At 45.8% G+C, this 57,671-nt stretch carries 49 protein-coding genes (2 of these 49 running past the window's edge); 32 read left to right on the forward strand and 17 right to left on the reverse strand.

Annotation, left to right across the window (positions count from 1 at the left end; translation table 11 throughout):
- Positions 1 to 867, forward strand: the 3' portion of a protein-coding gene (locus AAC052_RS11950; protein WP_317489098.1) for an alpha/beta hydrolase. 114 nt of this gene lie to the left of the window's left edge; the window shows 867 of its 981 coding nt (coding positions 115-981); its start codon lies off the left edge, out of view; its stop codon occupies positions 865 to 867.
- A 20-nt stretch (positions 868 to 887) separates the two neighbouring features.
- On the opposite strand, the gene AAC052_RS11955 is transcribed toward AAC052_RS11950, so the two are convergent.
- Positions 888 to 2,312, reverse strand: a complete 1,425-nt coding sequence (locus AAC052_RS11955) for an amidohydrolase (protein WP_339813508.1) — start codon at positions 2,310 to 2,312, stop codon at positions 888 to 890.
- Between the two features lie 152 nt (positions 2,313 to 2,464).
- On the opposite strand from AAC052_RS11955, the gene AAC052_RS11960 reads away from it, so the two are divergent.
- On the forward strand, positions 2,465 to 4,840 hold the full coding sequence (locus tag AAC052_RS11960; protein WP_339813511.1) for an ABC transporter permease: 2,376 nt from the start codon (positions 2,465 to 2,467) through the stop codon (positions 4,838 to 4,840).
- 571 nt (positions 4,841 to 5,411) lie between these two features.
- Here AAC052_RS11960 and AAC052_RS11965 read toward each other — a convergent pair.
- The gene (locus tag AAC052_RS11965; RefSeq protein WP_339813513.1) at positions 5,412 to 7,808 is read right to left on the reverse strand and encodes a penicillin acylase family protein; all 2,397 of its coding nucleotides are present in this window, start codon (positions 7,806 to 7,808) and stop codon (positions 5,412 to 5,414) included.
- A 292-nt stretch (positions 7,809 to 8,100) separates the two neighbouring features.
- Here AAC052_RS11965 and AAC052_RS11970 point away from each other — a divergent pair, with 292 nt between their 5' ends.
- Both AAC052_RS11970 and AAC052_RS11975 read left to right on the forward strand, forming a co-directional pair.
- Positions 8,101 to 9,420 (forward strand): amidohydrolase, encoded by a 1,320-nt coding sequence (locus AAC052_RS11970; RefSeq protein ID WP_339813515.1) that lies wholly within the window; start codon positions 8,101 to 8,103, stop codon positions 9,418 to 9,420.
- An 84-nt stretch (positions 9,421 to 9,504) separates the two neighbouring features.
- Positions 9,505 to 10,269 carry an arylamine N-acetyltransferase gene (locus AAC052_RS11975; RefSeq protein WP_339813518.1) on the forward strand — a complete coding sequence of 255 codons (765 nt, stop codon included), beginning with the start codon at positions 9,505 to 9,507 and terminating at the stop codon, positions 10,267 to 10,269.
- On the opposite strand, the gene AAC052_RS11980 is transcribed toward AAC052_RS11975, so the two are convergent.
- Both AAC052_RS11980 and AAC052_RS11985 read right to left on the reverse strand, forming a co-directional pair.
- On the reverse strand, positions 10,259 to 11,122 hold the full coding sequence (locus AAC052_RS11980; protein WP_339813520.1) for a hypothetical protein: 864 nt from the start codon (positions 11,120 to 11,122) through the stop codon (positions 10,259 to 10,261). The genes AAC052_RS11975 and AAC052_RS11980 overlap by 11 nt on opposite strands.
- 200 nt (positions 11,123 to 11,322) lie before the next feature.
- Positions 11,323 to 11,718, reverse strand: a complete 396-nt coding sequence (locus AAC052_RS11985; RefSeq protein WP_317489107.1) for a TerB family tellurite resistance protein — start codon at positions 11,716 to 11,718, stop codon at positions 11,323 to 11,325.
- Positions 11,719 to 12,144: 426 nt separating this feature from the next.
- Between AAC052_RS11985 and AAC052_RS11990 the strand changes: the two genes are divergently transcribed.
- Both AAC052_RS11990 and AAC052_RS11995 read left to right on the forward strand, forming a co-directional pair.
- Positions 12,145 to 12,810: a TIGR02594 family protein gene (locus tag AAC052_RS11990; RefSeq protein ID WP_339813521.1), complete on the forward strand. Its 666-nt coding sequence runs from the start codon at positions 12,145 to 12,147 to the stop codon at positions 12,808 to 12,810.
- Between the two features lie 11 nt (positions 12,811 to 12,821).
- Positions 12,822 to 13,841, forward strand: coding sequence for a patatin-like phospholipase family protein (locus AAC052_RS11995; RefSeq protein ID WP_339813524.1), 1,020 nt, complete (start codon positions 12,822 to 12,824; stop codon positions 13,839 to 13,841).
- Between the two features lie 223 nt (positions 13,842 to 14,064).
- Here AAC052_RS11995 and AAC052_RS12000 read toward each other — a convergent pair whose 3' ends face one another.
- Both AAC052_RS12000 and AAC052_RS12005 read right to left on the reverse strand, forming a co-directional pair.
- Positions 14,065 to 14,940 carry a hypothetical protein gene (locus AAC052_RS12000; protein WP_339813527.1) on the reverse strand — a complete coding sequence of 292 codons (876 nt, stop codon included), beginning with the start codon at positions 14,938 to 14,940 and terminating at the stop codon, positions 14,065 to 14,067.
- A 3-nt stretch (positions 14,941 to 14,943) separates the two neighbouring features.
- On the reverse strand, positions 14,944 to 15,759 hold the full coding sequence (locus AAC052_RS12005; protein WP_339813530.1) for a HipA family kinase: 816 nt from the start codon (positions 15,757 to 15,759) through the stop codon (positions 14,944 to 14,946).
- A gap of 345 nt (positions 15,760 to 16,104) precedes the next feature.
- On the opposite strand from AAC052_RS12005, the gene AAC052_RS12010 reads away from it, so the two are divergent.
- Both AAC052_RS12010 and AAC052_RS12015 read left to right on the forward strand, forming a co-directional pair.
- The gene (locus tag AAC052_RS12010; RefSeq protein ID WP_339813532.1) at positions 16,105 to 16,983 is read left to right on the forward strand and encodes a PIG-L family deacetylase; all 879 of its coding nucleotides are present in this window, start codon (positions 16,105 to 16,107) and stop codon (positions 16,981 to 16,983) included.
- 35 nt (positions 16,984 to 17,018) lie between these two features.
- The gene (locus AAC052_RS12015; protein WP_339813535.1) at positions 17,019 to 17,708 is read left to right on the forward strand and encodes a hypothetical protein; all 690 of its coding nucleotides are present in this window, start codon (positions 17,019 to 17,021) and stop codon (positions 17,706 to 17,708) included.
- Between the two features lie 9 nt (positions 17,709 to 17,717).
- Here AAC052_RS12015 and AAC052_RS12020 read toward each other — a convergent pair whose 3' ends face one another.
- The 3 genes from AAC052_RS12020 to AAC052_RS12030 all read right to left on the reverse strand — a co-directional run bounded on the left by AAC052_RS12020 (position 17,718) and on the right by AAC052_RS12030 (position 19,649).
- Positions 17,718 to 18,137 carry a hypothetical protein gene (locus tag AAC052_RS12020; protein WP_339813536.1) on the reverse strand — a complete coding sequence of 140 codons (420 nt, stop codon included), beginning with the start codon at positions 18,135 to 18,137 and terminating at the stop codon, positions 17,718 to 17,720.
- Positions 18,138 to 18,316: 179 nt separating this feature from the next.
- Positions 18,317 to 18,925: a DUF3592 domain-containing protein gene (locus tag AAC052_RS12025; protein ID WP_339813539.1), complete on the reverse strand. Its 609-nt coding sequence runs from the start codon at positions 18,923 to 18,925 to the stop codon at positions 18,317 to 18,319.
- Positions 18,926 to 19,103: 178 nt separating this feature from the next.
- Positions 19,104 to 19,649, reverse strand: coding sequence for a YhfC family glutamic-type intramembrane protease (locus tag AAC052_RS12030; RefSeq protein WP_339813541.1), 546 nt, complete (start codon positions 19,647 to 19,649; stop codon positions 19,104 to 19,106).
- Between the two features lie 55 nt (positions 19,650 to 19,704).
- Between AAC052_RS12030 and AAC052_RS12035 the strand changes: the two genes are divergently transcribed.
- From AAC052_RS12035 to AAC052_RS12050, 4 genes are all read left to right on the forward strand, one after another.
- Positions 19,705 to 20,253 (forward strand): hypothetical protein, encoded by a 549-nt coding sequence (locus AAC052_RS12035; RefSeq protein ID WP_339813542.1) that lies wholly within the window; start codon positions 19,705 to 19,707, stop codon positions 20,251 to 20,253.
- 52 nt (positions 20,254 to 20,305) lie between these two features.
- Positions 20,306 to 20,803, forward strand: a complete 498-nt coding sequence (locus AAC052_RS12040; protein ID WP_339813543.1) for a hypothetical protein — start codon at positions 20,306 to 20,308, stop codon at positions 20,801 to 20,803.
- A 64-nt stretch (positions 20,804 to 20,867) separates the two neighbouring features.
- Positions 20,868 to 21,275, forward strand: a complete 408-nt coding sequence (locus tag AAC052_RS12045) for a hypothetical protein (RefSeq protein WP_339813545.1) — start codon at positions 20,868 to 20,870, stop codon at positions 21,273 to 21,275.
- Positions 21,268 to 23,373 carry an OmpA family protein gene (locus AAC052_RS12050; protein WP_339813548.1) on the forward strand — a complete coding sequence of 702 codons (2,106 nt, stop codon included), beginning with the start codon at positions 21,268 to 21,270 and terminating at the stop codon, positions 23,371 to 23,373. Before AAC052_RS12045 ends, AAC052_RS12050 begins: the two co-directional genes overlap by 8 nt.
- 2 nt (positions 23,374 to 23,375) lie before the next feature.
- Here AAC052_RS12050 and AAC052_RS12055 read toward each other — a convergent pair whose 3' ends face one another.
- Complete coding sequence (locus tag AAC052_RS12055) at positions 23,376 to 24,659, reverse strand: amidohydrolase family protein (protein ID WP_339813550.1); 1,284 nt, start codon at positions 24,657 to 24,659, stop codon at positions 23,376 to 23,378.
- A 78-nt stretch (positions 24,660 to 24,737) separates the two neighbouring features.
- Between AAC052_RS12055 and yjjX the strand changes: the two genes are divergently transcribed.
- A complete protein-coding gene (gene yjjX / locus AAC052_RS12060; protein WP_339813552.1) occupies positions 24,738 to 25,289 on the forward strand; it encodes an inosine/xanthosine triphosphatase in 552 nt (183 codons plus the stop codon).
- On the opposite strand, the gene AAC052_RS12065 is transcribed toward yjjX, so the two are convergent.
- The 3 genes from AAC052_RS12065 to AAC052_RS12075 form a co-directional block, all read right to left on the reverse strand.
- Positions 25,286 to 25,753, reverse strand: a complete 468-nt coding sequence (locus tag AAC052_RS12065; RefSeq protein ID WP_317488943.1) for a hypothetical protein — start codon at positions 25,751 to 25,753, stop codon at positions 25,286 to 25,288. The two genes, yjjX and AAC052_RS12065, sit on opposite strands and share 4 nt — an antisense overlap.
- An 18-nt stretch (positions 25,754 to 25,771) precedes the next feature.
- Entirely contained in the window at positions 25,772 to 26,563 is a 792-nt protein-coding gene (locus tag AAC052_RS12070; RefSeq protein ID WP_339813555.1) for a S1/P1 nuclease, read from the reverse strand.
- Positions 26,564 to 26,826: 263 nt separating this feature from the next.
- Positions 26,827 to 27,459, reverse strand: coding sequence for a cytochrome c oxidase subunit 3 (locus AAC052_RS12075; protein WP_339813557.1), 633 nt, complete (start codon positions 27,457 to 27,459; stop codon positions 26,827 to 26,829).
- A 151-nt stretch (positions 27,460 to 27,610) separates the two neighbouring features.
- Here AAC052_RS12075 and mfd point away from each other — a divergent pair, with 151 nt between their 5' ends.
- Positions 27,611 to 30,985, forward strand: a complete 3,375-nt coding sequence (mfd, locus tag AAC052_RS12080; RefSeq protein ID WP_339813559.1) for a transcription-repair coupling factor — start codon at positions 27,611 to 27,613, stop codon at positions 30,983 to 30,985.
- A 150-nt stretch (positions 30,986 to 31,135) separates the two neighbouring features.
- A complete protein-coding gene (gene gldJ, locus AAC052_RS12085; protein ID WP_152001412.1) occupies positions 31,136 to 32,338 on the forward strand; it encodes a gliding motility lipoprotein GldJ in 1,203 nt (400 codons plus the stop codon).
- 51 nt (positions 32,339 to 32,389) lie between these two features.
- On the opposite strand, the gene AAC052_RS12090 is transcribed toward gldJ, so the two are convergent.
- Positions 32,390 to 33,091 (reverse strand): ComF family protein, encoded by a 702-nt coding sequence (locus AAC052_RS12090; RefSeq protein ID WP_339813562.1) that lies wholly within the window; start codon positions 33,089 to 33,091, stop codon positions 32,390 to 32,392.
- A gap of 111 nt (positions 33,092 to 33,202) precedes the next feature.
- Between AAC052_RS12090 and AAC052_RS12095 the strand changes: the two genes are divergently transcribed.
- The 17 genes from AAC052_RS12095 to AAC052_RS12175 all read left to right on the forward strand — a co-directional run bounded on the left by AAC052_RS12095 (position 33,203) and on the right by AAC052_RS12175 (position 54,450).
- Positions 33,203 to 33,556 carry a carboxymuconolactone decarboxylase family protein gene (locus AAC052_RS12095; RefSeq protein WP_339813564.1) on the forward strand — a complete coding sequence of 118 codons (354 nt, stop codon included), beginning with the start codon at positions 33,203 to 33,205 and terminating at the stop codon, positions 33,554 to 33,556.
- Entirely contained in the window at positions 33,549 to 33,902 is a 354-nt protein-coding gene (locus AAC052_RS12100) for a hypothetical protein (RefSeq protein ID WP_339813566.1), read from the forward strand. The genes AAC052_RS12095 and AAC052_RS12100 overlap by 8 nt, the downstream gene beginning before the upstream one ends.
- Entirely contained in the window at positions 33,902 to 34,666 is a 765-nt protein-coding gene (locus AAC052_RS12105) for an exodeoxyribonuclease III (RefSeq protein ID WP_339813567.1), read from the forward strand. Before AAC052_RS12100 ends, AAC052_RS12105 begins: the two co-directional genes overlap by 1 nt.
- 118 nt (positions 34,667 to 34,784) lie before the next feature.
- The gene (locus AAC052_RS12110; protein ID WP_339813569.1) at positions 34,785 to 38,108 is read left to right on the forward strand and encodes a DUF4175 family protein; all 3,324 of its coding nucleotides are present in this window, start codon (positions 34,785 to 34,787) and stop codon (positions 38,106 to 38,108) included.
- Between the two features lie 11 nt (positions 38,109 to 38,119).
- The gene (locus AAC052_RS12115; protein WP_339813571.1) at positions 38,120 to 38,521 is read left to right on the forward strand and encodes an ATP-binding protein; all 402 of its coding nucleotides are present in this window, start codon (positions 38,120 to 38,122) and stop codon (positions 38,519 to 38,521) included.
- Position 38,522: 1 nt separating this feature from the next.
- Complete coding sequence (gene ybeY, locus AAC052_RS12120) at positions 38,523 to 38,948, forward strand: rRNA maturation RNase YbeY (RefSeq protein ID WP_339813573.1); 426 nt, start codon at positions 38,523 to 38,525, stop codon at positions 38,946 to 38,948.
- Between the two features lie 83 nt (positions 38,949 to 39,031).
- Entirely contained in the window at positions 39,032 to 40,897 is a 1,866-nt protein-coding gene (gene mnmG / locus AAC052_RS12125) for a tRNA uridine-5-carboxymethylaminomethyl(34) synthesis enzyme MnmG (protein ID WP_339813575.1), read from the forward strand.
- Between the two features lie 6 nt (positions 40,898 to 40,903).
- Positions 40,904 to 41,785 (forward strand): class I SAM-dependent methyltransferase, encoded by an 882-nt coding sequence (locus AAC052_RS12130; RefSeq protein ID WP_339813577.1) that lies wholly within the window; start codon positions 40,904 to 40,906, stop codon positions 41,783 to 41,785.
- The gene (locus AAC052_RS12135) at positions 41,782 to 43,524 is read left to right on the forward strand and encodes an Ig-like domain-containing domain (RefSeq protein WP_339813579.1); all 1,743 of its coding nucleotides are present in this window, start codon (positions 41,782 to 41,784) and stop codon (positions 43,522 to 43,524) included. Before AAC052_RS12130 ends, AAC052_RS12135 begins: the two co-directional genes overlap by 4 nt.
- 358 nt (positions 43,525 to 43,882) lie before the next feature.
- Positions 43,883 to 45,700, forward strand: coding sequence for a tetratricopeptide repeat protein (locus AAC052_RS12140; protein WP_152001422.1), 1,818 nt, complete (start codon positions 43,883 to 43,885; stop codon positions 45,698 to 45,700).
- 96 nt (positions 45,701 to 45,796) lie between these two features.
- Positions 45,797 to 46,273, forward strand: a complete 477-nt coding sequence (locus tag AAC052_RS12145; RefSeq protein WP_152001423.1) for a MarR family transcriptional regulator — start codon at positions 45,797 to 45,799, stop codon at positions 46,271 to 46,273.
- Entirely contained in the window at positions 46,257 to 48,659 is a 2,403-nt protein-coding gene (locus AAC052_RS12150; protein ID WP_339813581.1) for a 3-hydroxyacyl-CoA dehydrogenase/enoyl-CoA hydratase family protein, read from the forward strand. The genes AAC052_RS12145 and AAC052_RS12150 overlap by 17 nt, the downstream gene beginning before the upstream one ends.
- 29 nt (positions 48,660 to 48,688) lie before the next feature.
- On the forward strand, positions 48,689 to 49,864 hold the full coding sequence (locus AAC052_RS12155; protein WP_339813583.1) for an acetyl-CoA C-acyltransferase: 1,176 nt from the start codon (positions 48,689 to 48,691) through the stop codon (positions 49,862 to 49,864).
- Between the two features lie 284 nt (positions 49,865 to 50,148).
- A complete protein-coding gene (locus tag AAC052_RS12160) occupies positions 50,149 to 51,300 on the forward strand; it encodes a PAS domain S-box protein (RefSeq protein ID WP_317488928.1) in 1,152 nt (383 codons plus the stop codon).
- A complete protein-coding gene (locus tag AAC052_RS12165) occupies positions 51,290 to 51,754 on the forward strand; it encodes a response regulator (RefSeq protein WP_317488927.1) in 465 nt (154 codons plus the stop codon). The genes AAC052_RS12160 and AAC052_RS12165 overlap by 11 nt, the downstream gene beginning before the upstream one ends.
- Positions 51,747 to 53,396: an ATP-binding protein gene (locus AAC052_RS12170; protein WP_339813587.1), complete on the forward strand. Its 1,650-nt coding sequence runs from the start codon at positions 51,747 to 51,749 to the stop codon at positions 53,394 to 53,396. The genes AAC052_RS12165 and AAC052_RS12170 overlap by 8 nt, the downstream gene beginning before the upstream one ends.
- Complete coding sequence (locus AAC052_RS12175; RefSeq protein WP_317488925.1) at positions 53,389 to 54,450, forward strand: response regulator; 1,062 nt, start codon at positions 53,389 to 53,391, stop codon at positions 54,448 to 54,450. Before AAC052_RS12170 ends, AAC052_RS12175 begins: the two co-directional genes overlap by 8 nt.
- A 21-nt stretch (positions 54,451 to 54,471) precedes the next feature.
- On the opposite strand, the gene AAC052_RS12180 is transcribed toward AAC052_RS12175, so the two are convergent.
- The 3 genes from AAC052_RS12180 to AAC052_RS12190 all read right to left on the reverse strand — a co-directional run.
- Positions 54,472 to 54,843 carry a YccF domain-containing protein gene (locus tag AAC052_RS12180; RefSeq protein WP_317488924.1) on the reverse strand — a complete coding sequence of 124 codons (372 nt, stop codon included), beginning with the start codon at positions 54,841 to 54,843 and terminating at the stop codon, positions 54,472 to 54,474.
- A gap of 303 nt (positions 54,844 to 55,146) precedes the next feature.
- Positions 55,147 to 55,722 carry a RidA family protein gene (locus AAC052_RS12185; protein WP_317488923.1) on the reverse strand — a complete coding sequence of 192 codons (576 nt, stop codon included), beginning with the start codon at positions 55,720 to 55,722 and terminating at the stop codon, positions 55,147 to 55,149.
- A gap of 25 nt (positions 55,723 to 55,747) precedes the next feature.
- On the reverse strand, positions 55,748 to 57,671 hold the 3' portion of the coding sequence (locus AAC052_RS12190) for a M14 family zinc carboxypeptidase (protein ID WP_339813591.1). 593 nt of this gene lie beyond the right edge of the window; 1,924 of the gene's 2,517 nt are visible here — the last part of the coding sequence; its start codon lies beyond the right edge, outside the window; it ends in the stop codon at positions 55,748 to 55,750.

Below are 57,671 nucleotides of genomic sequence, written 5' to 3' on the forward strand. Positions count from 1 at the left end.
TCCCGATTCGTGAAAATTGATGGCCAGCCTATTCACTATAAATCGGAAGGAAAAGGATTTCCAATCATTCTTCTTCATGGCACTGCCTCATCGCTGCAAACCTGGGACAAGTGGTCGCAGGAGCTTTCGCAGTATTATCAGGTGGTGCGCATCGATCTCCCTGGTTTTGGACTAACAGGCCCATTCCCGGACAATGACTATTCCATGAAACACTACAGTGAGTTTCTGGAGAAATTCATTAGCACTGTGGGGTTGGGTCGTTGCTATATTGCTGGTAACTCTCTCGGCGGGGAAATTGCGTGGAATTTTACCATCGATTATCCCGAAAGAGTTGAAAAGCTGATTCTGATCGATGCAGCCGGCTATCCAAATGATGCCCCCCCACCATTTATTTTCAGGCTCGCCAAGGCACCAGGCTTCAATACATTTCTGAGGTTTTCAACGCCAAGGTTTATGGTGAGAAACAATCTCGAAGAGGTGTACTATGACGACTCGAAAATTGATGAAGACCTTGTGGAAAGGTACCAATCCCTTTGCCGCAGAGAAGGCAATCGCCGGGCTTTCATATACCGAATGAATACTGCACATATAGACAGAAGCGATGAGCTTTCGAAAATAAAACAGAAAACCTTGATTCAATGGGGAAAGCACGACAAATGGATTCCGTACAACGTAGCTGACTCCTTTGCTACAAGTATTTCTCACTCAGTTGTAAAGATTTATGAGAATGCCGGTCACGTTCCTATGGAAGAAATTCCTGAGGAAACTGTAGCCGACGCCATTCAGTTTCTTCAGGAAGATTCTCCGTTCCATTTCCCTTTCATCTTTGCTAATTCTCAGGAAGTGAGAAGAGGTAATAATCGATAGGAAAACGACCCATTCAAGAGTTATTTTCTGTAATCAAGGGCTGGCGGCCTGTTGCCCAACAAAGGGTCGTAAACAAAGTCAGTGCCTCTTTTAGTGTTAAACTCTGCCTTGGCCTGCTCAAGTACTTTAGGGGATTTGAACAGATCGTAGCCTGTTATGGCCATCGCCTTTGCAGCCACCATCATTCCCTTAACACCGATTGACGTGCCGCCACTGGCAACTGCCTGCCAACTATGAGCCGCAGTGCCCGGCACCCAGGTAGCTGCGGCAAGGCCTACGGTGGGCACGTTCCAGCTAACATCGCCTACATCGGTAGAAGCGCTTCCAGCCCTCATCTCATAGGGCATGATTTTTTGTGTGTAATCCAGCGGCATGGCACTCTTGCCAAGCGTAGTAGATAGTTTTTCAGCAAAAGCTTTTTCCTCGGCAGAGTAGGTGTAGCCTCCTACTTTTTCCAGGTTAGTCTGCATGATTTTGGCCAGCGTTTCGTTGGGCAACAGGCTGTAAACACCTCCGGTTACTTCTATTTCGACCCTTGTATCTGTGCCGAGGGCAGCCCCTTTAGCGGCGTTTTCCAGGCGGTTCCACATGTCCTTTACTTCGTCGTTGTCTTTATGGCGAACATAATAGTAGGCCTCCGCAAAGTCAGGAACAACGTTCGGCGCTGTGCCACCATTGGTAATCACGTAATGTATCCTTGCATCCTCTTTAATATGCTCTCTCATCATGTTCACCATCATGTCCATAGCTTCCACGGCGTCCAACGCTGACCGTCCTCTTTCGGGAGCCGCCGCCGCATGAGAGGCAATTCCATAAAATCTGAACTTGCCAGTTTTGTTGGCCAATGATGTACCAGGGCTGGCGCTGTTCACACTTGCGGGGTGCCAGTTAATGACGGCATCCACATCGTTGAATAAGCCTTCTCTCACCATGTACACCTTTCCTGAGCCGCCCTCCTCGGCTGGCGTACCATAAAATCTGATGGTGCCGGAGTTCTTGGAGGAAGCCAGCCAATCTTTAAGAGAAATAGCGGCAGCGGCAGATGCCACCCCAAACAAATGATGCCCGCATGCATGGCCAGCTATTCCCCCCTCTATCGGAGACTTCTCCGGTACAGCCGCCTGGCTAAGTCCTGGCAGGGCATCAAATTCGCCAAGTATGGCTATCACGGGCTTGCCATTTCCGAAACTAGCCGTGAAAGCAGTTGGAATGCCGGCAACGCCGCTTTCGACCTTAAAGCCTGCATCTGCCAACACTTTTTGCAAAGCCTCTGAGCTCTTGTATTCCTGATAGCCAACTTCAGCGTACGACCAGATGTCGAGAGCAGTTTTGCTATATAAATCCTCTTTCTGATCAATGTTGCGCATGATATTATCCTTGTCTTTTTGGGCAAAGCCTGTTACGGCTAACGACAAAAGAAAAACGACTGGTAGAATCCTCTTCATAGTGATAGGTTTAATTGATTGGATAAAATAAGCAGGAAAAGCCGCACCAAAAAATAGCACTTTCGTCTAAGGTCGAAAAAGTAAATACAAGGCGCCAATGCAACCCCGGGCATATTTTGGCGTCTTTAATTTATTTCCATCAAAGACTCATCATGTTTAAGAACTACCTCAAACTCACCGTCCGAAACCTGCGTCGCAACAAGCTTTACGTTTTCATCAACGTGCTGGGGCTCGGAATCTCCATGGCCTGCTGCATCATCGCCTACCTGAATACCCGGTTTGCCTATGATTTTGACAAACAGCATGTTAACAGGGAAAACATCTACAAAGTGCAAATCAACAAAGACGTGCAAGGGCAGCCTGTTCCCTATGGCATCACACCTGTTGCATTGGGGCCAAGAATAACTCAGGACGTCCCCCAGGTAGATGAAGTAGTGAGGGTTACTGGCGATTCTTATATATTAAAGGTCGACCGAAAGGTTTTCAACAGGTACATAACATTTGCAGACCCCAACTTCTTTGACGTTTTCTCTTTCAAAATGAAGGAGGGTTCTTTCGACAGTTTTCATAATAAGTCGCAGCTCCTCCTTTCTGAAGAAATGGCCACAGCCTATTTTGGTGACGAAAGCGCCACTGGTAAGATTATTACCCTGGTGACATCCGATGAAAAAACCAGGGAGTTTATTGTGGGTGGAGTACTCGAAAGCATGCCTGAGAACTCAACCTTTCGGTTTGACGCTATCACTGTTTTTGAAAACTTCCTGGATCTCAACAAAATAGCCAATAATAGCTGGACTAGTTTTGTCGGCGGCACGTTTCTTTTCTCAAAAAATGGCTTTGCTCCTGACGAAGTAGCTTCCTTTCTTACCAAATATGTGCCGGAACAAAATCAGGCCAGGCCCGATTGGCTGATAGGGTCGTTTTATTTGGAGCACATGCCAGACATGCCTTTCTCCGGCCGGGATATCTATTCGTACTGGTTTCCTCAAGCCATGCACCCGGCGGCCATTATTGCTCCCATTGTGATGTCGGCACTCATACTTCTCATCGCATGCTTCAATTTTACTAACACCTCCATTGCCACCTCCAGCAAGCGACTTAAGGAGATCGGTATCAGAAAAGTAATTGGCGGCAACAGGCAGCAGCTTATTATGCAATTTATGGCCGAAAACCTTGTTCTGTGCTTATTGGCCATTGTAGTTGCTCTGGGCCTTGCTTCGTTTCTTGTGCCTGCCTACAGTGCTATGTGGGAAGGCATGACGCTGACACTCGACCTCTCTCAAAACACCGAGATTTACCTGTTTCTGGTTGGCCTTATGATATTGACAGCGATTATCGCTGGAGCCTACCCATCGATTTATGTGAGCCGCTACGAACCGGTGAAGATCTTGAGAGGCAACCTGAAAGTAGGTACCACAAGTTCTCTTTCACGAGGGCTGTTGATGATGCAATTTGCCTTCACTATTATGGCCCTGGTGGCAAGTATGGCCTTTTATCAAAATGCCATTTTTCAGGAGAATGCCGACATGGGGTTTGAAAAGGAAAGCGTAATAGGCGCCAGGGTGAGTTCGCTGCAGGAATACACCACGCTAAGATCGGCGATGGAAAAGAACCCCGACATCGTTAGCCTGGCGGCCTCTGCCAGTCATATTGGTTTTTGGAACTACGGCAGAACTATCAAATCGGGTGATGTGGAACGGGAAGTGATGATGATGGACTTTGGCCCCGAGTACTTCGAAACCATGGATTTGGAAATGGCTGAAGGGAGGCCTTTTGGAAAAGACCTTGCCGAAAGCGACAGACTTGGTTCCATCATTGTTAACGAAAAGTTTGTGGAGGCGTTTGGTTGGAAGGAAGCTGTCGGCCAAAGAGTATCCATCAGCGATACGCTCCACTTAACTGTGGTTGGCGTGATCAAAAATTTTTATTCCGACAACTTCTTTTCCCCTATTGAGCCCTATGCCTTCAGGCTTTCCAGAGAAGATAATGTCAACTTTCTCATCGCTCGGGTAGCAGGAGACAAAATTGTAGAGAGTTACAAGGCCATGGAACAAAACTGGCTGGACCTGTTTCCAGACAAGCCCTTCAACGGCTTTTACCAGGAGGATACTCTCAAAGAAGCCCATGAAGTCAATGCAAATATTGTCATCATCTTCGTTTTTCTTGGCGTCGTCAGCGTGTTGCTGTCGGTGATTGGCCTATTTACCCTCATATCACTTAATGTGATCAAGCGGGTGAAAGAAATTGGCATAAGAAAGGTGATGGGAGCCGAAATTCCGCAGATTCTTTGGCTCATAAGCAAAAGCTTTCTTTTAATGGTGGTGGTAGCCAGCGCCTTGGGTGCAGTAGGCGGCTACTATCTCACCGACATGTTGATCGAATCCATTTTTAAGTTCTATAAACCAATTGGGCCGGTCAGCTTTCTTGTGCCGTTTCTTATCATTATGGCTGTTGCAGGATCTACCTCCTTTTTGAGAGTTTTTGCTGCGGCAAGGAAAAATCCGGTTGACAGTTTGAGGTACGAATAGACCGGCTCCCTATGGAGGCAGTTGTCCTTAAAACGACCCTGGTTGATGAAACCTTACATTCCAACACGAGCTGGGTGCTTTGGTCAGATGATTTATGGCAAAAATCTTTAAATCGGAGGTTTATCATGCTTTAACCAGCCTTATGCAACCTTCTGAAAAAGAGGTGGATAAATTATTTTGTCTCAGCTACGCCTCTTATAAGTTGAAGCAAACGATTGCAATGAATTGTTTTGAATATTTCTTACATTATTTATAATTATTCTGTTTGTATTAGTAATTTTGCACTGAAACAAAACGATGTGTTGTTTCGTTATGGTAACTGTAATATTAAGAGTGAGGTGTTTATGAATTTTGGCGCAACGCTAAACAACAATGGTTGGCAACTGTCAACAGGAAATAAGAAGACGAAGGGAGTTATTAAAATGTTTGGTTCCAGAAAAAATGTTTCGGCCCTTGTGGCTATTCTTTTAGGAGTACTAATCGTGTCTTTAGCCATCAATGTTAAGGAGACTCCACAATCTCAGGCAAAGGTTTACTCTCAAATGAAGTAAACCGAACGGTTACCGACCTATTATTTGTCGGGAAGTAGCATAAGGAGCTTGCCACTAGTGGTGAGCTCTTTTTTGTTGATGGTCATCTTCCTGAACTTCCCCTCTACATACATTTGGGCCTGGTCATCGTAATGTCTGCTGTGAAAAACGCCGCTCTGGCCAGTGGGCAAAATGCTCTCCGAGTTTTCTATGTCTGAAAAATCGACAACTCGCCGTGTGCTTGGCCCAAACGACACCCTGTACTTGTTTTCGCTTGTGACAGGATAGCCCCAGTTGTTGATCACCTCCTCGCCTGAAGAAACATGGAAATCGCCTACGTTTAAAACCTTTCCCAGCAGCGGCACCACCCCCAGGGCATGGTTATGTGTTAGCGTATGGATATTCTCCCATTTCCATTTGTCGATGTTCTTCCCCAGGTCGTCTTCCAGCGAGGCCACTGCACTTATGAGCGCTCCGTAAATCACATCCTGCCGGGGTTCAACAGTTTTCTTGTCGGCATTGTACCACCAGGAAGAACTATCGTTGGCAATGAGAAGTGGAAAGGTTCGCTTCCTGAGGTCAGTAGTTGACATGAAGAGGTCAAACTTGTCCTGGCCCAACTCATCTTTCATTGCATTTTCCAAAATGGTGTACAGCCACCTGGTGTAGATAATCGGCGCAGCACTTTGCCCACCAAACTTGCCATCCCAGGCTCGCAGCAGCTCGAGTGCTTTTTGATCATTTCCTAATAAAGATGCGTTCGCCATTGCCGTTAGCAGCACGCCAATATTTTGAGTCACAGCTGGCGAAGTCTCATCCATCAGCATTTTTTTTACATCCTCGCTATCCCAATCGTTTTTGCTGTCGATCAGTTGCCTTATCCTTCTGGCCCTGTCCTCCGGCAAATAGTAGCCCGGGTAATAGTAACCATTTACACTGTCAGGCTGGTTGTTGGCAGAAAATACATAGCCCATTGGTGGGTTCACAGAATGGGGATTCTCGGCAAAATCGAAGTAGCCAAGCGGGTCATCTTCCCCTGTGGATCCGTTAAGAATGGTGAAGGAATTGACGTGCTCTGGCCGTTTTATCAAACGTGCAGTTGCCCACCAGGCCACATTTCCTTTGGCATCTCCGTACATCACATTGAGGCCTGGGGCATGTATAAGCTTGAGAGCGTCGGTAACATCGCCCGGCGACTGCGCATTGTTTAGCTTGCGAGTGGCATCCAGCACCTGATTGGGGAGTTTGTTGTATGTCCACCACATGGCTACCGGATCAGGCCCAACTATCTCGCCCAACACTCCATTGACAACGGGGCCGTGGAGGGAGGTTTTCACTTGAAAAACTATGTCTTCCTCGTCTTTAACTTTGATTATTTCGTCCCGATAGTCAAACCTTTTCCATTCCCCTTTGTAAAGGTACTGATTGCTATCGGCTTCGTTTTCCGTTTCTCTGAAAAAGTCAACATCATCATTTTCGAGCATGGTCAGGCCAACAGCCACCTGACGATTGTGTCCCAAAATTGCGAAGGGGTAGCCAGCCAGGTGGTAACCGTAAAGTTGAAAGTCGGGCGTTTCCAGATACGCCTCGTACCACACAGAAGGCTGAGAGAATCCAATATGAGGGTCATTGGCAAAAAGCACCTTGCCAGACTTTGTCTTTGACGGCCCCAATACCCAACCGTTGCTGCCTATGAAAGGAGACACTGGCAATTGGTTAAGCATTTCCAGCAGCATAGCGGAAGACTTTTCATTCAAGCCAATGGGATCTCCAAAATAGCTCGGGATCATTTGTCTGGTGGTGTCTGCTTTTAGCCCCAGGTCTTTCAGGTAGCTGGCACCGAGTTCGGCATTAATAAAGCTCACCAGTGGGTCGGTTTTATGCGCCGCTGCAAAACTAAACGACATATAACCTACGGCGTTATAAATATCCTCCAGGGTAAAAGGCGTTTTTTCAATACCAAGCAGCTCATACTCCAAGGGTGTTGGGCCCTTTTCCAAAAATTCATTGATCCCTCTGAGATAAGCCTCTGCTTCTTTCAGCGTGGGGTTAGTGGTTTGGGTTCGCAGCTTCTGCGCCGCTTCCTGCGAGGAAAGATGTATTCCCAACGTGCGAAAAAACTTATCGGTCGGCAAAAGATCTTTCCCAAGTATTTCCGACAACTTCCCTGGCGCAATCCTCCTCACCAGCTCCATTTGAAACAGCCTCTCCTGGGCATGAAGGTAGCCCATGGCCAAGTAGAGATCACCTTTGTTTTCCGCATAGATGTGCGGAATGCCATAGCTGTCAAACCACACCTCCGCTTTGTTTTCAAGCGGGCTTAGGGTCAAGTCGCCCTTGTATTTTGGCTTAATGTGCTGCAGATAAAAATATAAGGAGATGACTAGTAAAATAATCAAGACCAGGATGCCCTTCAGTAGCCTCTTGATGGTTTTCATGTGTATATAATTTGTTTCTCAGCGGCCACATGGAATAGCTTTTACCAATGAGAATGAATATTTAGCTTTTTGATCCACTTATTCATTTCCGTTGGGTATGGTATTCCTTATGGCTATTTCATGTGGGTGGTTTTTTGAAATTTAAGGGTTTTTGAATTTATTCCATCAGACAGCTCACTATTTGCTGAAAAGACAGGTCTATATTATCTGTCAAATAATACTTCCGCTGAAAAATTCAAACGCATAAACGACCACGTTTTTGTCTATCTTCCAAAAGTAAACCAACCCAAGTATGAAAAAAACTGTATACACTGGCCTTTTGGCCCTATTAATGCTTACCTGCCAATCGTGGATTTCGCCAGCGCCTGCTGGTTCGAAGCTGAAAACAAAAGCCTATCAATTGGCCGAAAAGGTAGAGCCCAAAGTCATCGATTGGAGACACGACATACATGAGCACCCTGAGCTATCAAACAGAGAGTTTAAAACTGCCGAAAAAATTGCAGCCCACTTAAAAAGCCTCGGTATGGAGGTAAAAACCGGTGTGGCTATTACCGGCGTTGTCGGAACACTGGTGGGAGGAAAGCCCGGCCCGGTAGTGGCCCTTAGGGCGGACATGGATGCCCTTCCGGTGCCTGAAAGAAACGACCTTCCCTGGAAATCAAAGGTAATGGGAGAGTACAACGGCCAGTCAGTTCCGGTGATGCACGCCTGCGGACACGACACCCACGTGGCGATTCTGATGGGCGTGGCCGAGGTGCTGAGCCAAATGAAGAGCGAATTAAAAGGCACCGTAAAGTTCATCTTCCAGCCTGCCGAGGAAGGTGCGCCGGAAGGTGAAGAGGGTGGCGCCGAACTGATGGTGAAGGAAGGGGTGCTGGAAAACCCAAAAGTGGATGCCATCTTTGGTTTGCACATCAACTCAGCCACCGAAGTAGGAAGCATTCGCTATAAGCCAGGCGGAGCCTTGGCCAGCGTAAACAGTTTTACCATCAAAGTGAAGGGGCGCCAGGCGCACGGCTCTGCTCCATGGAGCAGCATCGACCCGGTGGTGACTGCCGCTCAGATCATCAACAATGCTCAAACCATCGTGAGCCGAAACATGATGCTGACCAAGGAAGCTGCCGTTGTCACCTTTGGTAGTATACATGGTGGCGTGCGAAGCAATATCATTCCTGAAGAAGTGACGCTCGTGGGCACTATCCGGGCGCTGGACAATGGCATGAGAGACCAGATTCACGAGAGATTACGTTCCATCGCCACGCATACAGCCGAAGGCATGGGTGCTACTGCCGAAGTTATCATCGACAAGGGATATCCCATCACCTACAACGATCCCGCACTAACAGCCAAAATGCTTCCGAGCCTTGAGGAAGTGGCAGGCAAAGAAAATGTGATTTTGTCGGCCGCCAGCACAGGTGCTGAAGACTTTTCATTCTTTCAGGAAAAAGTGCCTGGCTTTTTCATTTTTCTGGGAGGTATGCCAAAGGGGCAGGACGCCTCAAAAGTGGCCTCTCACCACACGCCTGATTTTTATGTAGACGATGAAGGAATGCTGCTGGGTATAAAGTCTCTTTGCGCTCTAACGCTTGACTACATGGAGAGCCCAAAATAAGTTTCAGTCCGGCTGTGGTAGGTTTTTTCCACCGCAGCCGGACTCCCTCACAAGGTTTCTCTTTTGAAACAACAGCTTCTTCAAATGGATATTGACAAGTACTTAGACAGGATAGACGTTTCAGTCAGGGAGGCTCCAGGTGCCCGTTTCCTCAAGCACCTTCATTATCAGCATTTGCTACATATTCCATTCGAAAACCTTGATATTCACTGGGGCAAGGAAATCCTGCTTGATACCGAGAGGTTGTATAAAAAAATAATTGAGCAAAAACGAGGTGGTTTCTGCTACGAGCTCAACGGTCTTTTCTACTCATTGCTTTCCCAGCTGGGGTTTACCTGCTATATGGCTTCGGCCAGAATACCAAAGCCTGACGGAAAACTCTCTCCCGAATTCGAGCACATGTGCATTTTGGTGCAGTTGGAAGGTGAGGTGTTTCTTTGCGACGTGGGCTATGGCAAAGGGCCGGTCTATCCCCTCAAAGTGCTGGAAGAGAACATGCAAATGAGCCTCAACCAGTTTTACCGAGTCAGGAAGAAAGATGATGTTGGTTGGTGGCTGGATGAATCGGATGACGGTCAATCCTTTGAGGAAAAATACCTCTTCTCACCAAAAAGAAGAACACTTATAGAGTTTATCCCCCGTTGCGTTTATCAGCAAACTGACCCTGAAAGTCATTTCAGAAAAGGAAAAATGATTACTCAGGCCACCCCGGATGGCAGAAAAACTTTAACGGAAAAAATGTTGATCGTGAATAGTCGGGGGGAAAGAACCGAGCACTACCTCCTCAACCAGGATGACTTTTACATCAAACTGGAAGAACACTTCAATATTCGCCGCTCTACAAGTTAGGCTTTAGCTGCCTTACTAATTGATCGAGCCCTTCTTTGTAAAAAGCATAAACTCTCTTTTGTTGCTGCGCCGGATCTTCGATGTCAAAAAGAGACTCTGCAGTTAAAACAGCGCCCAGCCAGTCTTTCTCGTGCCATTTGCCATGACTCATGGGTATAAGCTTATCTCTTGAAGGGTATGGCCAGGGAGAAAGGTAGAAGTACGGCTGATCATAGAATTGATCGCCAGGAGACATGCCTATACCAATACTGCTGGTCGTTTCCGGATCGCCTGTGTCATTCAGAATAATGAGTGCAGCTATATCGAAATGATGCGGCCAACACCTCACGTCTGTGGACTGTGGGAACTCCCTTTTCAGCGGCCGTAAAATATGATCAGCGTTGTGAAAATACCAGGCAAGCTCTTCGAAAGCCCGGGCGTCCTTTTGCTCAAATGGCTTTCCATGGGCTGTGGGGTAATCAGGAGTTTCATACGGAAGGTTGATGGCGAACTGGCCCGTATCCAGCCCCAACCCTTCCAGCTGCTCTTCCAGCCAAACCATCGACTGGGCCTGCGTTTTCCCTTTGAGGTCATATTCCCCTATCGTCTTTACCTCGTCGTCGACCAAATGAATGGACAGATTAGCCAGATCCAAAGAAACCCGAAATTTAGTTGAGCCCTCTACCCAATTACCGGCCAGCCTTTGGAATTGCGGCACCCACACGAGGTTGGCATGTTTGTCGTCCTTCACCCTGGGAAGGTATATTCGTCCCACAACAGACACCTGCTGAACGGCCTGATGTAACTGTTTTCGGGCAACACTCAGGGCCTCAAAATTTTGGTAGGTTAGCGGTTTCCACGCAATGGTATCCATATTCACGACAAGTTAACGAATCGGCTATTGATTCAAAATCAAGCATTTGTTAATTGATTGTCAACAATGCCCTTTGCTGGATGCTGGTGACATGTCCAACACCTCCGCCCTTTCCGCTAATGTTAGGAGGCAGGCTTTGTCAGCGCACAAAAAAAGCCCGGTCAGTGACGGGCTTTTAATTGGTTATAGGTTAGTTTAGTTCATTTTTTATATTTCATCGCCTTCTGTCTCAGCAATGTTCTGTCTGAAGTAATTGCTGGATCGGAATAGATATTCGCCGAAAGCTCTGAAATCACTTTTCTGCTGAAGCCAAGCTTCTCCGCCACATCTTCGCAAAATTTGATCTCGCTCAGAAACACTTCGTTGTCAACCTTCATCAACTGCACAACATTGTAGAGCAATTCGAATCTATCGTCGTCGCTAAGGCTGTCTGGAATATTCAGATCCAAAGGATTTTCCAGAAGCTCTTCAATCTGCTTGTGGCTTAGTCCACCAGATTCACCAATTAAAAAAATCAACTCTCTTTCCTTATCAGCCAAATCATCGTCAGCTGACGCAAGTTGGATTAGTGCACTTATGTGTGTTTTGATACTCATGGATTAAATGTGATTCGTAAATAACTTGTTTTGAGTGGTAAGCCTTTATGCTGTTTCAAATTAAATAAAAACCCTGAAGTACACAACATTCAGTTTGAAGAGGGTCGATTTAGGCTGGTAAGTCTGGCCGCCCTAACCGCTCTTCTTTGTACAATAATAAAACAGATATTCTGATTTTTGACATAAAACCTCTGTTTTCATAAGTAAAGCGTCTGAAACAAGCCGTCTTGGTTCGCTAATTCTGATTTTTGTAGTATATTCATTCTCTGACCTGTGGTGGTGCTTCCCATGAATAGCGGAGCAAGTCTTCATCCTATACAAAGGGAGAATACTTGCTGGATTCGAGAGAATTTTTTGACCTGATAGCCGATATCGGGAGCACCGGTTAACGATTAATTTTCTGTTACTATTTTTTAAATCAATACCATGCAAGAGCTGATAAAGATCGCTTGTGCTGAGATTGGCGTAAAGGAAATTCCAGGGCAGGCACACAATGCACGCATTCTCCAGTACGCCAGTGAGGCGGGATTCCAGGACGTAAAGGACGATGAAACTGCCTGGTGCAGTATTTTTTTGAGCTGGTGCTGCCTGAAGGCGGGCCTCAAGCGGAGCACTAAGCTGAACGCCCGGAGCTGGCTGGCCGTGGGCACCGTGACTATGCAACCCGAGCCCGGAGACATCATCGTTTACTGGCGCAAGGCCATCGAATCGTGGGAAGGCCATGTCGGGATTTACATGGGCACCTCCTCCGATGGCAGCCGCTGCTACACCCTGGGTGGTAACCAGGCCAATATGGTATCCATTTCTGGTTTCGACTCCTCCAAAGTGCTTGGCTATCGCAGGCTCACCACCGAAAAACAATTCATTCTTCCTAAGCCTCCTCTTAAAAAGGGCAACAAGGGAGTGGCCGTGGTGCAGCTGCAGGATGCCCTGAAAATCGCTGGCTTCGATGCCGGCACTTCTGATGGCTTTTTTGGTGACAAAACAGCCGAAGCCCTGCGCATGATGCAAAGCCAGAGTGGCTTCCTCAAAATTGACGGCGTGTATGGCGCAAAAACCAAAGACTATCTCGAATCTCTTCTTCAAGCATAACCTTTCCTACCATGGCAAAAACTAACAAATCAACCTCATTTGGGTTTAGAAACCTCGTATTTGAAGGCGGCGGTGTAAAAGGCATCGCCTATGGCGGTGCGCTCGATGAGCTGCAAAAGCTGGGCATGCTCGATCACCTGCAGCGGGTGGCCGGCACCTCCGCCGGCGCTATCAATGCCTGCACGTTGGCCCTGGGTTGCACGCCTGCGCAGGTAGGCGAGCTGATCAGCACCACCAACTTTGCCGATTTTCAGGATGGCAACGGGCTGATTGGCAACGCCATGCGGATGTTCAACAAGTTCGGCTGGTACAAAGGCGACGACTTTATGGACTGGATTGGCGAGGTCGTGAAAAAGCAAACCGGTACCAAAGACTTCACTTTCGGCGACCTCGACGATGCCATCAAAGGCGGCAACACAGCCTTCAAATACCTCTACATGGCCGTGACCAACCTGTCGGAACAAAAAGCGGAGGTATTTTCGCATGAAAATGAGGCTCATAAGTCGATCCCGGTCAGAAGAGTCGTGCGCATGTCGATGTCGCTGCCGGTGTTTTTTGCGGCGTTCAAAAACGGCAACAATGTGATGGTCGATGGCGGCGTGAGCTACAACTACCCGGTTAACTTGTTTGACAAGCCGGAGTACGTTTCCAACCCTGTTAACTCTCTGGCCGGTAAGGACGGAAGCATTCTCAACATGGAAACCCTCGGCTTCCGGCTCGACAGCAAAGACGTGATTACCTATGCGAAACGTGACTGGGCCACGCCGCCGGCCGATGTCAAAAACCTGAAAACCTACGCCGTGGCCCTCCTCGACTTTATGATGGAGGCCGCCAACAAAGCCCACCTCCAGGGGGAAGACTGGAACAGGACGGTGTTCATTGATACCCTCGATGTGCGCACCTCAGATTTCAGCTTGCCTGCCCACAAAATCGACGAGCTGACAAAAAGTGGCACCAAGGCCGTGAAAGATTATTTTGACTGGCGGTTTATCAAGGCGGAGAGCCCGTGGAAGGATCATCCGGTGGTGTGAAGCATAGCTGCTTCAGGACATACCTTTGAATACATAAAGGATTTGTGTTTTATATGAAATGTTGGTAGCCTCTACCATTTGCAACAGTTATTAGGTCAAATCTTACACTATTTCTTTCACATAAAATTACGCTACAATTGAAACTAAAGTGTCCTTAGGAATTCAAAGATACCTAAACAAAGAAGCGAAATAGATTGCGAAACCAGGACCTAATGAGGGTGAGTTATTCTTGAATTAATGGCTTTGCTGTATTTTTGATTTCTTCGACATAGCTGTCCAACGGCTCGCCATATTCAATTACCCTGGCAAGGCTGCTATCCTCAAAATCATGCAAGACATCTAGCGCCTTACCGAAGGCTGAAAGAAGAGATTTACCCGTTGGCCTGGCTATAATGAAGTCCAGCTTAAGGTTATCCTTTTTAATTATCTCCTCCAGATTTCTAACAACACCTATCTGCTGTTGAATCTTCCTTTTGATCGAATCCTCTCTTTGTAAATCAAAGCTTAGCGGGGTTATCAAATTGAAGGTTCCATTTTGCCAGCCATAGTCAAACTTCTCCTTAAAAAACTTTCCACGAACCTCTATGACTTCACGCAAATACCTTCCGGTCGATTCCTTGAAAGAGTTTCGAGCTTTGGTGTGAAATTGTTGTAGTATTTTCTGTTCGTTGACATGATCCTTAATTTCAACAGTCTTGTAATTCTTGAAATATAAATTTTCGTAGTAGATGACAAGGCTTTCTCGGTTGTTTGGCACAAACCCACTTTTCAACTCTGAAAATCTGATCGCAGAAGAATCAGGAACAATAAACTCTGCATTGATCAGCTCTGCAAGATCATTGCTAGAAAAGCCTAGCTCTTCTTTGACTAATCTATAATTCAGGACATTGACCTTCTCCTCGTATTTTTTTAATACCTTTTTTATGAAAGTAGCGTCAAAATCAACTTGAAAATGACTCAATTTCGAGAAGCTATCTGGAAAACTGATCTGAAAACGGCGATCCTCTGAAAAGAAAAACAAAAGTGCAACCGGGTATCTCTCTCCCGTAATTTGAGAGTGCTGATATGTTATGACACTATATTGAAACGGCTGCCTCACTGCTTAAAAAAGGTTGTTCAATGACTTAACAAACGCAGGGATTTTGTCTTTCTGTGCTGAAAGATAAGGTATTACTCTGTCAAAATCATCAGATCTTATCCCTATCGACAAAAGTCTTTCCTTTAACTTTTCCAAAATCCGGAGATCCAACCGTGCTAACGAATAAGAAAACTCTTCATATTTTAATGGCATATGCATCCTAGATCTAAGCTTTTTCAACGGAGGAATCAATAAATGTGATCGAAGCCGTGAATTATTATAAAAACTAGAAAAGTCATTTCTTTTAATCTCCTCGGTAATTGATTTGATCATTTCAGGAAAGGATAGCTCATGATCAATAATCATATATTCATCATTCCATGTAAGCAAGTTTGGCTTTCTTAATGTTCGATCCATGTTATAAATAAGCATGTCGAACCCAAACAGTCGTTCCAATTCCCACCCTTCCAGCTTCTTCCCTAAGTAATTACTGTCAGCTATTTTGGCACCGTCGTGGTAGACAGTACCGTAGTGATAGTATTCTCCGCTATCAAGAATTCTCTGTCTTATATGAACTGGGATGGATTGAAGGATGTCATCTCCAAAATGCACGATAGCGGACTTCGGCTGTGGAATTTCAAATTCATTGGCAATCATCCAAGCGATGCACTCCTTTGAGATTGGATAATATTGACGGTTGTCATTAGCTGAAAATATTTTGACAACATAAGGAAAGATATTATCCCCCATCACCGAAAACACCAATGGCCTTGTGGTGCCACCAGTAAGCTGGACGTCCTCATAAGCTATTGCCTCATAAATCGGAATAAGATCAGCCAATAGTTAGTTTTACCATAGGTTTAGTTCGTAAAATAGTTACAATTATTGAAAATCATATCCATATTTCAATTGTCAACTAAAAAGATATCGTCGATGGCTGTTACAGAATGTTGCAGAGCATACTTGAAATCACTCTAGTACCTTCCACCGCTACAATAAACTCTAACCATTCTCTCCCAGAAATTCTTTACCTTATCCAGCGTCAATTCGATTCGAGCCAGAAAGGCGTCTGCGAGGCACTAAGGCTCTTAAAAATGAGCAGGCTCTCGTTGGGGAGACCTCTCCCTCCTTCGTCGGTTCGGGGTGACGTGTACTAATGATGATTATGCTTTAAACCACCTACTTATGAAAAAACATCTTCTCACCCTTCTCTTTGCTTTCATGGCCATCGGTTTTGCTGCTGCGCAAACGGCCACTCCCCTGCGCATCGTGGTGCTGGGCGCCCATCCCGACGACTGCGACCAGGATGAAGGTGGCACCGCCATCCTGTTTGCCAAAATGGGCCACCAGGTCAAATTTGTTTCCCTTACCAATGGAGATGCCGGCCACCAAACCACCGGTGGTGGTGCCCTCGCCAAACGCAGAATTGCCGAAGCACAGGAAGCAGCCAAACGCTTTGGCATTGCTGAATACGTAGTACTAGGCAACCACGACGGCGAGCTGGTTCCGAGTCTGGATGTTCGCCTGCAGGTAATCAGGGAAATCCGCAAGTGGAATGCCGACATCGTGATTGCTCCCCGGCCCAACGACTACCACCCCGACCATCGCTACACGGGTGTGCTGGTGCAGGATGCAGCCTACATGGTGGCAGTGCCCAATATTGCCCCGGAAGTGCCCGCACTTAAGAAGAATCCTGTTTTTCTCTATGGATACGATCACTTCCAAAAACCCAACCCCTTCCGGCCAGACATTGCGGTAGACATTACCGAGGTAACGGAGCAAAAAGGCTATGCGCTGGACGCCCACGTGTCGCAGTTTTACGAGTGGTTGCCATGGATCGGCGGCTATGCCGATCAGGTGCCCGAAGGCGCTGAAGCAAGAAAAGCCTGGCTGACCAAGAGATCGATCAGACCGCCTTCGGAAGAAGCAAAAAAGGCCATTGAAAAATGGTATGGCAAAGACCGGGTGGCCAAAGCCACCAATGTAGAAACCTTCGAGATTTGCGAATACGGTCGCCAACCCAACGACGATGAGATAAGGGGGCTGTTCCCTATGCTGAAATAACGTGAACTTTTCTGGCAGTCTTCAGTTTCAATGCTATGATGAAGGTGTTGAAGATTGCCGGGATTATTTTGTTCGGTTTGGTATTGCTGGGAGCTGGGGCTGTTTGGATAGCAAGCGAGCCCTTACCTGAGGGCGAAAAAGGCCCTGCTGCAGAAACCCTGGCAGATAGAATGCTGGCGTCCATGAATTATGAGGCTTATCAGCAGATCAAGACGCTGTCGTGGACGTTTCCTGGCGGTCATCACTATGTTTGGAACAAACCAGACAATATTGTTACTGTGACCTGGGGAGACATGGAAGTAAGATTTTCCCCTGACACTTTCGAAGGCTCAGCTGCGGAAAAAGGGAATCCTCTGGAAGGCGACGAACTACATAATGCCATTCAAACCGCATGGACATATTTTGCCAACGACTCCTTCTGGCTGGTGGCGCCATTCAAAGTGAGAGACCCGGGCACTGAACGGCGACTGGTAGAAACAGCGGAGGGGCCTGCACTTCTGGTCACCTACACCTCGGGTGGAGTTACCCCGGGCGATAGCTACCTCTGGCTGCTAGATGAAAACTTCAAACCCAGCGCCTGGAAGCTCTGGGTGAAGGTGATTCCCATCGGTGGTGTCGAAATCAGCTGGGAAAATTGGCAAAACTATGAAGGCACCTGGCTCGCCAGTTCTCGCAATGCTGGATTTTACCAAATGGAGATAAAAGACATTCGAGTCACCTACTAACCAACAGCTTTATCCCCGGCCTCTTCGCCCTGAGCCCCGTTGCGGTCTGTTCCCTCTCTTCTGCATTCTTTCTTCCTGCATTTGATCCAGTTTCGCTACCTGCTCTTCGGTTAGTACGGTTTTCATCTCAGCTTTTTGCTTGTCATTGATGCTTTTGATCTCGCTTCTTTGGGCCTCCCGCTCTTCTTTACCAGCATCCAAAACGCCTTTGCGCTCTTCGGCATACTTCAAATGAATGGCGTAAAGCTCTTCCGATTGCTGATCGGTGAGATTAAGCTCTTCTTTTAGCCGGGTGGTCATTTCTTTCGCCCGTTCCTCGGGAGTTCGCTGAGCATGTTTTTGAGTTTTTGACGAGCTCTGCTCCTCCTGTGCCATTAGTGAGGTAGCTGCTACCATTACACCAATGAATGTGATTACTATCCTTTTCATGTGTATATAATTTGTTTTTCAACGGGCACATGGAATAGCCAATATAATCTCGAGTTGAGCATGTTTTGAGTTAAGATCTATTCACGCCCATTGAGAATAATACTCGTTATGGCTATTTCATGTTTGTTGTTTTCTAATTAGATACACAAACACAGAAAAGGTTTAATGGAGAGATAAAACTATCTGCTCACGGCGTACATGCCGCCTCCGATAAAAAGAAAAATAGTGCCAATGAAGGCCAGAATGATGGGGCCTATCCAAAGCTCAAAAATGCCGTCGATTCTTATCTTTTCGTAGCCTTCACTTGTGATCACAAATACTTTTACCGGCTCGCCGATATCGTAGGCCGGGGGAGTGGAGGCTACCGAACCCTGCACTTTTTGTTTTTGGCCCTTGTGGGTAAATTCCACCACGGGTATGGAGCCTCCATCGGAACCGTAGGCAAATTCTGTTACCCTTCCTTTCAATTGAAGCGCATGGTTCAGCTCTTCGTTGGTGTCGTAAGCCATAGTGGCACCGATGGCAAACAGAAGAAAAGCCACACCCAGAAATGCCCTGGAAAAAATGTAGAAGACTTTGTCGGGCCTGGGAAAACTGGTGCGGGCAAAAGGTCTTTTTTGATAGCCACTCCCCGAAAGTGGCACTTCTTTCTCCAATGCCTCTACGAGCTTTAGCGCATCTTTAAGCGCTAAGCCAAATTGTTCCTTCACGTACTTAACCGCTTCCAGCTTTTTACCGTCAGCGATTAGCTGATGTATCTTGAATTTGGTGGTTTCAGGAATATTCATGTTAAAATTTACTACGCTTCTTCCTGGTAGTCAACAGTTAAAGCCCAGTAAGTGGTTTGAAAGGTGAAACCTCCTGGTGCATTTTGATGGCTCGTTTTGACAGATAAAGCCCGATAACCAGAGAAACAACGGCACCCAGCCAAATGCCTGGCACATGGTCCATGAAAAGAAAATAGTCCTAGGCACCGTGCAAAATGGTAGCAGCCCCCAGTCCAATGAGTCCAAAAGCAGCCTTTTTATGTTGAAACTTGGCTTTGCCCAAAAAGAAGCCCATGAGCACCGCAAAAGTAGCATGTGCTGGCACAGCGGTAAACATTCGCATAATGGCAATGCCCACGCCACCGTCAAACACATAGAAAAGGTTTTCCACTGTGGCAAATCCCATGCTCACCATGACTGCGTAAATAATACCATCGAAGGGCTCGTTGAATTCTTTATGTGGATAAAGGAAGTACCTTACGAAAAGATATTTGCTTCCTTCCTCAATAAGTGCTACCATGCCAAAGGCATAAAGCGCAAGATCTGAAGAGTTGGTGTGGTCGATATCCACAAAATTATCGGCGATGGAAGAAATCACCAGTGTGAGCACCAGGCTGAGTATGCCAAAAATGAACGCCCGAAGCAAAAGCCCCTTTGGCTCTTTCTCGTGCTTGTCTTTGAGGTAGATAAACAAAATAATGGCTATGCCCGGGGCCAGGGCTAATGCCAGCAATGTAAAAATCATGTTGGTTCGCTAGTTCTATTCGTTATCAATATATCAATCAATTGTTTTATCAGCTATGAATATTTCAAACCGTATCATTCTTGCAAGTCTCGCCGTGTTTCTTGTAGCCGCCATCTCCGGATGCAACAAGCTCAACGACCTTGTCACTTTCAAAATGTCGTATACCTCGGAAGTAACGGTGCCTTCTTCTCTTGGTATCAACCTTCCTCTCGATATTCTTACGCCACCTATTTCTACCGATGCCGAATCGCAGTTTAGCGGCAACAACACCAACAAAAGCCTGGTGAAAGAAATTTATCTCGAAAATGTCGATATTAGTGTAAAAGCTCCTGAAGGCCGGGATCTCAGCTTCTTGTCGTCGCTGCACGTGTATATCAACGCCGACGGACTTGACGAAAAGCTGCTTGCGAGTGCAGAGAATATTCCTGACAATGTGGGCAACACACTTTCGCTGACCACCTCGGGAGAAAATTTCAAGGAGTACATCATTCAGGATACCTATTCGCTCCGGGTAAAGGCCGTCACTGACAAGGTAATTTCTGAAGACGTGGAGCTGAATGTTAAGTCCGGCTTCAAGGTAAAAGCCGGTTTGTTGAACGACTAGAAGTTGGGTGTCGCCTTTTGGAAATGCTAAAATTATTGTAGGCGTGTTACATATGAAACTAACTTACTTTCTGATAATGGCTGTGTTTGTCGGCTGCGCTCCCCGGGAGCTGCCGCATCCGGCGCTAAGTCCGCAGGAAGTAGTTCATATCAACTTTCTGGCCTTGCAACAAAACGACTCTCCGGAGTTGGATCACGGTATAGAGATCGCCTGGAACTTTGCCTCGCCCACTAACAAAGAAAACACAGGGCCTATTGAGCGCTTCAACATCATGGTGCACAACGAAAACTTCAGGCCCCTGATTAATTGCAGGCACTTTGAAATCCGCACTCACTTTCAGGAAAAAAGCGAGGCGGAGTTTCTCGTCCTCATCGAAGACAGTGAAGGCGAGGTGCATAGTTACATGGTGTCGTTGTCGCTTCAGAAATACCCTCCCTACGATGACTGCTGGATGATTGATGCAGTAATTCCCATGCGCCTGCCGTCGAAAGATGGGCCAAGGGTGGCCTTTTTTACCTCATTCAACTATTGGCCTGCACCTTTTCTATAATTTCATTCGTCTTTAGTAAAGGCAAATGGTATGTTGAAGTTGTATCACACAAAGAGCACCCTGAATGGAAGTAATCAGCACAGACGAAGGCGTCAAGTACCTGGAAATTGGCTACGAGCCTGAAAATGGCTGGATAAGGTGCACCTGGTATGGCAATGTTTCAATGTCGTATATCTCGAAGGGGTCGTCGCTCTATTCCACCCTCCTGAAAACAACCGGCTGCTCCAAGCTACTGAACGACAATACTCATTTTGAGGCGAACTGGGTGGCTCTTAACGACGAGCTTGAAAAAGGCCGGATGAGCGAAAACGTTGCCAACGGCTTGAAATATATGGCGCATGTGCATTCTTCGAAGTTTATTACTCGGTTTTCTGCTGTAGATTTGGGAACCAGGGTCAAAGACTTTGAGTTTAAACTTTTTGAGCAGCTATCTGAAGCGGAGCAGTGGCTCCATAGTGTTTCCAATGAATAGACATCGCATATTAGTTATTGGGCTTTTTTCTCTCCTATGCTATTGCCATGGCGTGAAGGCGCAAGAGACTCCCGCATTACACGAGGTATTTGAAGACAACAGAAATGGCTGGTCGCTGTTTGAGCGGCCTTATGCCAAAAGCATGATTGCCAAAGGGGCCATGTACATGGATGTGGCCGATGGCGACATTGGTTTCTTTAATCAGAAACATTTTCAGCTCGACCCCTCCAAAGACTTCAAGCTGGAGACAGTAGTGGAGGTAAAAAATTTTAGAAATGGCAGCTTCGGCCTGGTGTGGGGTGCCGACGAGTACAGTAATTACCAGGCAATGGACATCAGCCAAAATGGCTTTTTTCATATCTACACGTTCAAAAAGAAAAAGGTAACACCCATTCTGCGGCCCGACTTCCTGCCAACTCCACTCGAGGAGGGTAAAAAACATACTATCGTGGTGAGAAAAACCGGCAACGAAATTTTCTTCGAGTTCAACGGTCAGTCGTTGGCTCAGGCAAAATTCACCCCGTTTCAGGGCACCTACTTAGGGTTTCACCTCAGAGGCCAGGTGTCTGTAAAGGTTTACGAGTTCAATGTGTATCAGGAAACTCCTGAGATCAGGCAGGCTGAAAGTAGTATCGCCAACACCGTGAAGGAGAATCTTGGCTCGAAAATTAACTCTCAGTATTCGGAAAAGGGCGTAGTTATTTCTGCCGACGGCGCCACTTTGTATGTGGCCCGTGGAGAGCACCCTAAGAACTTTGGCAGCCTGAAGAAGGACGACATATGGTTTTCGGAAAAAGACTCTGTAGGCGAGTGGGCAGAGCTGCAAAATATTGGGGCACCACTCAACAACAGTGGCAACAATTTCGTGATTTCTGCGGCTCCCGATGGCAACAACCTGCTGGTGGCCAATACCTACCTGCCCGACGGCAGGAACCTGGGCGGCGGCGTGTCGCTCACCAAAAGAAGCCCGACGGGCTGGAGCATTCCTGAAAACCTGTTGATCAACGATTACTACAACAACGCCGACTTCGTCGACTACTGCCTGTCGCCCAACCAAAATGTGCTGGTAATGGCGCTGGAAAGGAACGACACCAAAGGGGACATGGACTTGTATTGCTCATTTCTAAAAAAAGACAACACCTGGTCAGCGCCTGCCCACATGGGCCAGGAAGTAAATTCGTTTGCCATGGATTTCTCCCCTTTCATAGCAGCCGACAATGAAACACTCTACTTTTCATCATATGGCCATCCCGGCTACGGTAGTGCCGACATATTTGTGAGCCGACGCCTCGATGACACCTGGACCAAATGGACTGAACCGGAAAACCTGGGGCCGGACATCAACACCAATACCTGGGAAGCCAACTACACACTGGACGCCCGTGGCGAATATGCCTACCTGGCATCGGTGCAGCATTCGATGGGCAACAGCGACATTTTCAGAATTCCCCTGCCAGCCTCGGCACGGCCCAAGCCAGTGGTGCTGGTGAGCGGCATTGTGCTCGACGCCTCTACGGGCCAGCCGATTGAGGCACAAATCAAGTATTTTTCGCTGGAAGATGTGGGAAAAGAGCTTGGGCAGGCTTCATCGCATCCCGTTACCGGCCGCTATACGATCATTTTGCCAGCGGGTGGTATTTATGGGTTCAACGCTGAAAGAGAAGGGTATATTCCTGAAAGTGCCAACCTGAACGCCAGCGAAATTAATATGTATGCCGAGCTTCAGCAAAATCTGCTCCTTGCCCCAATCAATGTGGGCGCCTCGGTAAGACTTAACAATATTTTCTTCAACACCAATGAGGCTGTTTTGCAGAAAGAGTCTTTTGCAGAGCTCGACAGAATCATCAAGCTGCTCCAGGCCCACCCCAAAATGGAAATTGAAATAGCGGGGCATACCGACAACACGGGCACCGCCGACTACAACCTCAAACTTTCTCAGGAGAGGTCGCAGGCGGTCATTGACTATTTGCAAACAAAGGGATTGTCGGGCCGGGCTACGGCGAAAGGCTACGGCGATACCAAGCCAAAAACTGACAATGAAACCGACGAAGGCCGAAGCCTGAACAGGCGGGTGGAAATTGTGATTCGGAAAATGTAGCCCTATTTTTCCACCACTACTTTCCCGGCCTGAACCACAAGCTTCACTTTCCTCAGGTCTCTGATGTTTTTAGACGGATCACCTTCGACAGCAACAAGGTCTGCCACAAGGCCGTTTTCTATTTTTCCGACCTTATCGCTTATGTCAAACACCCTGGCATTTACCGAAGTAGCTGACTGCAGGCAGGCCAGGGCGCTCATACCATATTCGTTCATCAGCTCAAGCTCATACACATTGTTGCCATGTGAGAAAACACCCACATCACCACCAAAAAGTATATCGATACCTGATGTAAGCGCCAAAGTCATTGAAGCCTTCTTTTTCTCGATTCTGTCGGTATCTGCATCCGTTCCTTTCTTCCAGCCACCGTAGGAGGCAATGGCCTCAACGGCCCCCAAAGTAGGGCAAAGAGCCACGCCATGTTCCTTCATCAGCTTCGCAATTTCCTCGTCAAGGTCATCCCCGTGCTCTATCGTTTTTACACCCGCCAGAATCGCTCTCCTCATGCCTTCTTTGGTGGATGCGTGTGCTACTACTTGTCTGTCGCTGCTTTCGGCCACTTCTACTATCAGCTTCAACTCGCCTAGGGTAAAAGTAGGGGCAGCTGTCTTGTTCAATCCCCATCTGTAGTCGGCGTACACTTTGATCAGATCAGCGCCCTTGCCAATCTGATCCCGCACCACCTTTATCAAATCGTCGTGGCCATCGGCAGTTTCTGCGCCAAGCGGCACAGCTACTCCATCGTGAAAGCCTTTGGGGCCATAACTACCCGTGGCTACAATCGCCGGGCCAGCCACCAATAAAGTTGGTCCCTGAATAACGTTTTTTTCCAATGCCGTTCTCAAGCCAACATCGGCATAGCCAGCCCCTTCACTGCCCAAATCCCGCATGGTGGTGATGCCCGCCTCCAGCGATTTTCGAAGGTGCACCGTACCTCGGGCTACCCTTTCGGCTGTTGATTCTTTCAGCACCTGGTCGTTCCAGGAAACTTCATTGTATGGATGCAACAAAACATGGGAATGTCCCTCTATCAAACCCGGAAGCAAGGTTTGGCCTGGTAGTGTCATGGTTTTTGTGTTCTTTCCTACTTTTGCGCCACTTTCCGGCCCTACATAGGCCACCTTGCCGTCTTCCAAAAGCACTACCGTTCCGGTCGCCAACATTTTTTCACCGTCAAAAACCCGGTCTGGCTTGAGCAGCAAAGACTGAGCATGCGAAATACGTGCGTTGAGGCAAAGGACTGCCAACAAATAAAAAACGACTTTGAAGTATTTTTGGAGCAACATCTGAGATTGGGCTTAGTAAGTTTTTCGTCCAATATTGCAATCCGTTTGGTAAAAAGGAAAGATTAGGAGCCGACAATAATGAGTATAATTACCACCATGGAGAAAACAGTGATTATCGGTAGCCGAAACCCGGTGAAAGTGCAGTGCGTAAAAAACGCCTTCGAAAAAGTATTCCCCGGAGAGGTTTTTAGCTTTGAGGGAGTAGATGCGGCCTCAAATGTTTCTGACCAACCCATGACAGATGAAGAAACCTATCGGGGAGCATTTAACAGAGCTACGAATGCAAAGACCGGCCGCCCCGACGGACAATATTGGGTGGGCATAGAAGGCGGTATTTCAGATACTAATGGCCTCATGGAGGCGTTTGCCTGGATGGTCATTCTTTCACCTGACCATTCTTCGAGGGCACGAACAGCCACTTTTTTACTGCCAGGCAAGGTAGCGCAGCTTGTTCGGCAAGGCGTAGAACTCGGGGTGGCCGACGACCAGGTTTTTGGCAGAAGCAATTCGAAGCAAAAAGATGGAGCAGTGGGCTTGCTTACCCATGGGCAAATCGACAGAACGCAGTATTATGCTCACGCCATGACTTTGGCTCTGGTGCCGTTTATCAACAACGAGCTTTTCCGCTAGTCAAAAGCTTCCTCACTCAACAGCTTCATTATCAAAGCCACGTTTTTTTCACTCCCTGCCTTTTCCAGCAGCTTTTTCAACTCTGCCTCTTTTTTCTCCACACCAGCCAGCGAAACTATTTGCTTTACCTCTGCTTCCGAGTAGACTTCACCCATCACCTTACGGAGGTCTTTTTGCTCGGGCAAGCCAAATAGCTCTATTTCATCGATAGCTGAAAGCACTACCTCTCTCCCGAGGTTCTTGCATGACTCTAACGGATGATAGGTGGAAGGTGCGTCCCGGAGTGCCCAGCTGCTGTAGTCAATTTTGAGGTCGTGGATTTGCTTGATCTTTGGATCACTGGCCCCAAATGTTCTCGAAAACAAGGAAACGGCAGAGGCCTTCCATGCTTCCAAATCGAACTCCTTCTCGTTGAGCTTGCCTTCCAGTTTTTTGAAGACGGCTATCAGCTTCTTTTTATCCATACATTAAGGTACAACCAATTACCCATAAATCTCATTCAGCAGGCCCGCTAATCGCACGCCCGCCTGCACCAGCCTCAATTTTACCGCATCAATATTATCAAAGTTGTATCGATAAGAAAGCGACAAGTCCTCGGGCAAGTTATAAACCTGCTCTCTCAGGCCCATCGATTCGTAGGCCCAGTCTGTCGTTACATTTTTTTGCCACGCAGCCACCGTTGCCTTGTCTTCGGTATCTACCCAGTCGGCAAACTCAGTATAGCTTAGCTGCTCACCATCAATCATGTCGCTGTCCCACACCCTGTGCAAATTGGAGCTTTCCCAAAAGTACTTCAGCTTCACATCGTTGCCGCCCCGGTCGTTTCCATTGCCCACGTGCAGTGGCTGGTGAATATCGCCCACCAGATGCGCCAGCATCTTTATGGCAAAAGCCTCGTCTCTATCTGTAAATTGCTTGCTTTTCAACTCGGACTTAAGTCTTTCTATAGTGGCTATCACGTCGCCCTCTGACGGAGTGCCAGCCTGCTCATAGGCTTGACCATCGGGAATCGTGCAGTAATGCCAGGGGTCCATGTGCTTATAAGTTGGATCGGATTTAATAAAATCCATGTAGTTGCTCACTATGGCCAGGCTCTCTCCTCCAAGTATCTTCCCGATGTTGGCTTTTGCTTTTTTGGTGAGATGACGCTCCGCCACCAGACCCACCACCCTGTGGCCTGTTTGACCCCACAGCACATTCGATGTCGTATTGACTGCCTGAGCAGAAAAGGTGAGCATCAGGAGAACAGTGAGAGGAAGCATTATTCTTTTCATGGTATCGGTTGTTAAACTTCACAAAAATAGAAACAAGCACCTATAGGATGTCAGGGGCAAGAACAAATTACTGTTAAAAAAAGAAAGGGCATGCCCCAGAGGTACATGCCCAATCACCAACCTAACCTATCTATGAAACCACTATGGAATTGTGATTCAGTATTATTAACAAATATTTTGGCTTTTGGTTCTCCTGATAGTTGAACGAAGCGCAACAAATATTCTTATGGGTTCATTTCAATATCTGTGCCAAAAGGGCTCTTCTAGAGAAAAAACAAGAAAAACAGGAAGAGGAACATCCAGAGACCATCCATGAAATGCCAGTAGGTTACCAACAAGTTGAGTTGAAGCTTTCGAAACGAGTTAGTGAAATACACCAGCGAGTGAACCGGGTTGCTTGATTTCCTGATCAGCAGGATGTAGCAATACGCCAGATAAATGATGCCTGCGCTCATGTGCAAGATGTGAAGGCCAGAAAGGGCATATAAATAGACAATGGCTCCTCTCACGGCATTGCTGGCTTCCTGATTCATCAGCTCATTCCACCCAAAAAACTGCGAGAACGAAAAAGCAAAGGCAAGCGCAAGAGTGAACAGCAGCGACTTCTTTAGCTCTTTGGTTTTCTCTTTTTCAAAATATTCCACGGCCCGGCTAATGGTGCAGCTGGATCCAAGTAAAATGAGTGTGCTAATTATAAAAGCTTTCGGAAACTCTATTTTGGCTGATTTATCAACCAAGGTTCCCGAGGCTGTATACACCATTAGCAGAAAAAAGAATATCAAAATACTGCCGAAAATACCTATCAGCAACAGCATTTTGTAGGGGTGCATTTTCTCCAGCTCGTTGAGCGGGAATGAACTGGTCGGTGCTTTTGTTTTCTTATAGGAATTTGCCATGCTAGCGCCGTAATTTGTAATTAAACATTTTGTTTGAGCCTTGGTTCAACAATTTGCTATGAATAATCATAAAATGATTTTCTGTTATTCGTTATATAACGCTCCATCACCATAATATCCGTACTTTTGCCCACCAAAAAATGTTCTTAAGTTGAAAGTTTCCGACTTCCTATCAATTTATAAGCAAGATAGTTTTGTGAAAACCCTGGCCGAGAGCTTCAAGGCCAAAGGTGGGGGAGCATTTCAGGTGAAGGGGCTCGTTGGAAGTCTCGATGCCGTTGTGCCTGCAGCTGTTTTTTCTATGGACAGGCAATGCCATGTGTTTGTTATGCATGAAAAAGAGGAAGCTGCTTACTTTTTCAACGACATGCAGAACTTGTTTGGTGAAAGGGAAGTCTTGTTTTTCCCCACTTCCTATAAGCGACCTTACCAGTTTGACGAGACCGAAAATGCCAACATCCTTCTGCGGGCCGACGTATTGAACAAACTCAACCACAGAAGTGGCAAGGGTGAAATAATAGTTACCTATCCGGAAGCACTGACAGAAAAGGTGATCAATAGGCGGGCACTGACAGAAAATACGTTTAATGCCAAGGTGGGCGATAAGGTCGATGTGGAGTTCATCGCCGAACTGCTCATGACCTACGACTTTGAGCGAACCGACTTTGTGTATGAAGCGGGTCAGTACGCAGTAAGAGGTGGTATTATCGATATATATTCCTATGCTGGAGAGCTGCCCTATCGCATGGAGCTTTTTGGGGACGAAATAGAAAGCATCAGGACTTTCGACCCAAATACCCAACTATCGCAGGACGCCGTAAACTCCATCAGCATCATTCCCAATGTGCAAACCAGGCTTTTGCAGGAAAAAAGGCAGTCATTTCTGGAGTTTGTACCAAAAGAGACCCGTTTCTGGATAAAGGATCTGCAACTACTCTACGATCAGCTCGACAGTTACTTCACTAAGGCTTCTGCAAGCTTTGACGTGCTGATGAAGGAAAGCGGCAACACGAAAATCGTGCTGGAGCCCGCCGACCTGTTCGAAAATGCTGCGACCATCAAGTCACACATTTTCTCTTTCCCGATGATCGAGTTTGGCAGCCGGTTCTATCTGGAAAATGCTACGACCTTCCAATATGAAGCGGAGCCCCAACCACCATTTCACAAGAACTTCGAAATGATGGTGGAGAACCTCAACCAACGCCAATTGCAGGGATATAACCTGTTCATCGCCGCCGAGTCGGAAAAACAAATCGAGCGCCTGGACACAATTTTTCAGGAACTGGATCCCACTATGCGGTTCGATGGTTTTTTGGCAGGGCTTCGGGAAGGCTTTGTCGACAAGCAGATAAAATTGCTTTGCTACACGGATCACCAGCTTTTTGATCGCTTTCACAAATACAAAACCAGGGAAAAGCATAGCAAGTCAAAGGCCCTCACAATCAAAGAACTCAAGTCGCTGCAGCCTGGAGACTACGTAGTGCATATCGACTACGGGGTAGGCCGATTTGCCGGACTGGATACCGTGGATGTAGGCGGAAAGAAACAGGAAGCGCTTCGGATTGTGTATCGGGACAATGACCTGCTGTACGTAAGTGTGCATTCTCTGCATAAAATTTCCCGGTATGCCGGCAAGGAAGGGCAACCGCCGCCGATCAACAAGCTCGGCACTCAGGATTGGGACATCAAGAAAAAGAAAGTAAAGAAGCGGGTAAAAGACATTGCCAAAGACCTGATCAGCCTTTACGCCAAGAGAAAGGCGACGCCCGGTTATGCTTTCCCACCCGACAACTTTCTTCAGGCCGAACTTGAGTCATCCTTCATTTATCAGGACACACCTGACCAGGCGCTGGCTACTGCCGACGTAAAAAAAGACATGGAGCAGCCTCACCCGATGGACAGACTGGTATGCGGCGATGTTGGTTTTGGCAAAACTGAGGTAGCCATTCGTGCAGCTTTTAAAACGGCGAGCAACGGAAAGCAAGTGGCGGTGCTGGTGCCAACCACCATTCTGGCCATGCAGCACTACCGCACGTTCAAAGAAAGGCTTGCCAATTTTCCACTAGACATAGAATACATCAACCGGTTCCGCACCACGAAGGAGATAAAAGACATTCTTCAAAGAGTGAAGGAGGGTAAAATTGACATTCTCATAGGCACCCATCGCATTGTGAACAAAGATGTAGAGTTCAAAGACCTGGGACTACTGGTTATTGATGAAGAGCAGAAGTTTGGGGTGAAAATTAAGGAAAAGCTCAAGGAATCGAAGGTGAATGTAGACAGCCTCACTTTGACTGCAACCCCGATACCGAGAACGCTTCATTTCTCCATGATGGGGGCACGGGACTTAAGCATTATTGCCACACCACCACCTAACAGACAACCCGTTACCACCGAGCTGCACGAATTCAACGAAAGTGTAATCAGAGACGCCATCAGCTTCGAGCTGAGACGAGGCGGCCAGGTATTCTTTGTGCACAACAGGGTCAGCGACATTGACCAGATAGCCAGTATCGTTTTGAGGCTGGTGCCAGACGCACGAATAGGCATTGCTCATGGGCAAATGGATGGGCCTAAGCTGGAAAAAGTAATGATGCGGTTTATCGAGGGTGAGTTCGACGTGCTGGTGTCAACTAATATCATTGAAAGTGGCCTTGATATCCCCAATGCCAATACCATCATCATCAACCGGGCACACATGTTTGGCCTTTCTGACCTGCACCAAATGAGAGGGCGGGTAGGCCGATCGAACAAAAAAGCCTTCTGCCTGCTGCTTTCCGGCGCATCGTCGGGCCTGACAGCTGAAGCCCGTAAGAGGCTGGTCACGCTTGAAGAATTTTCCGAATTGGGCGACGGCTTCAAAGTCGCCATGAGAGACCTGGATATCCGTGGAGCTGGAGACCTGCTGGGTGGCGAGCAAAGCGGCTTTATCTCTGACCTTGGTTTTGAAATGTATCACAAGATCCTCGACGAAACCATTCAGGAGCTCAAAATTGAGGACTACAGCGACCTGTTTGCTGAAGACCTCAAAAAAGCCGTTGAGGCTGTAGCCACCGATTGCGTGATAGAAACTGACCTCGAAATTCTTATTCCGGAGTCTTACGTCAACAATATTTCGGAGCGGCTCAGCCTGTACTCCCACCTCGACAGCATTGAGTCGGAGGAAGAGTTGGCTAAGTTCAGTGCCGATGTTAAAGATCGTTTCGGACCTATTCCTGAGGAGGTAGAAGAGCTCATAAAAACCGTACGACTTCGCTGGCTGGCCAAAAAAGCAGGTATTGAAAAGCTTATACTGAAAGCCGAGGTGCTGAAATGCTATTTTGTTTCTGGTGAAAATGAAGCCTATTTTAAGTCGCCTACCTTTGGCAAAGTATTGGAATATGTACAAAAGAATCCGAAAATCAGCCGGATGAGGGAGCACAAAGGCCGACTCATTCTGAACCTTGAGCAGGTCAAGTCAGTAGACCATGCAATCGGTTACCTGAAAAAAATGCTTCAGGAAAATGAGGCTGCAGTAGCACAATAAAACGTCTGTTAGAGACATTATTTAGATAAATCCCTATATTGTCCTCTCTTTTTTTGAAAAAAACTTATTATAATTGAAATTTGTAGTCGATCGTTATTAAATATGCCCGATCTAGGCTACATTAGCTTTTTAAGTTCAAATAAACAGGTTATGAAAAATTTTGTTAACATCTTATGTACCTCTGCTTTGGCTGTTGGGTTCTCCGCTTTTCTAGGCGGTTGCGGTTCCAGCACGCCAACAAGTAGTAGTCCAGGCAGCCTGAGCTCAGCGACAGGAATGGAGTACAACGAGGAGGGTGGTTTTCAGGTGAGCGACTATGCCGGTCAGCCTGAGGGTCCTAATCTAGTTTTTATAGAAGGAGGTCGTACGGTTCTTGGGTCTTTCGAGGAAGATTTGATGAACAGACACGACAATGTTGAGCGAGCCGTAACAGTTGCTTCGTTCTACATGGACGAAACTGAAATCGCCAACATTCACTGGTTGGAGTATCTCTACTACATTCGCCTTGACTCTTCAAGAGAATTTTATGAGTCTTCGCTGCCCGACACAACTGTTTGGGCCAGAGACCTTGCTTACAATGATCCTTATGTAGATCACTACCTTCGTTACCCTGGTTTCAGGTACTATCCTGTTGTGGGAGTTAACTGGAAACAAGCCAATGACTATTGCAACTGGAGAACCACGGTGGTTAACCTTAAGCTTGCACAAGATGCCGGTCTTGAGGACGTAACACTTGCAGAATCAGGAAGCGAAAGAATTCCTTTGGAAAGTGGTGTTGTGCTACCTAACTACCGTCTCCCAACCGAGGCCGAGTGGGAATATGCAGCTCAGGCACTTATTGGCGTTCAGTGGCTGGACGAAAACCAAACTCACCGCAGACTGTATCCATGGGATGGTCACTCATTGCGTAATCCTTATGGAAAGAAAATGGGTTACTTCCTTGCCAACTTCAAAAGAGGCCGTGGTGACTACGCTGGTATAGCCGGTAAGCTGAACGACGGTGCCATGATCACAACTTATATCTACGATTATCCACCGAACGAATTTGGTCTTTATAACATGTCAGGTAATGTTAACGAATGGGTATGGGACGTTTACCGCCCTCTTTCGTTCCAGGACTTTGACGACCTGAACCCTGTTCGTCGTGACGGTTATCTTGATGACGAAAAAGGTTATGACACTCAGAACTTCAACTCACTTGTTTCTGACAGAGTGAGAGTTTACAAAGGAGGTTCATGGGCTGACGTAGCTTACTGGATGTCGCCAGGAACCAGAAGATACCTTGAAGAAGATTCTTCAACTTCAACAATCGGTTTCCGTTGTGCGATGATCCGTGCCGGTACCAACTATTAAGAGAAGACAAAATTATCTATATAAGAAAGCTCCGAGATTCGGAGCTTTTTTTTATTTGTGAGAGACCGCCAACGCACAAATTCCTATCCCTTCAGCCCCGACGCTTATCAGCGCAGAAGCACAAGATGAAAGTGTTGATCCGGTGGTAAGCACATCGTCAACAAGCAGCACTTTTTTCCCTTTTACGCTCTCCGGGCTGGTAACACCAAAAATGTTTTCCACATTCTGCCAGCGATCCACCTTTTGCTTCTTGGTTTGCGTGCTGGTGAATTTAGACCGGACAAGTAGCTCGGCATCAACTGGTTTTTGCGTAGCGACAGAAAGTCCTTCTGCAATTGCCATGCTTTGATTGTAGCCTCTGATCCTGAGCTTTCTTTTGTGCAAAGGAACTGGAACAATTATATCAAAAGCCGAAAACCCTGGCTTTTCTGTAAGCTGGTTACCATACCAGGCACCAAGCATAACACCCAACTCACGATTCCCTTTATATTTTAGCTGATGAAGAAGCTTCTGAGTAATGCCCGATTTCTTGAAAGTTAAAAAAGCATCGACAAAGCTTATTTTTGGTTCGTACACAAACTTGTTTGTCAGAAGAGAATTCCGGATAGCTTCATCTACAATGGGAAGCTGATAACGGCAAGCTGTGCACAAATGATCCTCGCCCCGAACCAATAACTCTCCACATGAGATACAGTTTTCAGGAAATATCAAAGAAACAAAATCATTCCAAAGTTCATTTGCGATATTTGCCATAGGCAAAATATAGAAAAAATTGCGGACGCAACCACAAACTGTATTCCCCGATTTCCAAAACAGGCCGGAGCATGAGAGTGACTCCTTTTATAACGCAGACAGACAGACCGTATGAGCAAAGTAGACGAATTCAATAGCTACAGAGAAAAGATGAATGAGCGCATTCTTTCCTCTGACAATAAGCTTGTTAAAAGAATATTTAACCTCGACACCAATGCCTTCAGTGAGGGAGCCATTGACGTGAAAAACAAAGAAATGCTGGGGCTGGCCTGCTCCATGGTGCTCAGGTGCGATGACTGTGTCCGCTATCATTTGGGCAAATGTTATGAACTTGGCTGCTCCGATAAGGAGATGGACGAGGTATTCGGCATTGCCACACTTATTGGGGGCACGATAGTAATTCCCCACCTGAGAAGAGCAGTTGAGTTTTGGGACGAACTAAAACTAACACCAAAAAATGTTTAAAAAAGACCTGGATCTTGAGAGAGAGTGGCAGGCGCTGCTCGGCAAACTAGAAAATATGATCGGCAAAAAACCAGCCGACCTCAACGCAGTACTTTTTCTCATCGGTGTGCAAGAACTCGGCAAGGGCCGAAAGACTTTTACCAAAGAACAAAAGCAGGACTTAATGCACATTGCTATCTGCAAAATACTCAGTTTCTCTGGCTTCTACGCCCTTGAGGGCATAGACGAGGACGGCTGGCCTCACTGGAAGATGATGAAAAAATTGCCCCATTTTGACACGACAGAGCAAGAAAAGCTGCTAAAAATACATGTCATAGAATATTTTGAAAAAGAAAGTATATTATAATGACGGGAATAATATCATATAATGTAAACGGAATTCGGTCGGCTGTTTCCAAGGGTATAACGCAGTGGCTAATGGAGAAAGATCCGCAAATCGTTTGTTTTCAGGAACTTAAGGCCCACAAAGAGCAAATTCCCGTTTCGTTGTTCGAAGACCTCGGCTACCACTGCTACTGGTTTCCCGCAGTGAAAAAAGGCTATAGTGGTGTTGCCATTCTATCAAAAACTAAACCCAAACATGTGGAGTACGGGTCCGGCATCGATCAGTCGGACTACGAAGGCCGGGTTATTCGGGCCGACTTCCAGCACTACTCCGTTATGAGCGTTTACGTTCCCTCAGGTTCTTCAGGAGACGAACGACAGGACTACAAAATGCAATGGTTGGGTGAGTTTACTGACTACATAAAAAAAGTAAGGGCCGACCATCCCAAACTCATTATTTCCGGCGACTATAATATTTGCCACAAGCCGATCGATATCCACGACCCCGTGTCCAACAAAAATAGTTCTGGCTTTTTGCCGGAGGAACGTGAGTGGCTTAGCGAATTCATAGATACCGGCTTTGTGGATTCCTTCCGCCAATTCAACACAGCGCCTCACCAGTATAGCTGGTGGACGTTCAGGGCCAATGCCAGAGCAAACAACAAGGGGTGGCGGATTGATTACCACCTCGCCACTCAGGAGATGGCAGCAGACTTGATACACGCTGAAATTCTCCCACAAGTGGTTCATTCTGACCATTGCCCCGTTGGACTTAGCATTAAATAACGGTTTTTTGGCTGCTTTCGACAGCGAAAGCAAGTCTATTCAAACAATTTTCCGTTTTTAACTACATTCTTTTCACGATATTCGTTATAACTAGTATCATACCCTTTGCGAATTGCAAATGGATGAAAAGAAGGAGGCCAAAATGAATACAGGAATTGACGCCATCAAGAGGCAACTTCATGATTACAAAAAGAAATACTATACCGACAAGTTGGTTAAAGGTGTTCTCTACTTCCTTCTTGTGGTCCTTTGCCTTTTCTTGACGTTTACCGTATTAGAGTTCAATTTTCGCTTCGGCACGTGGATCAGGGGTTTTTTGTTGTTTTCTTTTGTCATTCTCACCTCTGGCATACTCCTGATCCGGATTATAAAGCCTCTGTGGGAGATCTATTCAGGAGGAAAAAACCTTGATGACGCCGAGGCAGCCCGCCAAATCGGGCAGTTTTTCCCGGAAGTAAAAGACAAACTTCTGAATGTGCTTCAGCTTCAAAAAATTAGCAACCAGGATGAAAGCCTCCTTATAGCCAGTATAGATCAAAAGAGCCATGAGCTCTCAACAATAAAGTTCGTCAATGCGATAAAAATAAATGCGAACCTTAGCTTTTTAAGGTATCTAGCCATTCCCGCCGGCATCACACTTATATTTCTTCTGCTTGTTCCCCAGCTGTTTACGGAAAGTGCCGCCCGAATCATACAATATAACAAGACCTTCACCCCGCCGCCGCCGTTTACCTTCAATCTTTTGAATGAGTCCCTTGATGGTTTTCGTAATGAAGATTTTCAATTGAAGATGAGCATTGAAGGCGATAACATCCCGGAAAATGTGTACCTGGAAAGTAACGGCCGCCGCATCAAGCTAAATGAAAACGCCGAAGGCCTCTTTAAGTTTACCTTTCCGAAAATGTTGGTGAAGACCAATTTCAAGTTCGAAGCGGCAGGATACTCAAGTGCAGAATATCAGATTACACTACACAATCGGCCCCTGCTCAAAAACTTCAACGTGTTTCTTGACTTCCCATCCTATACCGGCAAACAAGATGTTCTTTTGGAAAACATAGGCAACGTGGAAGTGCCGGAAGGAAGCCAAATCAACTGGCAGTTCAGCACAACCGAAGCCGACAGTTTGTGGCTGAAGTTTGATAAGGACGACGAGCCATTTTCATCCCAAATATCTGACAATCAACTATTTGACGTCAAAAAAACATTCTTTAACCCTCAATACTATGAGGTGTTGCTGGCCAACAAATTCAGCAAAAATAAAGACAGGATCAGGTACCGGATCGAAGTGGTGAAAGACAAGGCGCCGGAAATTCACGCAGAAATCTTCCAGGACACCACTCTTTTCAGCTTCATTGTGCTGGGCGGATCAGTGAGCGACGATTATGGCCTTACCAAGCTTGCCATTAAATACCAAACTCAGAATGCCAGGGAAGAGTCCCTGTTCAGCACGCTTCCGCTTCCTCTCGACAAAAAGCAATCGTCGCAGGGTTTTTACTACCAGTGGCGCATCGACAGCATGAATCTCAAGGAAGGCGAAACGCTTGCTTACTACGTGGAGGTGACTGATAATGACGAGGTTAACGGGCATAAATCGACCCGGACAGGTCTGTATTATATGAAGGTTCCGACAAGGAAAGAGTTGAAGGAGTCGTTGGCGAAGGAGGCGCAGGGTGCCGAAAAACAGATTGATAAAAGTCTTGACCAGGCCAAAGAAATTCAGGATCAGATAAAGGAGATTGAGAATCGGCTGAAGACCAAGAAAAAGATGGACTGGCAGGATGAGAAGCTGATACAGGACTTGCTGGACAAAAAAGAGGAGCTTAGTGAAAACATAGAAAAGCTAAAAAACCAAAACAAAGACCTGAATGAGCGTAGAGAACGGTTTTCAGAGAGCAGCCCCAAGTTAAAAGACCAAATGGAGAAGCTTCAGTCGCTCATGGACGAACTGCTGGATGATGAAACTAAAAAACTCTATGACGAGCTGAAAAAACTGCTGGAGGAGAAGTCACAGCTTGGTGAGGTTCAGAAAATGATGAACCAGATAGAAAACAAGGAAGAAAACCTTGAAAAAGAGCTAGAACGGGCGCTGGAGCTTTTCAACAAGATGAAATTTGACTTCAAGCTTGAAGAAATAGTTCAGGATTTGGAAGAAACAAGCAAGAAGCAGGAGGAACTAAGCGAGAAGACTGAGAACTCTGAGAACTCAAAAGAAGATCTCATTAAGGAGCAGGAAGAAATCAAAGAAGAGTTTCAGGAGCTTCAAAAAGACATGGAAGAGTTAAACGAGCTCAACCAGGAGCTCGATAACCCAGAAAGCATGCCGGATTTCAGCGAAGAAAAAGAAGAAGTGGAGAAGAACCAGGAGGAGTCTATTTTAAACCTGGAAGAACAGAAGAGGAAAAAGGCGTCTGACAATCAAAAGAAAAGTGCTCAGCAAATGAAGAAGATGGGTGAGAAGATGCAGCAAATGCAAAGCAACATGGAGATGGAGATGCTTGAGGAAAACCTCGATAACCTCAGAGATATTGTAGATAACCTCGTTAAGCTCTCTTTCAGCCAGGAAAATCTGATGAACAACTTCAAAGAGGTAAACCAAAGTGACCCGAGGTTTCTCGAATTATCTCAGGAGCAATTAAAGATAAAGGACGATGCCATTATCGTTAAAGACAGTCTCCTTGCGCTGGCTAACAGGGTTTTTCAAATTGCCTCGTTTGTAACAAGAGAAGTGGGTGCACTCAATGAATACATGGATCAAAGCCTGGATGCGCTTAAAGACCGGAACAAATCGCTGGCGATCAGCAAGCAGCAGTTCTCAATGACATCGATGAACAACCTGGCTCTATTACTCGACGATGTGCTTCAGCAGATGCAACAGCAAATGGCTGACGCAATGGGCTCACCGCAAAAAGGGAAAAAAGGGCAAAAGAAAAACATGCCGGGCCTAAGCGATCTTCAGAGCGAACTGAGCAAGAAAATTAATGATCTCAAAAAAAGCGGAAAAACAGGCAGACAACTATCGGAAGAATTGGCTAAACTTGCTGCCGAGCAGGAAATGATTAGACGAGAGCTCGAAGCAATGCAACAGAAGATGGGCGGCGACAAAGAGGGTGGCCCGGGTGGCTTGCAAGATGCTATCAAAAAAATGGAACAAACCGAAAGAGATCTTGTTAATAAGCGACTAGCCAACATTAGCCAGGAAAGGCAGGAAGACATTGTAACAAGGCTTTTGGAAGCTGAGAACTCTGAAAGAGAAAGAGAGCTCAGTAAGGAAAGAGAAGGGGAGGCCGCACGAGATTTTGAAAGAAAGATCCCAGCAGCTTTTGAAGAATATAAGCAGCTAAAAGAAAAGGAAATTGAGTTGCTTAAAACTGTTCCTCCCAAATTGAACCCTTACTACAAAAAAGAAGTAAATAAGTACTTTAAACGTATTGGCAGCAATTAACCCGCTTAAAAATGGATAATATCAAAATCGAGATTCCTTCTCTTCCTGAGAATATTCGAATCGTTGAGAGTTTTATCGACAACGCTAAAGAACGATTCAGTCTTGAAGATGATATCTATGGCAATATTATGATTGCTGTGACAGAAGCCGTAAACAACGCCATACTACATGGCAACGGAAAAAACGCCCACAAGAACGTACTGCTTCAACTGTCGTTACTTAACGAGAACCTTCAGTTCACCGTTCAGGACGAAGGGGTAGGGTTCGACTACCAGCACCTTCCCGATCCAACTGCACCTGAAAACCTTGAGAAGCCCGGTGGCAGAGGCATCTTTCTTATGAAGAACCTGTGTGACGAAGTTAAGTTCCATGAAGGCGGCAAGAAAGTGGATCTGATCTTTTACCTGGGCTAGAATGAAAATCACCTTCTTTAGTGAAGACGTTTCTTTTAAGCTTTCCTCTCCTAATAAGATTCGTCGTTGGATCAAAGAAGTGATACACCTGGAGAAACAAACACTATCAGAGATTTCCTATATATTCTGCTCCGACGATTACCTGCACAATATGAACGTGCAATATCTCAATCACGACACACTTACCGACATCATTACGTTTGATAATTCGGAACAGGAAGAACTAATCGAAGGTGACATATTCATCAGTGTCGATCGTGTGAAGGAGAACGCTACCCAACTAAATCTTCCTTTTGACACCGAACTGCATCGAGTCATGATCCATGGCATACTTCACTTGTGTGGTTACAAAGACAAGACAAGTGCCGACAATGAGCTTATGAGAAAAAAAGAGGATGCTTGTTTATCTTTGCTCCCGGATCTATGATGTTCCACGTGGAACATTATTTCTTCCAACTCTGTTGCTAACACTAATAATGACTAGACGTTCCACGTGGAACATGAAAATATATGTTTCCTAAATACGATATAATAGTAGTAGGAGCGGGCCACGCCGGATGTGAAGCTGCACATGCCGCAGCCACAATGGGCTCCAAAGTACTGCTTGTAACAATGAACATGGGCACTATCGCTCAGATGTCTTGTAACCCTGCGATGGGTGGCGTAGCCAAAGGACAAATAGTGCGTGAGATAGATGCCCTGGGTGGCATGTCGGGGATTATCACCGACAAAACCATGATCCAGTTCAGGATGCTCAACAAGTCGAAAGGCCCAGCCATGTGGAGCCCACGAGCTCAAAGCGACAGAATGAGGTTTGCGGAGGAATGGAGGCTTACATTGGAGCGCAACCCTAACGTGGATTTTTGGCAGGAAATGGTAGTAGGATTGCTCGTCAAAGACGGAAAAGCCGTTGGTGTCAAGACAAGTTTAGGAATAGAGATCGAGTCAAGCGCAGTTGTCCTCACTAACGGCACCTTTCTTAATGGCGTCATCCATATTGGAGAACAGAAGTTTGGCGGGGGCCGCACCGGTGAGCATGCTGCCAAAGGAATAACTGAGCAGCTGCAAAGTCTTGGCTTTGAGTCAGGCAGAATGAAAACTGGCACACCCCCGCGGGTTGATGGACGAAGCCTCAACTACGACGCCATGGAGGAACAAAAGGGAGATGCCGAGCCTGGCAAATTTTCCTACAGTGAAGAAACCACTCCCTTAGCAACTCAAGCAAGCTGCTATATCACCTACACAAACCCTGAAGTGCATACTATCCTGGAGACTGGTTTCGAAAAGTCCCCAATGTTTGCTGGGCGAATTAAAGGAATAGGCCCACGTTATTGTCCTTCAATAGAAGACAAGATCAACCGCTTTTCGGAGCGAGACCGGCACCAGATATTTGTTGAGCCCGAAGGATGGGACACCGTGGAGGTATATGTCAATGGCTTTTCTACCTCGCTACCAGAAGACGTCCAGATAAAAGCACTAAGGAAAATACCGGGCTTTGAGAATGCCAGGATGTTCAGGCCAGGCTATGCGATCGAGTACGACTACTTCCCACCCACGCAACTCAATCACACCTTAGAAACCAAACTCATTCAGCATCTGTACTTTGCTGGTCAAATAAATGGTACTACCGGCTATGAAGAGGCGGCATCGCAGGGACTGATGGCAGGCATTAACGCCCACCTAAAAAACAGCGAGAAAGAACCACTGATCCTGACAAGATCTGAAGCATATATTGGTGTGCTGATTGACGACCTTATTAACAAAGGCACTGAAGAACCTTACAGGATGTTTACTTCCCGGGCTGAGTTTCGCATACTTCTGAGACAAGACAACGCCGACATAAGACTAACCGAGAAAGGCCATGCCATTGGTTTGGCCTCCGACCACCGTCTAACAGCAACGAAAAACAAAATCAACCAAAGCAATCAAATACACACCGTTTTAAAACAACTCAAATATACTCCCGAAGAAATCAACGATGGACTCGATGCCATAGGCACCGCAGGCATTAGAGAGAAAACATCCGCCTATACACTTTTGAAACGGCCACAAGTCGATCTTGCCGAACTGCTCAAACTGCATCCTAAAACCGCTGATGCACTACAGCCTTATATGAAAGACGCTATTGAACAGAGCGAGATAGAAATCAAATACGAAACCTATATCGTGAAAGAGAAAGAGCTAGCCGACAAAGTTCACCTTTTGGAAAACCACAGGATAGATCCGCTCTTTGACTACTATAAAATAACAGCGCTATCTTCGGAGGCACGAGAAAAACTACTCAAAATCAAACCACACACATTAGGGCAAGCCTCCAGAATAAGCGGCGTTAACCCAGCAGATATCTCAATACTAATGGTATACATGGGGAGGTAATTGGACATGTACGAACGAATAGAGGAGTGCCCCATTTGCACAAACACCGATCTAAGAAACAGCCTGATCTGCAAAGATTATCTTGTTTCTCAACAAAGCTTTGCCATTTCTATTTGCTCATCCTGTGGCCTGCTAATCACCAACCCAAGGCCCAGCAAAGAAACTATTTCCCAGTTCTATGACTCAAGCAGCTACCTGTCGCATAACAGCGACGGCAGCTTGATGAGCAGACTGTATTCGCTCGCCCAGCGCTATACACTGTGGTACAAGTTTCGGTTGGTCAAAAGACTAGCGAAACCAGGCAGCAGACTAATGGACTACGGCTGTGGTGTTGGGCAGTTTATGCAGTACATGCAATCGAACAAGTACGAGGTAACAGGCATTGAGCCCTCTGATGTTGGGTTATCGAAAGCAAGAAGTAAGGAGATGCTGGTTTACCAAACATTAAGTGAGGCTAAAGAGTCAGCCGCCAAATTTGACGTCATTACATTGTGGCACGTGCTTGAACATGTGCACGACCTCAACACCACAATAAAACAACTCAAGAAACTGTTGAATAAAGACGGCCATGTCGTAATCGCTGTTCCAAACACCAAGAGCTGGGATGCCCAACATTATAAAGAGAATTGGGCCGCATACGATGTGCCACGCCACCTTTTTCATTTCGACGATGAAAACATCAAAATGTTATTGAAATCAAACCGGCTTTCCTTCCTACAAAAAGCTCCGCTGTATCTTGATTCATTTTATATTAGTCTGTTATCAGAAACACATCTCAACAACGGCAACAAAATATTAAAATCCATTATAAATGGTTGTAAATCAAATATTTACGGTTCAAGAACCTCACAATACAGCAGTATGATATACATTTTCCAAAAGAAATGAAAAATATACTTCTTTCCGCCTTTCTTGCCTGCTATGCCTTTATCCTTTACACGTCCTGCGCAAGCCAACAGCCTGTAACGGGCGGAGCAAAGGATACAATTCCCCCCACGCTTCTTGAATCTTACCCGATCAACAAATCACTTAACTTCAAAGATCAAAAAATAACATTGGTGTTTGACGAATTCATTAAAGAAGACCAAATCAAGACCAAGCTGATAATTACGCCAGATGATCAGAACAAATTTGATGTCGTCATCAAAAAAACCAGCATCACCCTCGACTTCGAAAATCCATTTGCTGACAGCACCACCTATACCTTGAACTTCAATAGTACAATCTCCGACATCACGGAAAACAACGATGCTGAAAACATCATACTGGCATTTAGTACCACTACCTACATCGACTCTCTATCCATAGCAGGTAGCATTATCGACCTGCTCACCCACGAGCCAATCAAAGAAGCCACAGTAGCCCTCTACCAAGCCAACGACACGACTGATATATTTAACAAGCGCCCTCTCTATTTTACAAAAACTGCTGAAGATGGTACCTACTCAATAGAAAACCTTAAAAACGGGAACTACAGACTCTACGCCTTCCAGGACAAGAACAAAAACAATTTGTGCGAGCCCAACGACGAGCCCCATGGATTCATCGCCGACACTTTAGCACTTACATACAACATCGACTCTCTAACCATACCTATCACACGCAACGACGTACGCCCACTGGCACAACTAACCTCCCGCACGTCGGGCATATATTTCGAAAGCCGCTATAACAAACCCCTCAAAGATTTTAGCGTTCAAATCCTGGATTCTTTGAAGCTTCCCAATTGGACAATTGAAGCGAACCTAACACCAGATGGGAGAGGTATTGTTTTCTATCCTGTCTCTAATCCGAAAAAGGATAGCCTGCAAATCGCAATCACCTCCATAGACAGCACCTACAACCAAACCATTGATACCACTTACCTAAAATTCACATCAAGCAAGCGAAGCATTCCACCGTTTACATTTACCACCATCCCTACCAAAGACGAGCAAATACTCGAGAAAACGACATTTACATTATCGTTTACAAAACCAGTAGCAAAAAACTACATCGCCGACTCCATGAGAGTTTCCATAGATACACTTGTTCAACATCCAGTCAAGATCGACACCATCATTTGGAACAACCACAAAACAAGAGTTACTATCAACACTCAAATCGACAAAAAGATAGTTGCCAATGAAAAACTCCGATACCAACAATTAACTGACTCATTGCAATCAGACACATCTTCGCTCGACTTTAAACGATACAGTAGAATCAAAAAACTATTAGACAAAGTCGAACACAACTATACCCGAGTCAAACTTCCAAAGGGAACCTTCTTTTCTGTAGACGGAGACACTTCCTACACTGAAAACATCCCACTAAAATTCATAAACAGCGAAGAGCGGGGGATAGTGAGAGGAACTATTTCAACAGACTACACAAACTATACACTTCAGCTAGTCACCAACAAGTACAAAGTAGTTTCCTCACAACCAGGAACGTCTACTTTCGAGTTCAAAAACATCCCACCCGGAGACTATACCTTCAGGATCCTAGTTGATGATAACAACGACGGCGTGTGGTCTACCGGAAACAGCCTAAAGCGAATAGAACCCGAAAGCGTGTACATATATCCCGAATTCTTTAACGTTAGAGAAAACTGGACACTTGAAAATGTTGAGATCAACTTTTAGTGGAAAACTTAGCTAAGCCTGTGCTTAACTGCCCAAGTTCTCCACAACTCGATTCAATCTAACAGAACCGATCCGACACAATTTCAGTTAAGCTGATTTGTGCACATTACACTTACCTCTTACCAACAACTTAAGTCAAAAAAGATACTCACATCACTAACTCCCCATCTATCAACAATCTCCCTCCTTTGCACTATCGCTTGCGTTTCAATGTTAACATGTTGTTTGAAACTCCAATTTGATCAACAATCGACTTATGCTAATTTTCTTATCCACAAATCCACAGACTTAATAATACTCTTCAATTAATCTTTTAAAAATTTAGTTATATATATTACAAAACAGAAAATGTGGATAAATGAGTAAACGACTGATAATAGTAGCAATTCTCATCCTGGTTGCGCCAGTTCTATTGCGTGGGCAGGACAACGCTAAAATTGACCTGGCGAACGAATATTTGGGGCAGGGCGATGTTGACAAGGCGCTCGATCTTTATAAAGACCTGGTAAAGGATTCCAGAAACATCCCCTTTGTTCACAATAATTATCTGGCGCTTCTCATCAACCTGGAGAACTACAAGGAAGCAGAGGATTACGTAGAGAAACAAATTAAGCGAGACGATGGCAATTTAATTTATAAGATAGACCTGGGCATGGTGTATCAGGCGGCAGGAAAAGCCGATAAGGCCAATAGCCAATTTGAGTCGGTAATAGCAGGCATAAAGGGAGACAACTACAAGCTCCGAATAACTGCGCAAACTTTTATCTCCAAGCAGCTCAGAGAATATGCCCTTAAAACTTATCTGGCAGGAAGACAATCATCCGGTAACCAGTATGCATACGCTATCGAGTTGGCGAATATCTACCGTCTTCTCAATAATAGGGAGCAAATGATGGAGGAGTATCTCAACTTCGCCATTCAAAATCCCAATAATATTAACTACGTCAGGAATATTCTGCAGAACCTGCTCACGGAGCCCGAAGACTTAGAGGCTCTTGAAACGATCCTTATCCAAAAGGTGCAGAAAAGTCCCAATGATATTATCTATGGCGAATTACTTATTTGGGCAGAACTTCAGCAGAAAAATTTTTTTGGTGCATTTACGCAAGCCAGAGCCATTGACCGCCGGGAGAGAGGTGAGGGCTCGAGGGTACTGGAAATTGGTATCATAGCAATTGACAATGGAGCGTTCGAAGATGCCGAAGATATTTTTTCATGGATTATTCAAACATATCCATCGTCTTCCAATTATGTGTTAGCAAGAAGGATGCTGATAAAGGCCAGGGAAGGAAAAGTTAAAAACACTTATCCGGTTGACACCACCGCCATCAGAACTTTGATCGCCGATTACGATAATCTTATCAAAGATTCGGGTTTGAACAGCAACACCCTGGAAGCGCTCCGAAGCAAGGCTTTGTTATATGCTTTTTATCTTGATGAAAAGGATCAGGCAATTTCTACGCTAAAAGACATTATCAATTTTCCGAGGGCTCAGCCGCAATTGGTTTCCAGCTGCAAACTAGATCTTGGAGACATCTATCTGCTGATAGGAGAACCCTGGGAATCGACATTACTTTATTCGCAGGTGGAAAAAGACAGCAAGGAAAGCCTGATTGGCTATGAGGCAAAACTCAAGAATGCAAAGCTCAATTATTACAATGGCGACTTTGAACTTGCCAAAGCCCATCTCGATATTTTGAAATTGGCCACCTCACGGGAAATATCTAATGATGCAATGGCACTTAGTCTGCTGATTCAGGACAATACACTGATGGACACCACCGAGCTGGCGATGAAGAAATTCGCTGCAGTTGATTTGCTGCTTTTCCAAAACAAGAAACTTGAGGCTCTTCAAGGTTTTGACTCGTTGCTTAGCCAATTTCCCAACCACAGAATTACCGATGAGGTTTGGTACAAAATGGCACAAATTAACCAGGAGTTAGGCCATGCGGAAGTAGCGATTGCCCTCCTTGACAAGATACTCACCAGCTACCCTACGGATATACTTGGCGATGATGCCTTGTTTCTAAAAGGTAAAATTATCGACAAGCAGTTGGGGAATAAGCAACTCGCCATGGAAGCTTTTCAAGCACTTCTTACAACCTACCCCGGAAGTATCTACACCGCCGAGGCTCGCAAAAGATTCCGGGAGCTCCGGGGCGACCTCAATCAATAAATACACTTTTCTGCATTGATCAAATGCCAGGCAAGAAATAGTATGCATGCATAACAAATTTTGCTATATTTGATATACTCCCGTTATCCCTTTAGAATGAAGAGAGAAGAAACTATTGACTATAATATTAAAGTGGCCTGGCATAGCATTGCCAGGATGTACAACCAGGCCGGCCAAAATGATGGTATTACAACATCGATTGGATTTGTGTTGCTCAATATAGAAAGCGAAGAGGGCACCCCCGCCACCAAAATAGCTCCTTTGATGGGGTTGGAAGCAAGAAGCCTGACGAGAATGCTCAAAAATATGGAAGAGCGGAAGCTCATCTACAAAATGCCTGACCCGAATGATGGCAGGTCAGTCCGGATATTTTTAACTGAAAAGGGAAAGTATCAGAAGACGCTCTCAAAACGGGTAGTTATCGCATTCAACGAAATGGTGATCGACCAGGTTGAGCCTGAAAAGCTCAAAGTATTCTTTGACGTCATCACACAAATCAATCAACTCATAGAGGATAAACAACTGATCCATACTTACATTAACGAAGAGAAAATTTATGAACAGAGTTATTAAAAAGGTGGCAGTTCTTGGCTCCGGTGTAATGGGCTCAAGAATAGCATGTCACTTTGCGAACATTGGTGTTCAGGTTTTGCTTTTAGACATTGTTCCGAAAGAGCTTTCGGACGATGAGAAAAAGAAAGGCTTAACAATGGAGCACCCACTTGTTCGTAACCGAATTGTAAGCGCCGCCCTTCAAACAGCAATTTTTTCAAAGCCAGCTCCGCTTTTTGACGCCAAAAAGGCAAGCCTGGTAAAGACAGGCAATTTTGATGACGACATGAAATCCATTGCGGAGTGTGATTGGGTGATGGAGGTTGTGGTTGAAAACCTGGATATCAAGAAAAAGGTCTATGATCAGGTAGAGAAATTCCGCAAACCAGGCACCTTGGTTACTTCCAACACGTCGGGTATTCCAATCCACCTAATGGCTGAAGGAAGAAGCGAGGATTTCAGGAAGCATTTTGCCGGAACACACTTTTTCAATCCGCCTCGTTATTTGAGATTGCTGGAAATCATTCCTACTCCGGCTACAGACCAAAAGGTGGTGGACTTCCTTATGCACTATGGCGATTTGTACCTCGGTAAAGAAACTGTGCTATGTAAGGACACGCCTGCGTTCATTGCCAACCGGATAGGGGTCTACTCTTTGATGTCGGGCATGCATGTGGTGGAAAAAATGGGACTGACTGTCGGTGAGGTTGATAGAATGACCGGACCGATTATCGGCCGGGCAAAATCGGCCACCTTCCGAACCATGGATGTGGTAGGGCTCGACACCACAGTTAATGTATCAAGAAATTTGTTGCAGGGCTTGCCAAAAGACGAGTCGAAGGACACATTCAAACTACCGAAAATTGTAGAGGAGCTTTACAATAAAAAATGGTGGGGCGACAAAACAAAACAAGGCTTCTTCAAAAAGACAGTAAACGAAAAAGGCGAGAAGGAAATTCTCGAGTTGAACCTGAAGACATTTGAATATGGGTCAAGAACCAAGGCTTCCTTTAAATCGCTTGAAGAAGTAAAAGATATTGAAAGTGTAAAAGAGCGCCTGCCAAAACTGATCAATGCAACGGACAAAGCTGGTGAGTTTTATCGGGCGACATTCTACGATGTGTTCAGGTATTGCTCAATGAGAATTCCGGAAATTGCCGATGAGCTTTATAAAATCGATCAGGCTGTCTGCGCTGGTTTTGCCTGGGAGCTTGGTCCTTTTGAGACGTGGGATTTGGTAGGGGTAAAAGCGACTGCCGAAAAGATGAAGGCAGCAGGAATGGAAGTGTCGCCATGGGTACATGAAATGCTGGCTACAGGCAATACATCCTTCTACAAATTCGAAAAAGGTCAGAAGCTTTACTACGACATCCCTACAAAGTCGTACAAACCAATTCCCGGAAAAGAAGGGCTTATTATCCTTGATGCTTTTAAAGAAAACAAAGTGGTTTGGTCAAATGCTGGCGCAACACTTTATGACATCGGTGATGGTATTCTGGATCTTGAGTTCCATACAAAAATGAATTCTCTCGGTCAGGAAGTAATTGAGGGAATCAATCTCGCTATTGCAAAAGCGGAGGAGAACTATCGAGGCTTGGTTATAGGTAATGAGGGTGCCAACTTTTCAGCGGGTGCTAACCTGGCTATGCTATTCATGTATGCTTCCGATCAGGAGTTTGACGAAATCGATTTGATGATTCGCCAGTTCCAAACTACGATGATGAAAGCTCGCTTTTCATCTGTGCCAGTAATTTCAGCCCCTTCGGGCATGGCGCTGGGTGGAGGCTGCGAGCTTTCACTTCATTGTGACGCTATTCAGGCACACGCCGAAACGTATATAGGCCTTGTGGAATTTGGCGTAGGTTTGATTCCTGCGGGCGGCGGCACAAAAGAAATGACACTGAGGGCCAGTGACTCTTATGCTCCCGGTGATCCGGAGCTCAATCATTTGCAGGAATATTTTATGACCATCGCTACAGCCAAAGTGGCCACCTCGGCACACGAAGGCAAGGCATTGGGTTATATCAAACCGTCTGACGAAATCACGCTGAACAGAGCTCGCCTTTTGGCTGACGCAAAAAGGAAAGCCATCGAACTATCGGAAGCTGGCTATACTCAGCCTTTGGAGCGAAGGGACATCAAAGTACATGGTCAATCGTCACTGGCTTTGTTCGAAGCTGGCATAACTGGTATGCTGTATGGAAAATATATTTCGGAGCACGATGCCCTGATTGCAAGAAAGCTTGGCTACATCATGAGTGGGGGTGATCTTTCATCGCCGACGGAAGTGTCGGAGCAATACCTGCTTGATTTGGAAAGGGAGGCATTCCTCAGCCTGACGGGTGAGCCAAAAACTGTGGAAAGAATTCACAGCATTTTGTTCAAAGGCAAGCCGTTGAGGAACTAAATTTTGTTAACCACAAAAAGACTACAATTATGAATGCATATATAGTGGCCGGCTACAGAACGGCAGTTGGAAAGTCGAAAAAAGGGGGCTTTCGCTTTACCCGCCCCGACGACCTGGCAGCAGATGTCATCAAACACCTGGTTGCTTCGGTTCCGGGCTTTGATGCCAAAAGGGTAGACGACCTTATCGTGGGAAACGCTGTGCCCGAAGCTGAACAAGGCATGCAAATGGGTAGAATGATTTCATTGCTGGCTTTGCCGATGGAAGTGCCCGGCTTGATAGTGAATCGGTATTGTGGCTCAGGCCTGGAGGCGATAAGCATTGCAGCGGCAAGAATTCACGCCGGAACTGCAGAGTGTATTATTGCAGGGGGTACCGAATCAATGTCGATGGTGCCTATGATGGGATATAAAACCGCACTCAACTGGAAAATAGCGCACGAAAACCCTGACTATTATATCAGCATGGGCTTAACGGCCGAGGAAGTATCAAAAGACTACAACATCAGCCGGGAAGACGCCGACGAATTTTCTTATCACTCTCATCAAAAAGCCATCAAGGCAATAAAGGACGGAAAATTCAAAGATGAGATTGTTCCGATCAATGTTCACGAAACGTATGTGGACAAGGACGGTAAGAAAAAGACGAGAGACTTTGTGGTAGATACCGACGAGGGCCCAAGAGAAGATACGAGTCTCGAAGTGCTTGCAAAACTAAAGCCTGTTTTCAGAATGGGCGGAAAGGTAACTGCGGGTAACTCTTCACAAACTTCTGATGGCGCAGCTTTTGTGATGGTGATGTCAGAGAAAATGGTGCAGGAATATAACCTGAAGCCCATTGCCAGAATGCTGGCCTATACGGCAGCTGGCGTGGAACCAAGAATAATGGGGATAGGGCCGGTAGCCGCAGTGCCAAAGGCGTTGAAACAAGCCGGCCTGAAAATGGCAGACATTGACTTGATTGAATTGAATGAGGCTTTTGCAGCTCAGGCATTGGCTGTTGCCAAGAACCTGGATTTCGACATGTCGAAATTAAATGTGAATGGTGGTGCAGTAGCGCTTGGTCATCCGCTCGGTTGCACAGGAGCCAAACTGTCGGTTCAGATTTTCAATGAATTGAGAAGGCAGAAGAAAAAATATGGCATGGTCACCGCCTGTGTAGGCGGTGGACAGGGCGTAGCTGGTATTTTCGAGTTACTTAACTGATCATCAAAGACTCTTTGAGAGAAAGAATTAAAGCATTGGCATTTGCCAATGCTTTTTCATTTATCGCCTCAAGAGATCGAACTTGTATAAGACGGTTACAAAATTCATTTTATCTTTACAAAATAGGAGCAGAAAAGACATCCAGCATATAGTTATTGAGGAAACCTTCTTCCGATAAAGAAGAAAATATTTACAATCCATATTGATGTTGTTACTGATTTGTAAATGTGGACACTCTTATAGCGGACTCTATTAAACAGCACTTTTTTGATAATATTTAATCCATGAAAAACTATTCCACCGGAGAATCAGAGGCCAGGCTTAGCGCCATTTTTGATCATGCCATTGATGGAATAATCACAATTGACGAAAAGGGAATTGTTGAGTCAATGAACCCAGCAGCGGCCCGGCTGTTTGGCTATGAACCAGTGGAAGTACTTGGTCAGAATATTAAAATGTTAATGCCTGAGCCTGACAGAAGCCGACACGACACTTACCTGGAAAACTACCGGACGACGGGTGTAAAAAAAATAATTGGGATAGGTAGAGAGGTAAGCGGAAAGAGGAAAGATGGATCTAAATTTCCTCTTTACTTAAGTGTTACGGAAATTCAATTTGAAGGAAAAACGATTTTCACAGGTATCATTCACGATATCACGGAGCTGAAGCTATCAAGGGAAAAACTGCGGAGATATGCCGCCGAGCTTGAGAGAAGTAATAGGGAGCTACAAGATTTTGCTTATGTATCGTCGCACGATTTACAGGAGCCCTTAAGAAAAATACAGGCATTTGGAGACAGACTTCTTCATAAAGAAGCTCCGAACTTGTCGGAGCAAGGGCAAGACTATTTGGCTCGAATGCTGAACGCCGCCGGCCGAATGCAGCGGCTTATTAATGATCTATTGTCTTTCTCGAGAATTTCATCAAAGACCCGAGAATTTGTACAGGTTGATTTGAATCAGGTTTTGGCAGAAGTGCTCACCGACCTTGAGCTGCTTATAGAGCAAACAGAAACTAGAGTAGAGGCTTCCGACTTGCCCACTATAGACGGAGACTATACTCAATTGGCACAGGTTTTTCAAAACTTGATTTCAAACGCCATCAAGTTTGTGAAAGATGGTGAAAAACCAAGAATAAAGATCTCGGCCAGGGCGGTTCAGGAGCAGGCTCACCTGACGGCTACTCCCGGCGACGAGACTGTTGAAGTCACCTTCCAGGACAACGGAACGGGCTTTGATCAAAAATATGCGGATCGAATTTTTCATATTTTTCAACGGCTGGAGGGTCAAAAATTCGAAGGCTCCGGAATAGGCTTGGCCATTTGCAAGCGAGTGGCTAACCGACATGGCGGAGACATCGTAGCAATAGGCACACCAGGAGTAGGTGCTACGTTTATTCTAACTCTATCAAAAAGGCAAACCAGACATGAGAACTAAAACTTCAAAAAACAATACAATACTTATCCTGATTGCCGAAGATGACCCGGAGGACAGGCTGCTGGCTAAAGAAGCAATTGATGAAAACGGTTTGGTTAGCCGGGTAGAGTTTGTTGAAAATGGCGTCCAGTTGATGGATTACCTTTTTAACCGCCCCCCGTATAACGACAAAGAAAAGTTTCCAACTCCCGGACTTGTCATTTTGGATCTCAACATGCCCAAGAAAGATGGCCGGGAGGCCTTGAAAGAAATAAAATCGAGTAAGCTGCTTAAATCTCTCCCCGTTGTAGTACTGTCCACTTCTAAGGCAGACGAAGACATCATGCAGACATACGACTTGGGGGTGAATTCTTTCATCACTAAGCCGGTTACGTTCAAGGCGCTGGTTGAGATTATGAATACATTGTGCCACTACTGGTTTGAAATCGTAGAACTTCCCGCAAACCATGACTAATTATCAGCATCGGTCATCGATAAGTATACTTCTGATAGACGATGATGAGGAAGACTTTCTAATCACCAGGGACATCATAGCCGATTTTCCGTCCGGGGCATACACTTTGGCGTGGGAGCCTGATTTTGAAAAGGCAAAAGTGAAAATTCTTCAAAATGAGCACGAAGCCTATTTGGTCGACTTCAGGCTTGGTGCTGAAAGCGGTCTTGACCTCATTAGCTATTCTTTGGAGAGGGGAATTATGGGCCCGTTCATTTTACTTACAGGACAGGGTGACCTGCAAATAGACGAGGAGGCCAGAAGGCTTGGGGCTGTCGATTACATGGTCAAAGGCTCGATTAATCCAGATCAGCTGGAACGCTCGATAAGATACGGCATTCAGCACGTTCTCAACCTGAACGAAATAAAGGAGCTGAACCAGCAATTGGAAAGAAGAGTGATGGAAAGGACTCGTGATTTGGCGAGAGCGAATGAAAGACTTTCCTATTCCAATGAATCACTTCAAAAAGAAGTAGACGAACGAAAGCAGGCTGAAAAGGCTCTAAGAGAAAGCCAGAAAATATACAGCGCCATAGCCAGTAATTTTCCAGATGGAATGCTGTGTGTGTTAGATAAGGATTTAAGGTTCCTCCTTGTAGATGGGAAAGCCGAAGAGCCTGAAATGAGGAATAAGCAGGAATGGATAGGGTCGTATGCCAGTTCGATGACTTTTATAGACCAAAAAGAAGCCTTCATTAAAAATTTGAAAAAGGTACTTAAAGGTGTGCCATTGAATATGGAAGTGACGGTAGCCAACGGCGAAAGGGAGTACCAGATCAATGCCGTCCCTTTGTTCGATGACGAAGAGAAAATACAGAACCTATTGATTGTTTGTAAAAACATTACAGAAAGGAAAAAAGCAGAGAAGGAAGTACTCCGAGCATTGAATCAGGAAAAGGAGCTCAATGAACTCAAGAGCAGGTTTGTCACAACAGCGTCTCACGAATTCAGAACCCCACTAAGCACTATCCTTTCTTCAGTGTCTCTGATAGGCCGTTATATTTCAGATTCGGATCAAAAGGAAAAAATAGACAAACACGTCCATCGTATCAAATCTTCTGTAAATAATCTGACCTATATTCTTAACGACTTTTTGTCTTTGGGGAAATTGGAGGAAGGGAAAACGACCTTTAACCCTGTATCATTTGATTTGGAACAAATGATTAGTGAGGTGGTTTCTCAGATAAGCCCTACTTTAAAGGAAGACCAGGAGATACTGCTGAGTATAGCGGAAGGTACATTTGGAGAAATCTACGTTGATGAGCAAATGACTAAGAATATCTTGATCAATTTGCTCAACAATGCGTCGAAATATTCTGGAGAAAGGCAAAAAATTCACCTAGGTTTGGGTAGAGAGAATGGGCTCCTGAAAATCACGGTTAAAGATAAGGGAATTGGCATACCGAAGAAGGATCAGCAACATCTTTTCGACAGGTTTTTCAGGGCCAACAATGCCATCAATATACAGGGAACAGGCCTGGGGCTCAATATTGTCAAGAAATATATTGAACTAATGAACGGACATATTGAATTTAGCAGTGAAGAAAACAAAGGCACCGAATTCAGGGTGGCGATACCGATAACACAACCTAGCTATGACTAAAATATTGCTTATTGAGGACAATATGGAAATGCGGGAAAATACCGCAGAGATTCTTGAGCTCTCCAATTATGAGGTGATAACAGCAGCCAATGGTAAGGAGGGAATCGAAAAGGCCAAGAAGGAATTACCACATCTGATCATTTGTGATATCATGATGCCTGAGCTGGATGGTTATGGTGTGCTTCGTGTTTTAGGAAAATTACCTGAGACGGCCGGCATCCCTTTTATATTTCTTACCGCTAAATCTGAAAAAGAGGATTTTAGGAAAGGGATGAGTATGGGTGCCGACGACTATCTGACCAAGCCTTTTGATGATGTGGAGTTGCTGGATATCATAGAACTGCGGCTTCGCAAAAACCAGATTGCCAGAAAGGAGTATTCCAATGATGTGGATGGCATTGCGGATTTTATGAATGACGCAAAGGCATTAAATGAGCTGAGCCATTTGTCGGCCGACCGCACCATCAGAAAATTTAAGAAAAAAGAAATAATCTTTTACGAAGGCAATCTTCCACACGGGCTCTTTTTTGTCAACAGCGGAAAAGCTAAAACATACAAAACCAACGACGACGGCAAAGAATACATCACCGGCCTTTTTAAAGAAGGTGATTTTATCGGATACATCGATCTTTTGCAGAATTCTAACTACACTGAGTCGGCCATGGCCATGGAGGATTCCGAAATTTGCCTTATCCCAAAGCAAGACTTCTACAAACTACTGAACAGCAACCGGGATGTTTCCATCAGGTTCATCAAAATGATTTCCAACAACTTGGTGGAGATGGAGGAAAGAATCCTGAAGCTTGCCTACAACTCGGTCAGAAAAAGAGTAGCTGAGGCTTTGGTGATGTTGGAAGATAAGTTCAAAGAAAAGAACGAAGGAGAGGAATTCAATATGAATATTCCCCGGGAGGATCTCGCCAATATTGTTGGCACTGCTCCGGAGTCCGTGATCAGAACCCTCTCTGATTTCAAAGATGAAAAGCTCATCGAAATCAAAGGCAGCAATATCAAGATCATCAACTCAACGGGCCTGCGAAAGATGCGCAACTAGCTTGATTCAAAATCCGGAAATTTACCGGAGGTCTTTCCCAAATGGCGTCAAGGCCAGCGAAGCTAATTTCATGTGTTGGGTGGCAAAGGGAATGCCAATAATGGTAACGAACATTAGCAGCCCAAACACCAGGTGAGTAACTGCCACGCACAGACCTCCGGTGAGAAGCCAAATTACATTCATGATTACGGCCAGGCAGCCGGAGTTACTTTCGGTAGTCACCACTTTTTGCCCGAAAGGACTGAGGGCAAGTATGCCGATTTTAAAGCATTGAAAGCCAAATGGGATGCCGACGATGGTAAGACAAAGGGCAATGCCTCCGATTACGTAGCCGAAAAACAGGAAGATGCCTCCCCCAAAAATAATCCAGAGCAAATTTCCGATGATGTTCATAAAGTTGAGTGTATTGAGATAAAATTGGCAAGCACCACTTCCGATCACCAACCTGTTGACCAGGAAGGCAGATACTCCCCACGTAATTGTTCTTAACTTGTTACATCATTTGCCCAGTCCTATAGACGTCGCCTTTCGTTATCGGTTGCAAAAACGCCCTCCTTTGGAAGAATAAATTTTCGCCAGGTCCTATCGGCATGCAAAAATCGGCGAATGGTGTTGATGCTGCTACCTCAAGCATGATAAAAAAAGAAAACCCGAAGCAATAGCACCGGGTTTCCATTTTCTTTACCAGAGATGTTTTTACTCCACCTCGACGATCATTTCTACTTCGATTGCTATGTTGTTAGGCAACGACCCCATGCCAACTGCGGCACGGGCATGTTTGCCTCTCTCTCCAAACACGGCCACCATCAGATCAGAGTAGCCATTAACTACTTTGGGCTGATCGGTAAAGTCTGGTGCACAGTTCACCATTCCCAACACTTTTACAATACGTTTTACTTTTCTTAAGTCGCCAAGCTCTGCTTTCAATACCGAAAGCTGGCTAATGGCAGTAAGCCTTCCAGCCTCGTAGCCTTGTTCGATAGTTAAATCAACGCCCACTTTCCCGGTGACGTAGCTACCATCAGCTTTCGATGGGCCCTTGCCGGCAAGGAAAACCAAATTGCCCGTACGGACGGCATTCACATAGTTGGCTACCGGCGCCGAAGGAGTTGATAACTCGATGCCGAGCTCTTTTAGTTTTGCTTCCGGATCGTAATCCGAAGGAGCACTTACCTGAGCTTTCAGTGTGTCGGCTCCTTCTTTTGTGTTGGAAGTACCCGGCGAGCAGGCAGTCATAAGCCCCAGAAATCCAATAAACAATAGCTTTTTCATATCATATTGGTTAGTTGATAATCACTTATTGACCTACAAAGAAAACAGCATTGGCAAACAGCAACTTTCCGTTGTCCCAAAATGCACGAAACAAAGGATTGTCGGACATGTAGATGACCTGGCCGCCGCCCATACGATCAACGCCAAAAACCAGTGAGTTCTCCAATTCCTTTTGTACCCTGTTGCCAGCAAAACCACTTACAGGTTTAGCCCCCGTCGGGATATAGGCTACGTTCCAGGCTCCCGACAATTTGCCAAACCTGCTTTCAGCTGTTTTCAAACTAAAATACGAGTTGCCGTAGCCATAAGCCAGTGGATGGGTATTGTCGAGGCTTACTTTGTAAATAGCGCCTGGGATAATCCCCTGAATGTCGTTTCTCTCACGGTCGGCATACTTTAAGCTGGCATCCGCTTCGTCCCATTTTTCCTGAAGCTTCTTCATCGCTGCTTTCTCATCGTCGTCGGCATATTTTTTCAAGCCATAGCCATCACGATCAACAAAACTGTTGAGTGCGCCTTGTACCAGAATTAGTCTTCCGCCATCACGCACCCAACTGTCAATCATTTTCATAGAGCCGTCGCCCAGCCCGTTGTATCTGCCGTTTTGGATAATGATCACGTCGTAGCCAGATAAGTCAAAACGTCCGAAGTCATCAGTGTCTAATACGCTGATCGGATAGTCGAGCTGACGCTCGAAGAAATGCCAGGTTTCGCCAAAAGCCAAAGAGGAAACACCATTGCCAGCCAGCACTGCTACTTTAGGCGCATCGATGTAGTGAACATCGCCGCTGCCGAAATCTTTGCCGCTGTCTACGAAGCCAGTGGTGGTAGCATCCAATGAACGACCATATTCTTTGGCCAGGCCTTTGACCAATGCGTCAAAACGGGAAGCGTGCTGCTCATTTCCCCGACGGGTGATGATAAGTGTGCCTCTTTCGTAATTTTTACCGCCAATGGAAAAGGGGCTTTCAGCATAGCGAACATTCGCTTTGTTTTTCAGCAGCTGGGCTAAAAACTTCGCATCTTCCAGTGTTTGCCAGCGGGCAATATAAGCGTAAGCTTTATCGGCTGAAGTTACCTCAGCTGACGGAGCGCTGTACTTGCCAGTTCCAGGCATGATTTTCTCGGTGACAGCATACGCTTTTAAGCCTTTGGCATAGGGAACACCCCACGCAGTGATGTCGTAGGTGTTAGAATCTTCCACATAGGTGCTTGGCTCAAACAGAATGCTGGCCAAAACGCCTCTCGGCTGATAGTTGCTAATGACCAGGTCGCTGGAATTCAGGTTGAAAGATTCGGTTGCCTGAGTCTGATAGTTAAAGCCTTTCAACGGCTTGCCTGCTGCACCCGTTCCGTAGACAATGCCCATAGCATCCAGCCAATTGGCAAGAGCGGATAGTTTGTCAGGGTTGTTATCTCCCTTGATCACGAACCCTTTGTATTTGCCAGGGAAGGAGTTGACGTTGTTGTTGAAGAACTTCTGGTACTCCTGAAGTACCTGCGCCTTGTTAGCAATGGTAACCTCCACTGTTGAAACGCCATTGCTATGGTGATGGGCAATTCTGTCTTTCAGTGTTAAAGTATCTCCTTCGGCTGTAAGTACGCCTAAACCACCACGTCCGCCGCCGCCTTGTTCGTATGTCATGCCAATGGCCCCGTTGTACACAGGGTAGGTGTCGCCATAAGATGGATAAAGCAAATCAAAGCGCTCCTTGGTAAAGTACAGCCAACCATTTTGATCAAAGTACTTGGCATTGTTTTTACCAATCGTTACCTGAAAATCATATTGCCATTTGGTGATCAGCTCATGATAAGGCTTGGCCGCAGGTGCCATGTAGTACGGGCTGTTGACACCCTGCTCATGAAAATCGACATGGATTTGCGGCATCCATTGGTTATAAACTGCGATTCGCTTCTGCGACTCAATCTGAGTCTGCCATGCCCAGTCC

This window comes from uncultured Imperialibacter sp., from assembly GCF_963974565.1.
Taxonomy (GTDB): Bacteria; Bacteroidota; Bacteroidia; order Cytophagales; family Cyclobacteriaceae; genus Imperialibacter; species Imperialibacter roseus.

Excerpts from the sequence above, each read along its gene's own strand:
- AAC052_RS11955 (WP_339813508.1), bottom strand. The coding sequence starts at position 2,312 with ATGAAGAGGATTCTACCAGTCGTTTTTCTTTTGTCGTTAGCCGTAACA.
- AAC052_RS11960 (WP_339813511.1), top strand. The coding sequence starts at position 2,465 with ATGTTTAAGAACTACCTCAAACTCACCGTCCGAAACCTGCGTCGCAAC.
- AAC052_RS11965 (WP_339813513.1), bottom strand. The coding sequence starts at position 7,808 with ATGAAAACCATCAAGAGGCTACTGAAGGGCATCCTGGTCTTGATTATT.
- AAC052_RS11970 (WP_339813515.1), top strand. The coding sequence starts at position 8,101 with ATGAAAAAAACTGTATACACTGGCCTTTTGGCCCTATTAATGCTTACC.
- AAC052_RS11975 (WP_339813518.1), top strand. The coding sequence starts at position 9,505 with ATGGATATTGACAAGTACTTAGACAGGATAGACGTTTCAGTCAGGGAG.
- AAC052_RS11980 (WP_339813520.1), bottom strand. The coding sequence starts at position 11,122 with ATGGATACCATTGCGTGGAAACCGCTAACCTACCAAAATTTTGAGGCC.
- AAC052_RS11985 (WP_317489107.1), bottom strand. The coding sequence starts at position 11,718 with ATGAGTATCAAAACACACATAAGTGCACTAATCCAACTTGCGTCAGCT.
- AAC052_RS11990 (WP_339813521.1), top strand. The coding sequence starts at position 12,145 with ATGCAAGAGCTGATAAAGATCGCTTGTGCTGAGATTGGCGTAAAGGAA.
- AAC052_RS11995 (WP_339813524.1), top strand. The coding sequence starts at position 12,822 with ATGGCAAAAACTAACAAATCAACCTCATTTGGGTTTAGAAACCTCGTA.
- AAC052_RS12010 (WP_339813532.1), top strand. The coding sequence starts at position 16,105 with ATGAAAAAACATCTTCTCACCCTTCTCTTTGCTTTCATGGCCATCGGT.
- AAC052_RS12015 (WP_339813535.1), top strand. The coding sequence starts at position 17,019 with ATGATGAAGGTGTTGAAGATTGCCGGGATTATTTTGTTCGGTTTGGTA.
- AAC052_RS12020 (WP_339813536.1), bottom strand. The coding sequence starts at position 18,137 with ATGAAAAGGATAGTAATCACATTCATTGGTGTAATGGTAGCAGCTACC.
- AAC052_RS12025 (WP_339813539.1), bottom strand. The coding sequence starts at position 18,925 with ATGAATATTCCTGAAACCACCAAATTCAAGATACATCAGCTAATCGCT.
- AAC052_RS12030 (WP_339813541.1), bottom strand. The coding sequence starts at position 19,649 with ATGATTTTTACATTGCTGGCATTAGCCCTGGCCCCGGGCATAGCCATT.
- AAC052_RS12035 (WP_339813542.1), top strand. The coding sequence starts at position 19,705 with ATGAATATTTCAAACCGTATCATTCTTGCAAGTCTCGCCGTGTTTCTT.
- AAC052_RS12040 (WP_339813543.1), top strand. The coding sequence starts at position 20,306 with ATGAAACTAACTTACTTTCTGATAATGGCTGTGTTTGTCGGCTGCGCT.
- AAC052_RS12045 (WP_339813545.1), top strand. The coding sequence starts at position 20,868 with ATGGAAGTAATCAGCACAGACGAAGGCGTCAAGTACCTGGAAATTGGC.
- AAC052_RS12050 (WP_339813548.1), top strand. The coding sequence starts at position 21,268 with ATGAATAGACATCGCATATTAGTTATTGGGCTTTTTTCTCTCCTATGC.
- AAC052_RS12055 (WP_339813550.1), bottom strand. The coding sequence starts at position 24,659 with ATGTTGCTCCAAAAATACTTCAAAGTCGTTTTTTATTTGTTGGCAGTC.
- yjjX (WP_339813552.1), top strand. The coding sequence starts at position 24,738 with ATGAGTATAATTACCACCATGGAGAAAACAGTGATTATCGGTAGCCGA.
- AAC052_RS12065 (WP_317488943.1), bottom strand. The coding sequence starts at position 25,753 with ATGGATAAAAAGAAGCTGATAGCCGTCTTCAAAAAACTGGAAGGCAAG.
- AAC052_RS12070 (WP_339813555.1), bottom strand. The coding sequence starts at position 26,563 with ATGAAAAGAATAATGCTTCCTCTCACTGTTCTCCTGATGCTCACCTTT.
- AAC052_RS12075 (WP_339813557.1), bottom strand. The coding sequence starts at position 27,459 with ATGGCAAATTCCTATAAGAAAACAAAAGCACCGACCAGTTCATTCCCG.
- gldJ (WP_152001412.1), top strand. The coding sequence starts at position 31,136 with ATGAAAAATTTTGTTAACATCTTATGTACCTCTGCTTTGGCTGTTGGG.
- AAC052_RS12090 (WP_339813562.1), bottom strand. The coding sequence starts at position 33,091 with ATGGCAAATATCGCAAATGAACTTTGGAATGATTTTGTTTCTTTGATA.
- AAC052_RS12095 (WP_339813564.1), top strand. The coding sequence starts at position 33,203 with ATGAGCAAAGTAGACGAATTCAATAGCTACAGAGAAAAGATGAATGAG.
- AAC052_RS12100 (WP_339813566.1), top strand. The coding sequence starts at position 33,549 with ATGTTTAAAAAAGACCTGGATCTTGAGAGAGAGTGGCAGGCGCTGCTC.
- AAC052_RS12105 (WP_339813567.1), top strand. The coding sequence starts at position 33,902 with ATGACGGGAATAATATCATATAATGTAAACGGAATTCGGTCGGCTGTT.
- AAC052_RS12110 (WP_339813569.1), top strand. The coding sequence starts at position 34,785 with ATGGATGAAAAGAAGGAGGCCAAAATGAATACAGGAATTGACGCCATC.
- AAC052_RS12115 (WP_339813571.1), top strand. The coding sequence starts at position 38,120 with ATGGATAATATCAAAATCGAGATTCCTTCTCTTCCTGAGAATATTCGA.
- ybeY (WP_339813573.1), top strand. The coding sequence starts at position 38,523 with ATGAAAATCACCTTCTTTAGTGAAGACGTTTCTTTTAAGCTTTCCTCT.
- mnmG (WP_339813575.1), top strand. The coding sequence starts at position 39,032 with ATGTTTCCTAAATACGATATAATAGTAGTAGGAGCGGGCCACGCCGGA.
- AAC052_RS12130 (WP_339813577.1), top strand. The coding sequence starts at position 40,904 with ATGTACGAACGAATAGAGGAGTGCCCCATTTGCACAAACACCGATCTA.
- AAC052_RS12135 (WP_339813579.1), top strand. The coding sequence starts at position 41,782 with ATGAAAAATATACTTCTTTCCGCCTTTCTTGCCTGCTATGCCTTTATC.
- AAC052_RS12140 (WP_152001422.1), top strand. The coding sequence starts at position 43,883 with ATGAGTAAACGACTGATAATAGTAGCAATTCTCATCCTGGTTGCGCCA.
- AAC052_RS12145 (WP_152001423.1), top strand. The coding sequence starts at position 45,797 with ATGAAGAGAGAAGAAACTATTGACTATAATATTAAAGTGGCCTGGCAT.
- AAC052_RS12150 (WP_339813581.1), top strand. The coding sequence starts at position 46,257 with ATGAACAGAGTTATTAAAAAGGTGGCAGTTCTTGGCTCCGGTGTAATG.
- AAC052_RS12155 (WP_339813583.1), top strand. The coding sequence starts at position 48,689 with ATGAATGCATATATAGTGGCCGGCTACAGAACGGCAGTTGGAAAGTCG.
- AAC052_RS12160 (WP_317488928.1), top strand. The coding sequence starts at position 50,149 with ATGAAAAACTATTCCACCGGAGAATCAGAGGCCAGGCTTAGCGCCATT.
- AAC052_RS12165 (WP_317488927.1), top strand. The coding sequence starts at position 51,290 with ATGAGAACTAAAACTTCAAAAAACAATACAATACTTATCCTGATTGCC.
- AAC052_RS12170 (WP_339813587.1), top strand. The coding sequence starts at position 51,747 with ATGACTAATTATCAGCATCGGTCATCGATAAGTATACTTCTGATAGAC.
- AAC052_RS12175 (WP_317488925.1), top strand. The coding sequence starts at position 53,389 with ATGACTAAAATATTGCTTATTGAGGACAATATGGAAATGCGGGAAAAT.
- AAC052_RS12180 (WP_317488924.1), bottom strand. The coding sequence starts at position 54,843 with ATGAACATCATCGGAAATTTGCTCTGGATTATTTTTGGGGGAGGCATC.
- AAC052_RS12185 (WP_317488923.1), bottom strand. The coding sequence starts at position 55,722 with ATGAAAAAGCTATTGTTTATTGGATTTCTGGGGCTTATGACTGCCTGC.